This is a genomic window from Flagellimonas sediminis (genome assembly GCF_010500845.1).
Classification (GTDB): Bacteria; Bacteroidota; Bacteroidia; order Flavobacteriales; family Flavobacteriaceae; genus Flagellimonas; species Flagellimonas sediminis.
In genome coordinates, this window is the sequence record NZ_JAAAMI010000011.1 from 1 (window position 1) to 57,671 (window position 57,671).

48 protein-coding genes and 1 pseudogene (1 of these 49 running past the window's edge) are annotated in these 57,671 nt (G+C 40.5%); 20 read left to right on the forward strand and 29 right to left on the reverse strand.

What is annotated here, in order from left to right:
• The first annotated feature begins 151 nt into the window (after positions 1 to 151).
• Positions 152 to 1,324: a vitamin K epoxide reductase family protein gene (locus tag GTK07_RS19425; RefSeq protein ID WP_313790827.1), complete on the forward strand. Its 1,173-nt coding sequence runs from the start codon at positions 152 to 154 to the stop codon at positions 1,322 to 1,324.
• Here the strand turns inward: GTK07_RS19425 and GTK07_RS16710 are convergent.
• Both GTK07_RS16710 and GTK07_RS16715 read right to left on the reverse strand, forming a co-directional pair.
• Positions 1,294 to 2,148 carry a carboxypeptidase-like regulatory domain-containing protein gene (locus tag GTK07_RS16710; protein ID WP_072878805.1) on the reverse strand — a complete coding sequence of 285 codons (855 nt, stop codon included), beginning with the start codon at positions 2,146 to 2,148 and terminating at the stop codon, positions 1,294 to 1,296. The genes GTK07_RS19425 and GTK07_RS16710 overlap by 31 nt on opposite strands.
• 192 nt (positions 2,149 to 2,340) lie before the next feature.
• Positions 2,341 to 3,822 carry a carboxypeptidase-like regulatory domain-containing protein gene (locus GTK07_RS16715; protein ID WP_072878806.1) on the reverse strand — a complete coding sequence of 494 codons (1,482 nt, stop codon included), beginning with the start codon at positions 3,820 to 3,822 and terminating at the stop codon, positions 2,341 to 2,343.
• 361 nt (positions 3,823 to 4,183) lie between these two features.
• Between GTK07_RS16715 and GTK07_RS16720 the strand changes: the two genes are divergently transcribed.
• The gene (locus GTK07_RS16720; RefSeq protein WP_072878810.1) at positions 4,184 to 6,373 is read left to right on the forward strand and encodes a peptidase domain-containing ABC transporter; all 2,190 of its coding nucleotides are present in this window, start codon (positions 4,184 to 4,186) and stop codon (positions 6,371 to 6,373) included.
• Positions 6,374 to 7,444: 1,071 nt separating this feature from the next.
• On the opposite strand, the gene GTK07_RS16725 is transcribed toward GTK07_RS16720, so the two are convergent.
• Positions 7,445 to 8,605 carry an erythromycin esterase family protein gene (locus GTK07_RS16725; protein WP_083569616.1) on the reverse strand — a complete coding sequence of 387 codons (1,161 nt, stop codon included), beginning with the start codon at positions 8,603 to 8,605 and terminating at the stop codon, positions 7,445 to 7,447.
• Between the two features lie 929 nt (positions 8,606 to 9,534).
• Here GTK07_RS16725 and GTK07_RS16730 point away from each other — a divergent pair.
• The 12 genes from GTK07_RS16730 to GTK07_RS16785 all read left to right on the forward strand — a co-directional run bounded on the left by GTK07_RS16730 (position 9,535) and on the right by GTK07_RS16785 (position 17,132).
• Positions 9,535 to 9,882, forward strand: a complete 348-nt coding sequence (locus tag GTK07_RS16730; RefSeq protein ID WP_072878816.1) for a plasmid mobilization protein — start codon at positions 9,535 to 9,537, stop codon at positions 9,880 to 9,882.
• A complete protein-coding gene (locus GTK07_RS16735) occupies positions 9,872 to 10,921 on the forward strand; it encodes a relaxase/mobilization nuclease domain-containing protein (protein WP_072878818.1) in 1,050 nt (349 codons plus the stop codon). Before GTK07_RS16730 ends, GTK07_RS16735 begins: the two co-directional genes overlap by 11 nt.
• Positions 10,922 to 10,932: 11 nt before the next feature.
• A complete protein-coding gene (locus GTK07_RS16740) occupies positions 10,933 to 11,223 on the forward strand; it encodes a hypothetical protein (RefSeq protein WP_072878821.1) in 291 nt (96 codons plus the stop codon).
• Between the two features lie 134 nt (positions 11,224 to 11,357).
• Complete coding sequence (locus GTK07_RS16745) at positions 11,358 to 11,573, forward strand: hypothetical protein (protein ID WP_072878823.1); 216 nt, start codon at positions 11,358 to 11,360, stop codon at positions 11,571 to 11,573.
• Between the two features lie 23 nt (positions 11,574 to 11,596).
• The gene (locus GTK07_RS16750; protein ID WP_072878825.1) at positions 11,597 to 11,854 is read left to right on the forward strand and encodes a type II toxin-antitoxin system HicA family toxin; all 258 of its coding nucleotides are present in this window, start codon (positions 11,597 to 11,599) and stop codon (positions 11,852 to 11,854) included.
• Positions 11,839 to 12,192 (forward strand): type II toxin-antitoxin system HicB family antitoxin, encoded by a 354-nt coding sequence (locus GTK07_RS16755; RefSeq protein ID WP_072878827.1) that lies wholly within the window; start codon positions 11,839 to 11,841, stop codon positions 12,190 to 12,192. The genes GTK07_RS16750 and GTK07_RS16755 overlap by 16 nt, the downstream gene beginning before the upstream one ends.
• A gap of 132 nt (positions 12,193 to 12,324) precedes the next feature.
• On the forward strand, positions 12,325 to 12,597 hold the full coding sequence (locus GTK07_RS16760; protein WP_072878829.1) for a hypothetical protein: 273 nt from the start codon (positions 12,325 to 12,327) through the stop codon (positions 12,595 to 12,597).
• A 27-nt stretch (positions 12,598 to 12,624) separates the two neighbouring features.
• The gene (locus tag GTK07_RS16765) at positions 12,625 to 13,455 is read left to right on the forward strand and encodes a Fic family protein (protein WP_072879336.1); all 831 of its coding nucleotides are present in this window, start codon (positions 12,625 to 12,627) and stop codon (positions 13,453 to 13,455) included.
• A 110-nt stretch (positions 13,456 to 13,565) separates the two neighbouring features.
• Positions 13,566 to 15,218 carry a recombinase family protein gene (locus GTK07_RS16770; RefSeq protein WP_163636379.1) on the forward strand — a complete coding sequence of 551 codons (1,653 nt, stop codon included), beginning with the start codon at positions 13,566 to 13,568 and terminating at the stop codon, positions 15,216 to 15,218.
• Positions 15,219 to 15,323: 105 nt separating this feature from the next.
• Positions 15,324 to 16,538 (forward strand): site-specific integrase, encoded by a 1,215-nt coding sequence (locus GTK07_RS16775; protein ID WP_163636380.1) that lies wholly within the window; start codon positions 15,324 to 15,326, stop codon positions 16,536 to 16,538.
• A 40-nt stretch (positions 16,539 to 16,578) separates the two neighbouring features.
• Complete coding sequence (locus tag GTK07_RS16780) at positions 16,579 to 16,848, forward strand: helix-turn-helix domain-containing protein (protein WP_036384197.1); 270 nt, start codon at positions 16,579 to 16,581, stop codon at positions 16,846 to 16,848.
• Between the two features lie 8 nt (positions 16,849 to 16,856).
• Complete coding sequence (locus tag GTK07_RS16785; RefSeq protein ID WP_036384195.1) at positions 16,857 to 17,132, forward strand: hypothetical protein; 276 nt, start codon at positions 16,857 to 16,859, stop codon at positions 17,130 to 17,132.
• 63 nt (positions 17,133 to 17,195) lie between these two features.
• Here GTK07_RS16785 and GTK07_RS16790 read toward each other — a convergent pair whose 3' ends face one another.
• From GTK07_RS16790 to GTK07_RS16805, 4 genes are read right to left on the reverse strand one after another with little or no spacing between them, the layout of a single operon-like run.
• Positions 17,196 to 18,542: a Fic family protein gene (locus GTK07_RS16790; protein WP_163636381.1), complete on the reverse strand. Its 1,347-nt coding sequence runs from the start codon at positions 18,540 to 18,542 to the stop codon at positions 17,196 to 17,198.
• 54 nt (positions 18,543 to 18,596) lie between these two features.
• A complete protein-coding gene (locus GTK07_RS16795; RefSeq protein WP_163636382.1) occupies positions 18,597 to 19,298 on the reverse strand; it encodes a TIR domain-containing protein in 702 nt (233 codons plus the stop codon).
• 4 nt (positions 19,299 to 19,302) lie between these two features.
• The gene (locus tag GTK07_RS16800) at positions 19,303 to 19,899 is read right to left on the reverse strand and encodes an SLOG domain-containing protein (RefSeq protein ID WP_036384189.1); all 597 of its coding nucleotides are present in this window, start codon (positions 19,897 to 19,899) and stop codon (positions 19,303 to 19,305) included.
• Positions 19,881 to 21,029, reverse strand: a complete 1,149-nt coding sequence (locus GTK07_RS16805; RefSeq protein ID WP_203583833.1) for a toll/interleukin-1 receptor domain-containing protein — start codon at positions 21,027 to 21,029, stop codon at positions 19,881 to 19,883. Before GTK07_RS16805 ends, GTK07_RS16800 begins: the two co-directional genes overlap by 19 nt.
• A gap of 686 nt (positions 21,030 to 21,715) precedes the next feature.
• Between GTK07_RS16805 and GTK07_RS16810 the strand changes: the two genes are divergently transcribed.
• The 3 genes from GTK07_RS16810 to GTK07_RS16820 all read left to right on the forward strand — a co-directional run bounded on the left by GTK07_RS16810 (position 21,716) and on the right by GTK07_RS16820 (position 27,928).
• On the forward strand, positions 21,716 to 22,096 hold the full coding sequence (locus tag GTK07_RS16810; protein ID WP_163636384.1) for a plasmid mobilization protein: 381 nt from the start codon (positions 21,716 to 21,718) through the stop codon (positions 22,094 to 22,096).
• Between the two features lies 1 nt (position 22,097).
• The gene (locus GTK07_RS16815; RefSeq protein ID WP_163636385.1) at positions 22,098 to 24,398 is read left to right on the forward strand and encodes a relaxase/mobilization nuclease domain-containing protein; all 2,301 of its coding nucleotides are present in this window, start codon (positions 22,098 to 22,100) and stop codon (positions 24,396 to 24,398) included.
• Positions 24,399 to 24,751: 353 nt separating this feature from the next.
• Positions 24,752 to 27,928, forward strand: coding sequence for a cytochrome c biogenesis protein (locus tag GTK07_RS16820; RefSeq protein WP_163636386.1), 3,177 nt, complete (start codon positions 24,752 to 24,754; stop codon positions 27,926 to 27,928).
• An 887-nt stretch (positions 27,929 to 28,815) separates the two neighbouring features.
• Here GTK07_RS16820 and GTK07_RS16825 read toward each other — a convergent pair.
• The 5 genes from GTK07_RS16825 to GTK07_RS16845 form a co-directional block, all read right to left on the reverse strand.
• On the reverse strand, positions 28,816 to 29,661 hold the full coding sequence (locus tag GTK07_RS16825) for a universal stress protein (protein ID WP_163636387.1): 846 nt from the start codon (positions 29,659 to 29,661) through the stop codon (positions 28,816 to 28,818).
• Between the two features lie 182 nt (positions 29,662 to 29,843).
• Positions 29,844 to 30,686: a universal stress protein gene (locus GTK07_RS16830; RefSeq protein ID WP_163636388.1), complete on the reverse strand. Its 843-nt coding sequence runs from the start codon at positions 30,684 to 30,686 to the stop codon at positions 29,844 to 29,846.
• Positions 30,687 to 30,773: 87 nt separating this feature from the next.
• On the reverse strand, positions 30,774 to 31,832 hold the full coding sequence (locus tag GTK07_RS16835; RefSeq protein ID WP_163636389.1) for a response regulator: 1,059 nt from the start codon (positions 31,830 to 31,832) through the stop codon (positions 30,774 to 30,776).
• Positions 31,833 to 31,911: 79 nt separating this feature from the next.
• Positions 31,912 to 33,798 carry a sensor histidine kinase gene (locus GTK07_RS16840; RefSeq protein WP_163636390.1) on the reverse strand — a complete coding sequence of 629 codons (1,887 nt, stop codon included), beginning with the start codon at positions 33,796 to 33,798 and terminating at the stop codon, positions 31,912 to 31,914.
• A gap of 435 nt (positions 33,799 to 34,233) precedes the next feature.
• Entirely contained in the window at positions 34,234 to 35,190 is a 957-nt protein-coding gene (locus GTK07_RS16845; protein ID WP_163636391.1) for an ROK family protein, read from the reverse strand.
• A 138-nt stretch (positions 35,191 to 35,328) separates the two neighbouring features.
• Between GTK07_RS16845 and GTK07_RS16850 the strand changes: the two genes are divergently transcribed.
• Together GTK07_RS16850 and GTK07_RS19430 are read left to right on the forward strand one after the other, a co-directional pair.
• Positions 35,329 to 36,114, forward strand: coding sequence for a universal stress protein (locus GTK07_RS16850; RefSeq protein ID WP_163636392.1), 786 nt, complete (start codon positions 35,329 to 35,331; stop codon positions 36,112 to 36,114).
• Positions 36,115 to 36,287: 173 nt separating this feature from the next.
• Complete coding sequence (locus tag GTK07_RS19430; RefSeq protein ID WP_313790825.1) at positions 36,288 to 36,524, forward strand: phosphoenolpyruvate carboxykinase (ATP); 237 nt, start codon at positions 36,288 to 36,290, stop codon at positions 36,522 to 36,524.
• Here GTK07_RS19430 and GTK07_RS16855 read toward each other — a convergent pair.
• Positions 36,439 to 37,752, reverse strand: a complete 1,314-nt coding sequence (locus GTK07_RS16855) for a hypothetical protein (RefSeq protein WP_163636393.1) — start codon at positions 37,750 to 37,752, stop codon at positions 36,439 to 36,441. The genes GTK07_RS19430 and GTK07_RS16855 overlap by 86 nt on opposite strands.
• A gap of 20 nt (positions 37,753 to 37,772) precedes the next feature.
• Positions 37,773 to 39,146, reverse strand: coding sequence for a hypothetical protein (locus tag GTK07_RS16860; RefSeq protein WP_163636394.1), 1,374 nt, complete (start codon positions 39,144 to 39,146; stop codon positions 37,773 to 37,775).
• Between the two features lie 490 nt (positions 39,147 to 39,636).
• Between GTK07_RS16860 and GTK07_RS16865 the strand changes: the two are divergent.
• Positions 39,637 to 39,922, forward strand: a pseudogene (locus tag GTK07_RS16865) (transposase); the annotation flags it as partial.
• An 86-nt stretch (positions 39,923 to 40,008) separates the two neighbouring features.
• Here GTK07_RS16865 and GTK07_RS16870 read toward each other — a convergent pair.
• The 15 genes from GTK07_RS16870 to GTK07_RS16940 all read right to left on the reverse strand — a co-directional run.
• On the reverse strand, positions 40,009 to 40,515 hold the full coding sequence (locus GTK07_RS16870; protein ID WP_163636395.1) for a hypothetical protein: 507 nt from the start codon (positions 40,513 to 40,515) through the stop codon (positions 40,009 to 40,011).
• Between the two features lie 110 nt (positions 40,516 to 40,625).
• Complete coding sequence (locus GTK07_RS16875; RefSeq protein WP_235932907.1) at positions 40,626 to 41,411, reverse strand: 2,3-bisphosphoglycerate-dependent phosphoglycerate mutase; 786 nt, start codon at positions 41,409 to 41,411, stop codon at positions 40,626 to 40,628.
• A gap of 142 nt (positions 41,412 to 41,553) precedes the next feature.
• Positions 41,554 to 42,297: a succinate dehydrogenase/fumarate reductase iron-sulfur subunit gene (locus GTK07_RS16880; RefSeq protein WP_163636396.1), complete on the reverse strand. Its 744-nt coding sequence runs from the start codon at positions 42,295 to 42,297 to the stop codon at positions 41,554 to 41,556.
• A gap of 6 nt (positions 42,298 to 42,303) precedes the next feature.
• Positions 42,304 to 44,214 (reverse strand): fumarate reductase/succinate dehydrogenase flavoprotein subunit, encoded by a 1,911-nt coding sequence (locus tag GTK07_RS16885; protein ID WP_119648654.1) that lies wholly within the window; start codon positions 44,212 to 44,214, stop codon positions 42,304 to 42,306.
• Between the two features lie 9 nt (positions 44,215 to 44,223).
• A complete protein-coding gene (locus tag GTK07_RS16890; protein ID WP_163636397.1) occupies positions 44,224 to 44,892 on the reverse strand; it encodes a succinate dehydrogenase cytochrome b subunit in 669 nt (222 codons plus the stop codon).
• A 228-nt stretch (positions 44,893 to 45,120) separates the two neighbouring features.
• Entirely contained in the window at positions 45,121 to 46,752 is a 1,632-nt protein-coding gene (gene pckA / locus GTK07_RS16895) for a phosphoenolpyruvate carboxykinase (ATP) (protein ID WP_163636398.1), read from the reverse strand.
• 159 nt (positions 46,753 to 46,911) lie between these two features.
• Complete coding sequence (locus GTK07_RS16900; protein WP_163636399.1) at positions 46,912 to 47,760, reverse strand: universal stress protein; 849 nt, start codon at positions 47,758 to 47,760, stop codon at positions 46,912 to 46,914.
• Between the two features lie 218 nt (positions 47,761 to 47,978).
• Positions 47,979 to 48,431 carry a pyridoxamine 5'-phosphate oxidase family protein gene (locus GTK07_RS16905; RefSeq protein WP_163636400.1) on the reverse strand — a complete coding sequence of 151 codons (453 nt, stop codon included), beginning with the start codon at positions 48,429 to 48,431 and terminating at the stop codon, positions 47,979 to 47,981.
• A 57-nt stretch (positions 48,432 to 48,488) separates the two neighbouring features.
• The gene (locus GTK07_RS16910; RefSeq protein ID WP_163636401.1) at positions 48,489 to 49,136 is read right to left on the reverse strand and encodes a gluconate 2-dehydrogenase subunit 3 family protein; all 648 of its coding nucleotides are present in this window, start codon (positions 49,134 to 49,136) and stop codon (positions 48,489 to 48,491) included.
• Positions 49,136 to 50,848, reverse strand: coding sequence for a GMC oxidoreductase (locus GTK07_RS16915; RefSeq protein ID WP_163636402.1), 1,713 nt, complete (start codon positions 50,846 to 50,848; stop codon positions 49,136 to 49,138). Before GTK07_RS16915 ends, GTK07_RS16910 begins: the two co-directional genes overlap by 1 nt.
• A gap of 116 nt (positions 50,849 to 50,964) precedes the next feature.
• Complete coding sequence (locus GTK07_RS16920) at positions 50,965 to 51,420, reverse strand: pyridoxamine 5'-phosphate oxidase family protein (RefSeq protein ID WP_119648724.1); 456 nt, start codon at positions 51,418 to 51,420, stop codon at positions 50,965 to 50,967.
• A gap of 75 nt (positions 51,421 to 51,495) precedes the next feature.
• A complete protein-coding gene (locus GTK07_RS16925; protein ID WP_163636403.1) occupies positions 51,496 to 52,689 on the reverse strand; it encodes a phospholipase D-like domain-containing protein in 1,194 nt (397 codons plus the stop codon).
• Positions 52,690 to 52,772: 83 nt separating this feature from the next.
• Entirely contained in the window at positions 52,773 to 54,512 is a 1,740-nt protein-coding gene (locus GTK07_RS16930) for a thiamine pyrophosphate-dependent enzyme (RefSeq protein WP_163636404.1), read from the reverse strand.
• A 185-nt stretch (positions 54,513 to 54,697) separates the two neighbouring features.
• Entirely contained in the window at positions 54,698 to 55,957 is a 1,260-nt protein-coding gene (locus GTK07_RS16935; protein WP_163636405.1) for an MFS transporter, read from the reverse strand.
• Positions 55,957 to 57,671 carry the 3' portion of a copper-translocating P-type ATPase gene (locus GTK07_RS16940; protein WP_235932908.1) on the reverse strand. 247 nt of this gene lie beyond the right edge of the window, so 1,715 of the gene's 1,962 nt are visible here — the last part of the coding sequence; its start codon lies beyond the right edge, outside the window — the gene reads right to left on this strand; its stop codon occupies positions 55,957 to 55,959. Before GTK07_RS16940 ends, GTK07_RS16935 begins: the two co-directional genes overlap by 1 nt.

Below are 57,671 nucleotides of genomic sequence, written 5' to 3' on the forward strand. Positions count from 1 at the left end.
GACTTTTTACAGATAGATCGAATCTAAAAGTGGTCCACTTTGGCCCGGCCAGGGTGGGTCACTTTCGTCCGGCCAGCTATGGTCACTTTAACCCGGCGAGGGTGGTATACTATGTCCGGCGTTTCCAGCTAAGGTCGGAGTTTATGGAAAAATAAGCTTTGCTTTTAGTCTTATGGGGGTCATTTTAAGCTTTTTATTGGTGAAAGAAGAACATAATTTCAAAACCGGCAATGGGAGTAAACTTTGCGGAATATTGTCCTTCAAAGGAAAATCATCGAATTCCTGTTCAGAGGTAATCAATTCAAAAGCAAGTAAAATTTTTGGGCTCAGTTTTAGTGATGTGGGATTTATTTTTTTTGGATTTATTGTGATGGTTCTAATCCTTAATACCACATCATATCCCGGCACAGAATTATCCCTTGGATTGATTAAATTATTAAACACAGCCGCGCTTCCTTTTACCTTTTTTTCCCTTTTTTATCAGGGGGTCGTCATAAAAAAGTGGTGTGCATTATGTGTCTGGACACAAATAATCATAGTCGTTAATTTTATTCTATCACTATTTCTGATCGAAGGTTTCAATGTCGATTTTTTATTCAATGGTTATCCTGTGTCCATTATTTTTACTCTTTTATTGGTTTTTATAATCTGGAAATTAATAAGAAAGAACTATTCACTAAGCAATTCTTTAATGGATACAGAGCAGAAGCTATATGTTTATGAAAATGATACGGTTGTCTTCAATGGGTTGCTTAAGGAAGAGAAAAGTGTGCCGCTAAGCACCAATGAGTACGATATAGTTCTTGGGAATCCGGATAGTGAAAATATTTTGCTTATTTATACAAACCCGTTATGCCCTTCTTGTCGGAAAGCCCACCAATACATAGACCAAATTTTAAAGAGAAACCAGCGGTATTTCAGGATAGTCATACGATTTTTAGTGGCTGAAATATCAGAAAATGATTTTACAAAATCGCCCGACAACCTAGATACCGCCCTTGCTGTATCGGCTTTTCAAATATATCGGCGAGAAAAGTCAAGTAAGGATAAATTGGGGTTTTTAAAGATAATGGAGGAAATTTATTCCATGGAAACCATAAATGAGAAATCTATTGACAAATGGATATCTGAAAGGGTTGGGACAATCGATGGCCTGGAATATATAGAAAAGGCCTTAAGAAATCACAAAAGAGTTGCGGTCGATAATGGCATTGAAGATACACCAACCATTTATATTAATGGTATATATTATAGGTACGGGATTTTGTATCTAAAAAATATTTTGAACAATGCCTATCGATTAAAGGAAGAAGTGGCTGAGTAATTTGTTGGGGTCAAAAATTCTTTACTTTTTTTCTCAAAAAAAGTAACAAGCTCCAAATCATTACTGTTTTCAATAATTTGCACTAAGTTTTCATCTTCGCAACAGTATATAATAAACCCGTCTATATTATTGGGGGGGATGTTTAAGTGATCAATAAAGAAGCTATCATTTAATTTGGATTTAACGCTATCGAAATATCCCGCAACTTTCTCCGCCTTAATTTCTTTCTTTACTTGCTTCAACCTCCCGGTAAGGACATTGATCAGTAAATTAATGGCGCCTGTAGATGAGTGTTTCAGTTCCCTTTCGGCATAGCTCAACCTTCGTATTTGTGGATTGGGTAGGCCTAAATCCTCATTGGACAACACTTTTTCCAACTTTAAAGAGTTTATATCATATAATAAATCGCCTGTTAAATAATGATTAGACACCACCACTTCCTTTAATTCTATTGGGGTCTCCTGTAAGTTGATTTTAACAGGGTCCGGTTGGTGTAAAAAATTATTGACCGGAACAATTTTCAAACCGTACTGGATAGAGCTGATTAACAATGTATCATTCTGTTCGACCAATATCGAAAACCTTCCATTTTGGTCTGTTATGGTACCTCGTCCACTTTTCTTGCTGATTACGTTCAGTCCTACAACGTCCCCATTATTGGATTCAACGAATCCAGACAGTTCTTTTGTCTGAGAATAAGAGGTATAAGGGATAAGAAATATTATAAAAAAAACACAAAGAAAGGGATTCAAAAGAACCCCTTCCAATCTTCGTTTTAATAAGAAAGTGCTAATCTGCAAATTTTCAATTACTGATTCCCACATTTACAAAAGAAGCAAAGACGTGTATTCTTTTTAATACCGTCCAAAACCCCTGTTAGACATATGATTGCTCCGCCAACCACACTTTCCAAATTTTTTACTTCAAATTTTTTAAATTGATTTAAAGAAGATGTTTTCATAATAAATTTTTTAGTTAATGGAAAAATTAAATTTGCTGTAAGTTAAAAAAAAGACTTAATACTTTCCCGCTTTTTTAAAATTAAATAGCGTTTTTTCTGGTTCTATTATGTCGTAATCCCTCCAAATCTCGAAGCTATATTCTTTCGGATATATAACTTCGACGGCCGATTTACCAACATTGGAGGCTTTATTTTCTTTTCTTTTGGTAACGTTTGGATTACCAAAACTTGCTTCTTCTATATAATGTTCCAAGATATTGATGTCGGCCTCAAATGAAACAAGTTTCTCTTTTCCATTATCAGAAAGACTTTTAATTTGCATATTTCGGTTGATTCTTAATTCTTCCTTCGTCTCAACTCGGGCATATTTCGGAAAATAGCCTTGTGAATTGTGGAGTTTTTGGAAATAAATACGATAAGAATGGCCGTTCATGGTCGAATGAATCCCCAATAGGCCAAACATTTTCTCAGATACCCCAGCTATAGTATTCACATCCAATTTATGGATACCGAAGTCCTGCACATCAATAAAAATTTGACCTTCATATTTTGCCTTATCGTCCTTTGGCACTATTGAGATAACATAAACACTATGTTCACCATAGCTGATCTCACCTTTTAGGTCAAACTCATAATACTTGGGCTTCTTTAAAAAATCAAATTGGTCTGGATTGTTATATAACAGATCGTTTATAAAATTTGACCCGAGGTATCCACTGCTGTTAATGGCCTTGTCCCTGTTGATGTCCGTTTTGTCATTTTGCGGTCCATCTCCATTTATATCTATATCACTGCCTAGTTTGAAGAGACCGGACTTAAACCGAATTTGTGTGGATCCCGGTAAATGTTTCTTTAACAATGATATCAAATCAATTTTAATGGAGTCCAAAGCGGATGCCTGGTTCTTTTCTTCATGCTTGACTATCCGGATAGGATTTAGTATGAAATCTGATTTAATTCCCGACGGTTCGTTAAAATCAAACAAAACTTCGGTATATTTCGTAATGGTCTTAGGTATTTCTTTGGTCAGACTATCCAATTTTACCTGGGTAAACTCACTGATGTTGGATTTTAATTTTTCAGTTTGAACCTTTGTAATATTCTCGTTTAGGGTCTGTCGTAAAAAAAAGTCGCTCTTTGTATGTTGTTGGGCGTAATTGTCTTCAAGATGTTCGATGGCCTTGTTGACAATCTCAATGGGGTCAAGGCTTACATTGCTGACCGTTACCCCACTTAAACGTACAATCTCAGGGGAGAGAAGAATTTTTTCATCTATTATTTCCTCTAACAATACTGTTTTTGTTTTATATCCAATACAAGAAATTTTGATTTCTTTATTGTCCAACCTCTCGTTTTCCGGCAAACTAAAATTGCCATCTTCGTTTGTGATCACTCCAGAATTTGAATTTAAAACTATGTTAGCATAAGGAATGGGGAATTTCGTCAAAGAATCGGCCACTGTATAGGTTATGCGTTGGGAAAGACCAATATAGCTTATCAATAAAAAGAAGAACACCATGTTCCTTTGAATATTCATAGACACCAAAATATTTTAAACATTATAATTTGTCACAAAAAATCTCATTGGAGAAAAATAACCAAAAAGAACATTGAAACTTCACACAAAAAAGTTAATATTTGATTATCACAAAATTTTTTGCCAAAAGACCTCCTTTTATTGGCAGAGGTCAGGGGGGCTTGGTTATGAGTACAATCTTCGATAGGGTCGATTTCATTCAAGGATTATTTAATGCTCTTACGGAATATTTTTTTCTAAGCTCCTCAAATTCAATAGAACAGCTAAAAACTCAATTGTTTGTGTTTCATCGAAATATGAATAAAAAACAAGGGAAAAAGTTTAAACTCATCCAATTGTTACTTTTGAAGTAAAGCAAAATATGAAGAATTTTCCTTTTTATAGACAAATAGATTTTAAGGATTGTGGGCCAACTTGTTTGAAAATGATTGCCGAGTTTTATGGGAGAAAGATTTCCATTGAACATTTACGTGGGTTGTCCGAGACCAGCCGAGGCGGGACCAATTTAAAAAAACTCAGCTTTGCTGCTAAAAATGTTGGCTTTGATGTGATCGGGGCAAGACTGAGCCTAGAAAATTTGGACAAAGCCCCGTTACCCTGTATCCTATTTTGGGACAATAATCATTATGTGGTCCTTTATCAAAGAGTAAATGAAACCTATCATATTGCCGATCCAGCAGTTGGATTGATCAAATATAAAAAAGGTGCGTTTGTTAAACATTGGGCCAGCAGTGTCAATAATAGTGACAATCCCTCGGAAGGAATAGCCCTGTTGCTTGAAAAAACTGAGTATTTTGATAGTGTAAAATCAGAGCCCCCAAAAAAAAAGTCAGGATACAAACATCTTCTGCCGTATATACTTAAATATAAATCTCTTTTTCTTCAATTATGTGTTGGGCTTTTGGCAGGGAGCTTGTTGCAACTCGTTTTCCCTTTTTTGACACAAAGTATAGTTGATGTGGGAATAAAAAACGAAAGTGTACAATTAATATATCTCCTGTTGCTCGCCCAATTGTTCATCTTTTTGGGGAAAATAGCATTGGAACTGATAAAAGGGTGGGCACTTTTACATCTTAGTACAAGAATCAACATCTTGTTGGTCTCAGATTTTTTTAAAAAGCTGATGAGTCTCCCTATTTCTTTTTTTGACACTAAGATAACAGGGGATATTTTACAGAGGATTGACGATCATTCGAGAATCGAAAAGTTAATAACAACATCGTCACTAAACATTCTTTTTTCCATTTTTTCCATTTTGATTTTTGCCTCTGTTATAGCCTATTATGATTTTTATGTGTTCCTTCTTTTTGCGGTTGGGTCTGTGGTTTATGTGGTTTGGATCCTGTTTTTTTTAAAAAGGAGAGAACTAATTGACCATGAAAAGTTTAGACTTATGTCCCAAGAACAAAGTTTGGTTGTTGAACTTTTAAACGGAATGCAGACAATCAAAATGAACAATGTCGAAAAAGAGCAAAGATGGGCCTGGGAAAACAAAAGAGTGGAACTTTATAATGTATTGATAAAGGGAACTCGTTTGGAACAAACGCAGGATGCTGGTGCAGCATTGATCAATGAACTGAAAAACATACTGATTACCTTTTATTCTGCGTTATTGGTGATTGAAGGAAACATGACCATCGGGGCCATGTTGGCCATTTCTTATATAATAGGGAGCTTAAATGCGCCCTTACACGATTTTGTGGGATTTGTTAAAGAATCACAGGACGCTAAATTATCCTTACAAAGACTTTCTGAAATCCAGAATAAACCCAGTGAGACTGACAATGGAGAGACAAAACAGCTCCCAAAGTCATCTCATGATATAGAAATTAAAAATTTAAATTTCAGGTATCCTGGTTCAGATGTTTTGGTGCTTAAAAACATTAATCTCTTAATCCCCCAGCTAAAGACCACGGCAATTGTGGGTGCAAGTGGGAGTGGCAAGACCACTTTGCTAAAAATGCTTTTACGGTTTTATAGACCGGATGAAGGAACTGTTTTTGTCGGAGACCAAAATCTTAGCTCCATCGATTTGAAGGCTTGGAGAGATCATTGTGGAGTGGTCCTTCAGGAAGATTTTATTTTTAATGATACTATATTAAAAAATGTAGTGATCAGCAATATAGAGCCTGATAAAGAGCGGTTTTTAAATGCTATTAAAATGGCAAATATTGAAGATTTTATTATGAAATTGCCCCAAACCTGGGATACGGTCCTTGGAAATGAAGGCATGGGATTAAGTACAGGCCAGAAGCAAAGAATTCTCCTTGCCAGAGCAATTTATAAAAATCCCAAATTTTTAATTTTGGATGAGGCCACTTCTGCCCTTGATGCCGATAACGAGAAAATAATTGTCGACAATTTGGAGCGTTTTTTTGAAGAAAGAACGGTTTTAGTCGTCGCCCATCGGTTGAGCACGGTAAAAAATGCCGACCAGATAATTGTATTGGAAAATGGAGCCATTGAGGAAATTGGGTCGCACGTTGAATTAGTCCAAAAAACGGGCAAGTATTATAATCTTATAAAAAACCAATTGGAGCTTGGTGATTAATTTATGGTAAACTCTAATGATTCAAGTCCAAAATTGATTTCAATAATTGAGAAGCCATTTCACTGGACATTAAGGTTTGGGGCATCTGTTTTGATGCTTGTTATAGTCATTTTTTTAATTTTTCTGTACAATTTTGAGGTTTTCGACACCTATAGTGTTGAGGGAAGGGTTTTAAAAGTCACCAAAAAAAAAGTCGGAAAATTGGAGTTGACCGCAGCCCTATACACAAATGAGCATCCGTTTAAGACAGGGGACACCATATCCGTGCGGCTGGCAACCGACGAAAAACGTTATCCGGCCATAATCTCTTCTGAAAGCTGTGATGGGACTTGTTGTTCCAACTGTATTTTGTCAGTCGTTTTTAATACACCCCCCAATCTTATAAATATTCATAAAAAAAACACAAAAATCAGCTTGTCTAAATTAGAGAAGAAAAGCCTCCTACCCGGGTTGAGAGTAGGTGAGAATTAGGTCTATTTCAAATGAACAATCTACAATCCTTTATATCAGCTTATCTGCAAAAAGGATGTCAGGCATTTTTTTGAACTTTTGAAAACCAAAATGCAGGGAGAATCCAGCGTAGCAGTTTTTCTTAAAAGTTTTTTTATTGGTCTGTTTTACTTCCCCTCTATTTACCACAAAAATTATTACATCGACGTGTTGAAAGGTCATCCTTTTTTTTTACAAAATTAACACAAATATTTTGATGATAATCTAAAGGCGGAAATTGAAAAATCATTCCCTTACATTTATTCGACCGCTTCGAAAAATACTTTCAATCCTGTAAATCCCATCAAAATTCGTTGATGCCCACAAAGAGCCATTACATTTCGGTCAATGGGGTGAGTATCTGTCGGGTGCTATTCTTGCGGGAAAAGAAGAAAAGGCAGGTTATTTCCTTAGATTCCACTGTGGTTTCTGCCATACGGCCGTTGTGTCAATTGGATTTTAGGCAATTGCAATACACAAATAATATTTGATGATTTGTATGATCGTACATTTAATGATTTAGATAAATATGTACATGAAAAATGGAACGGAATCAGGGGCGAAGTTTAATGTAATATTTTTCTAATCGATTCGTTTTATTTCTTCTCCATTTGTCACAAAAATAATAGCATCAAAGTGTTGAAACCATTTGGCTTTGGAATTATTCAAATTAAATATATCGTTATCATTGTAAACTGCGTTTGCAATTTCTGGTCGTTTCTTCCTTATTTCAATGACATCAATAAAAAAATTTTCATTCAGTGCAGGAAGAAAGTGAACTAGACTTCCTCTATCCCTGTGGGCCTTGATGATATCTTTTTCCGTTCGCGGGGGCAAAATTAAGGAACCCACTGCAATGCTATAGGAAGAGTTAGGGTTCATTCTAGCATACTGAAAGCCCATTGTCTTACCTTTCATAAATTTTTCGTTGCAATTGGACATATGCGCATTGGCCAACCAAACTATCACCTTTCTATTTTCCAATCTTTTAGTAATAAAATTTAAATTTTTAGCCATTTGGGCATCTCTTATGGGTACTGCTTTGGATAAACTATAATGGGTGGTATATATGAGCAATGCGCTTCTGAAACTATCTAATATCTGATACCACAGAAGGTCATCCTTGACTTTATCATTGTTCAAAAGAATTTCCAAATTTTTGTGTACATATTCAACATCAGTCTTGGTCAAAACTTCCTTTGTATTATAATAGTTTTTTGCAACTTTTCCTGTCAATTCCAAAAACCTATCTTCAACTAAAATTCCATGCGACTTCAGAAACTCTTTCAGCTTAGCGTCAAAATGATTCGCAGAATACTTGGAGTGGAGCTGGTTATCAAATCCCCAAAGGTTCACATTTTCTTTTTCAACAATATCAAAAAGCTTTTGACATTGAACGGATTTTGACCAGTGAGGAAAGATATTTAATTTACTATGGTCAAAAAAAAGTCCAAAAAAATCACTTTCAAAAGCAATATCGGTAAACTGTAATTCTTTGACGAGATATTCGACCACCTTTGTTTTAGCCAAAAAATCCGAACCACTATAATGTACAGATTCACCGATAAAAACAACGCTCTTATCTTTGACGTTATCCCGAATAATTTTTTTCACATCATCTGAAAGTCCTTCTCCAGAATCAAATTTGTATATGTTGGGGTCAATCTGACCTTGGAGATTGAAAAACGTTAAAAACAATAGACAACGTAGGACACTGTGCAAAAAGAATGAATACTTAATCATGATATTTTTTACATTGTATGTATTAAATCATTTAAGATAAAAATTCAAAAGTAAATACCACATACTCCAAAAAAATGCAAAAAGATTTCTTAGTAAATTCTTTCCTACATTATTTCAAAAAGAAAAAAATCCATGTAGACGCTTCCAAGTGCAAAAAACGGACTTTGTATACCACTTTAGACGGAAAACAATGAGCATAGTGAAATAGATCATAAGGTTCATATATACAATATGTTACAATAAAATAAGATGGATTAATTTAGTGGTTCTCAGTATCCGTCCTTTCCATGTACTCACCGTTTTTTCACTTTGACACAAAATTAACGCATTATCATATAACACAATACATGTACCATATTGCCATGTGAGAGTGCACCCTCCGGGTGCCCTTTTGTGGAAAGGGAGAAGGAAGAAAAAGTTGGATATTTCCTTGGATTCCATAGTGGTTTTGCCATACGGCCGTTGTTGCAATTGGATTTTTGGCAATTGCAAGACACAAATAAATATTTGATGATTTGTATGATCGTACATTTAATCATTTAGATAATGAAAAATGGAACGGGATCAGGGGGCGAAGCGAACCTTGCGATGATGATTTAAAGCCGATGATGGTACTTTTCTCCCTTTCCATTTTTAGTCCATACAGGCATTAAAATCGATTTGGACAATACAAATCGGCCGTTTTGCCCCTGTCCATTGAAATACCAAGTTCAAGTTCAGTGTGGTTTTTGATTTTTCTCTTCTGAAATGACCCTTCAATGATTTGCCGTACAAAAGTCCATGTACGGCAAATCCCTTGCAAACAATCCATAGGCCATAGGTTTGCCATATAGTTGATGGGGGGTCACGAAGCAAGTTGTGTTTTTGTAAACAAAAACTGCGCACTTCGTTTACAAATGACCTTTAGAACAATACCAAAACCATAGAAAATGGCAAGACCTAAAAAGGATATCTCAAAGCAAAGGACGATTGTCATCGCCTTTAGGGTTTCACAAAGTGAATACATGATCATTACCAATAATGCGGAGACCATTGGGCTGTCCGTTGCTGAGTATATCCGAAGAAAATGTACGGGAAAATCCCTGCCGACCAAAAAGGTAAATCCAATGGACCGGAAACTTTTTGTCGAACTGAGCCGGGTGGGAAACAACCTGAACCAACTTGCCAGGGTCTCGAACTCAGGTATCCGTGATGAGTTCAGTATCACCAAACAATTGGAGGAGGTAAAAATGTTGTTGCAACAGCTCAAATCAAATATCACCAACAATGATAGGTAAGGTAACCATAGGAAAAGACTTCTACGGAGTTCTGGCCTACAATGAAAAGAAGGTGGAAGAAGGGGTCGGATATGTGATCGATTCCAATATCGGACAATCCACAACGGTAAACATGACACAGGAATTCAATTTGGTCAGGCAATTGCGTCCGGGGCTTGGGAATGCGGTATTCCATGTTTCCTTGAACCTGCCATACTCGGATCGATTGAACGATAAGGAGTTTGCTTCATTGGGATGTGACTATTTGATGAAAATGGGTTTTGATAACAACCAGTTCATCATGTACCGTCATACGGACACGAAGCACGAGCACATCCATATCGTGGCCAACAGGGTCAGGTATTCGGGCAGGATAACAAATGATAGCAACATTAAAAGAAGAAGCCGGGAAGTGCTCAATAATCTGGAAAAGAAATATGGACTGACCCAAATTTCGACAAATGTTAGTTCAATAAAATCACTTGACCAAAGAGAAATCGAGAAAACCCTGAGAACTGGCGATTTACCGATCAAACTGGTACTTCAGAAGAAAATCGGTTCGGCAATTTCAAGGGCAGCGGATACAACGGAATTCATCAAGTTGCTACAAGAGCAAAATATCTCGCCAAGATTCAACACAAGCACGACCACGGGCAGGGTCTCGGGCATATCGTTCAACTATCAGGGCATAGTGTACAAAGGCAGTACGCTCGGCAAAAAATATTCATGGAACAGTATCGTAAAACAAATCGATTATGGGCAAGACAGAGACCGTTCAATTATACTATCGGCTAATGGAAAAGAACGGGGAACTGATAGAGTTGGCGAAGGAAACCTTAGAACGGCAATCAAACCTGAGCCAAGAAGTGAGGGAGTTGCAAAAGGCACTGAAGATCCTGCTCAACAATCAAAAGGTCATGTGGGAAAAATTGAGGGAAATGGAATGACCTGGCCTTTGGCAAATGAAACGGACTGGACCCCTTTCAAACTGGAACTCAATGGCCATGGTGCGAGGAAAAAGTCCAAAAGAAAGAAGAAAAGGAAAGGGCTGGGCCTGTAGAACATGAACTTATGAAAGATAACAACAAGCAGGAACATTCAGGATTGTCCCCTTCCGAGATCCAGGTATTGGAGATGGTACGCAGCAAAAGGTTCCTGTCCATCAAAGTGATCATCAAGAACGGGGAGGTCGATACCATTGAAGGTCTGGAACGATTGGACACAGGGGAGCGTATCATCGATATGTTGAAACAACATGATTTTCAAAATCTGGAGATCAAACAAAGTAATGGTAAGATCGTCTGTGTGAACAGGATCTTTAGAAAAAAGATCGACCCTGTTGCAAAAACCAAAAGTTGTTGACCGACAACTCATAAGTATGGAATAAAACAATGATCCCATAAGGGATCAGATCGATTAAAAAAGGTAAATTAAAGCCTGCTTTACAAATACGGTAGTGACCTTCAAGATTCAGGAGCTATTGCTATTTATAGGAAATGTCAAACCCGATAATCGAGCTAAAGCGGAAAAACAGAACATTCAACAGTACATGGCTCAAGACTTATAATGGTTTTGAAGACTGCGAGGAGGAAGAAGCGAAAAAGATTGTGGAACAACTCCGGGAACTCGCCGACATAGTCTGTGGCCATGTCCAAAAAGGGAACATAAAAGAACGCTCCGTGTTAAAAAAACATAATGTAACTGAAAAATAGTTGCGTTTTCAGTATTTTTGATAATGAGTAGAATAGAAAAGCTTCTTGTCAAGTTCATGGGCAATCCCAAGGATTTGACTTGGGAGGAACTGATGAAGATATTGGCCCATTACGGTTTTCATGAAATTACCAAGAAGGGCAAGACGGGTGGATCTAGGGTCAGGTTTGTGAACGACCGAAACAATATGATAAACCTGCCCGGACCACATCCCGGCAATATTGTAAAACAATATGTAACAAAGCAGATCAAGGAAAAATTGAAGCTATGGCAGATAATTTAGAACATAAAGGTTATTTCGGTTCCGTGGAGTATAGTTCAGGGGACGGTGTGCTGCACGGAAAGATCATCGGGATAAGCGATCTGGTGACCTATCAGGGCTGTTCGGTAAAAGAGCTGAAAGAGGCCTTTGAAGGGTCTGTCGACGATTATCTTGAGACTTGCAGGGAACTGGGCAAAGAGCCCGATAAGTTTTTCAAGGGAGTGTTCAATGTCCGTACATCCACCGAGATACACCGTGAGCTTTCGATCATGGCCGAAAAGAAAAAAATGAAATTGAACGAACTGGTCAACAAGGCCTTTGATTTTTTGGTAAAGAACGAGGACAAGGTCTTGAACTGAATCATGACAGGGCAATGGGGAGGGAAACAAGAAGAATGCTGACCATAAAGCCATTTCGAAAATGAATGTTCTGGAAGGGAAAAAGACATAACCAAGAGAAAAAAAGGAATTGATTCAAAATCCGGATAAAGGATGAACCCAAACCAAAAATATAAGATAGAGTACCAAAAACTGCTCAAAGAGGTGAGAACAAAGTCCTACGAAGTGGTCCGGTTGACCCGGATAAAATATTTTGGAAACGATTACAATTTTGTGGACATCAGATTTTACCAACGTGGCTTTGATGATTCTGGCGATGAAATTTATTTCCCGACGAAAAAGGGAGTCCAGATCAAAGAGGAATTGTTCATGCAGATTTTTGACCAATACTTTATTGATAACATCGAGAGCATTTTAAACAACTAAGTGATAACAACAAAGTCTGAACAAACAATGGGAAATACAGATCCATTCATAGATATTCGGAAAAAATATGAATCCCTAAGGGGCAAGTACTCCGATATAATCGTTTCCTCTTTCAACGAGACCGATTTTAAAAGGTACAATGAGATACTTTTTTCCGCACATAGCTGTGGCATAGAGGGCAATAGCTTTAGTGTCGATGATACAAGGGAGCTAAGGGAAAAGGGCTATGCCCTTAACCTGGTGAACAAGACCCTATTGGAAGCTTTTGAGATCCTGGATCATTTCAAGGCCTATGATTATGTCCTGAAGCACCCCGGAGCGGAACTTGATGAAAGACTTGTAAAGCATCTGCACGTTCTTTTGACCAAGAACACCATTTCCTATAAGGGATATAGGCCGGGCGAATACTCAAAAACCCAGATGGCCGCTGGGGACACTATCTTCAGGGACACCAAAAAGGCCGTGGCCAATATGCCCAAAATGTTGGAAAGTTTCAATAGGGCCATCAAGGAGGACAGGACGCACCCCTTGGAACTGAGCGCGATCTTCCACCAAATGTTCATTTACTCGCATCCCTTTCCAGATGGCAATGGCAGGTTGGGGCGTTTATTGTCCAATTTCATATTGGGAAGGTTCGGCCACCCCCATATAATCATTTTGAAGGAGGAAAGGCAAAACTATATCGATGCTCTCAAAGCTTCGGATAAACACAACAATATGTTGCCGATAATCAACTTTTTTTATGATACGTCCATCAACAGGATGCAAAGGGAAATAGGTCAAAAAAAAAACCTTTCGAAGAATTTCAACCTTGGTATTGAAAAAGGGGGAAAAAGAAATGGGGGCATTTCATATTGAAGAATGGAAAATGAACAGATTTGGCTTGTTAAGTTGCCTATGGCAAGGGACAATATGAGGAAATCATGGAACAACATAAAACTGATAATATAGCTCAAAAAAGGGAACACATGAACTTAGAGGGATTCGGTCAATTTGCGAAAAAAGAAAAAGGAAGGATAATAGGAAAGAACAATACGGCAGTTATCTACACCCGTGTTTCCAGTAAGGAGCAATTTGACAACAATGCCAGCCTGACGACCCAACTCAAATATTGCCAAGAATATGCAATTCGAAAAGAATTGGAAGTATTGGAATATTTTGGGGGAACCTATGAATCTGCCAAGAGCGATGAGCGCAGGGAGTTCCAAAGGATGCTCAGCTATGTAAAAAGGAGAAAGAACATCGGCTATATCATCGTCTATTCCTATGATAGGTTTTCCAGAACGGGTGCGAACGGCGCCTATATCAGTGAACAGTTAAAAAAGCAGGGAGTGGCCGTTATATCGGCCACCCAGGAAATCGATGTGACCACAAGTGCGGGTACGTTCCAGGAAAACCTGTACCATATGTTCTCCCACTTCGACAACCAGATTCGTAGGGACAAATCCATTACGGGAATGCGGGAGAAGCTGCGAAGGGGATATTGGACGGGTGCCTATCCATTTGGATATACCAATACAAATCCCGGGAAAGGGAAGATTCCGAATTTTGTGATCTCGGAGGAAGGAAGATTATTAAAACAGGCTTTTTTATGGAAGGCAAATTCCGACATGTCACATGTCGAGATTGCAAAACGACTTAAAGACAAGGGCCTGGACATACATGCAAAAAGATTGACGGACCTTTTTAGAAACCCGTTCTATTGTGGGCTTATCGTGAACAGCCTTATTCCCGGTGAAGTGATCCAAGGAAAACACGAGGCCCTCATATCGAAAGAAATGTTCCTTAAGATACACAATCTCCTCCATGCAGGTGAGCCACCGAAGAAATATTCGTTCGATGACGAAAACCTGCCATTGAAGATGTTTGTCAGATCTTCGGTCTGTGGAACACCCTACACTGGATATATCGTGAAGAAAAAAGGCCTGTACTATTACAAGAACAGGCGTAAGGGCAGCAAGGAGAACAGAAGTGCCAATAAGCTCCATAAAGAGTTTCTGAATGTATTGGGCAGGTATGCACTGGCCGACAAAAAGTATATCGAGCCATTGGCCGATATCATACACGACACCTTGATCGATAAAAACCAAGAGGCACTTGAAGACCAAAAGCGGTTGACCAAAGAACTCGGCCAACTCAAAGAAAGGATAGACACATTGGAGAGAAGATTTGTCGTGCTGAACGAGATCACAAAGTCCCAATATGATCTTTTTATGCCTGAACTGAAAGCTAAACAAAGGGAATTGGAGATGAAATTGGAAAATGGGGGAATAAATAGTTCGAACCTCAAAAAGTCCGTAAAATTGGCACTTGGTTATGCCTGTAACCTACCATCACTGTGGAAGTTAGGGGATTTGGAAACAAAAAGGTCCATACAATATATGGTGTTCCCGGACGGGATTGGGTATGACTTCAAAAACAAGCAAGTTCGAACTTTTCGGGTCAATGAGATTTTTGGCGCAATCTCTTTGTTTACAGGGGATTTGAAGGGCAAAGGAAAAGGGGACTTCCACTCGATTTGCAGAAAATCCCCTTTAGTGATCGCGGAAGGATTCGAACCTTCGACCGTCTGCTTAGAAGGCAACGGATTTATGGTCTTATGTATTTTAAAAAATATTTAAATATACTGATAATCAGTAAATTAAAAATTATATGAATTCATATAAAACCATATAATACTTGATTTTGAGTGCAAATTGAGTGCAAATTTTTCGTATCTTCAAAATATGAAAACCAATATTACTCTTTCCATTGACACTAGGAGAAAACGAAAAGATGGCATGTGCCCAATTATTTTCAGATTGAGCCACCATCGAAAAACAATTGCCATTTCCACCGGGTTTGCCGTTCCACCGGAATACTGGAATGAGAAAAATCGAGAAGTCAAGAGAACCTATAAAGGGGTTTCGTCCGTTGCTCGTTTGAATAATCTCCTTGTCAAAAAGAAAACCGAATTACGGGACGACATAAATAGCCTAGAAGAAAATAAGCGTTTAGAAGGTCTAAGTATAACCGACTTAAAAGACATTCTAACCAAAACGACAAAAAAGATCACCTTCTTCGAATATACCCAACAACTCATTGACGAAATGGAAGAAGCTAACCGTTTTGGCAATGCCAGAGCCTATAAGAGTGTATTGGGAGCCTTAAAGAATTTTCATGGAAAGAAGAATTTACGATTTGAGGAAGTAAACTATACTTTTCTCAAAAAGTTTGAGACTGCTCATTTAAAGAAGGGGAATAGTGTCAATGGGTTATCGACCTATATGCGTACAATCAGGGCTGTTTACAACAAGTCCATACATCAAGGCATAGTATCAGCTGATAACTATCCCTTTAAGAAGTACAAGATAAAATCACAGCCCACTGCAAAACGAGCCATTAGCAAGAATAAAATCAAGCGCGTTCTAGATTTAAAGCTTGCACCGGATTCCCCGCTTTTCCATACACGAAATTATTTTCTCTGTTCATATTTGATGAACGGTATTTCCTTCATTGACATGGCCTTTTTGAAAGTTGGCAATATCATTGACGGCAGAATCCAATACCGAAGACAAAAAACGGCCAGACCTTATGACATAAAAGTAACCGAACAATTGTCCTCTATAATTGGCTACTATTTAAAGGACAAGAAAAAATCGGAATTCATCTTTCCAATTGTAAGAAGGGAAGCCTTACAGGATCAATACTATGATGTACAATGGGAACGGAAGCGATATAATAAAAGGCTCAAAGAAATCGCCAAACTGTGCGACATTGAAGAAAAACTAACAAGTTATGTTAGCCGTCATTCAATGGCAACAAATCTTATCCTCAATGACGTACCCATAAATGCACTGAGCAAAATGCTCGGTCATAGCAAACTCCAGACCACTGAGATCTATATTAAAAATCTTCCAACCCATATTATGGACGAATATCAGGAAAGACTGGAAATCTGACCATTTTTTCCGATATTGGTCATTTAACCAATCCATCGATATGCAAGTCGTCTGTCTACAAGAAGAAGCTTTTTATGCCCTGTTTGAAAAAGTAATCGAGCATGTGGAGGCCAAAAGAAGGGACAAGCCAGATAAATGGATCGACGGCGAGGAAGCCATGCATATCCTCAGAATAAAATCCACGACCACTTTACAGAAGCTAAGGGACGAAGGAAAGATCAGATATTCCCAGCCCCAAAAGAAAATAATACTCTATGACCGTGATTCCTTGAACGACTATCTTGAACTTCACGCCCGTGAAACCTTTTAAATACGAGTATGGAAAACAAAGTTGACAAAAAATATATTAGGGAATTCAATCTTGGCTACGAGATGGCCAAGGAACTGAAATTAGAAAGGCCCATGCTTCAAGGTCAGGATATTTCCCAGGCACCTCCAGATAATCCGGTGCATGCAGGCATGTTTCAATATTTTAAGGAAGTGGCCCTATCTAAGAGTAAGGACCTTGGGAAGTCTATAGATTCACGTAGCAATCCATTAAAAGAGGAGGGCAAGGAAAAAGACAAAAATAAAGGCAAAGGTTTGTCTCTATAAACCAGCCTTCTTTTTCTGGCTAGACTATGAATATAGCTTCCAATTGAACATCAGTAAATTTTATTAAGCTTTCCTATCCCGACCTTTCTGGGTCAGTTTATATTTCTGCTTGCTGCTATTGGGTTTGTCCGGGATTGTCAATTCGATAATGCCTAGTTCGATAGCCGGTTGCAAATAGTTATATAAAAACGTTGGGCGATGTTTGACCCCAACCAATTCCATTATTTCTGCCCGTGAATATTCATCACTGTTCATCGCTTGAATAAGGCTTTCAACTTGTTCGGTGACTTGTTCGGTATCTTGTTCGGTGACTTGTTCGGTGGAGTAAACAGGTTCTGCCGAAGGAAACACCATCCGCAGAAAATTATCGGAGAACAGGAAACACTCCTTACCATAAGATTGCAAGATTCTTGGAATGCCCGATCCCAATTGTTCTACCAAGTCCAAATCTTTGAAAATCCGCATAAGTTCTTTGTTACGCGGAACGGAAAAACCTTCAAAAAACTCACTTTCGCTTAACCCTTCAGGTAAAGACCCAACAGAAGTGATTTCTATTCTATCCTGGAATATCTCGAACTTGGGCGCTATTTCTTTAGTGTAATCATTATGTACAAAGGCATTGATAATCGCTTCACGAAGTGCAATACTGTTCCAAAGCCTTTTTTCCAAACGCTCTTTAGACGTGATTTGCGTGATAGTTCGGTTTTCTAGTTCTATCTTGTCGAGTACACTTTTAGTGGCCTTGATGAGCGATACATAACCATACTCATTGCTTTCTGCCAAATCAACCCTTGTGCTGTCTTTGTACTTGGCTACTTTTACAGAAACATTGTTTTCATCTGCCAATAGGTAACCCACATAATTTAAATCCCCTTGTGGGGTAAGGAGTTCTAAATTCCTTTTAAACTGTTTATTGAGTGGCTTCCGCTTTTCTTCGTAATAAATACGTAATTGTTCAAAACTAACATCCTGTCTATTGGCCTTTATTTTGCCAATAGAATTACGTGTGCGGGAAGCAAATAATTCCTCTATCATTTTCTGGGGCATGGGCTCAGCTGCCGTACCAATACGGAGAAAACAGCCTTTCTCGGTCATTCCGTATTTCTTTTTGAAATAAGGCTTTTCGCTTCCACTGGCAACAATGATCTTGATGATGGTTTTACCATCTTTTTCTTCTGAAACCACATCAAACAAGCCCATAGCCGAAGGTGAGATATTGTTTTTAATGCGGTCTTTTATTTTCAGCATATCGGCATCGGAGTCTGCAACGCCCAACGTTTTTCCTGTTTTATCGATACCGATATAGACCAAACCGCCTTCATGGTAGTTTAAAAATGCCACGACTTCCTTTTCTAAATCTAAGTCCTTGGTAAGTTCGGCTTTATATTCTATGCGGTTGGTTTCTGTCATTCTTATTCCAATATTAACTTCTTTAATTTAAGTTTCTTTATACCCAAAAGGAAATTAGTCTAAGTTAATATGAATATCATATGAGCTTTCATCCTCCTTTATCTCAATTGCCTTATCAAGGTAGTAGCCATAAGAATTACCGTTCATAAAAACACCCCACTTCACGGTTTTAATGAACGAAGGCTCATCTTTAATGTGAATTTTTGATCCATTGCATTCCCTAAACTCCTTTTCAAGAATGTTGAACATATTATCCTTTAGAATTTTGAATAATTGGCCTGTGTGATGAGTTATACTATTGCAATAAAGATTTGATGTATAGTACCAATCATAATTTCCATTTTCATCTGGAAGTACAACCCCTAATATTGCATTTCTTTGTTTTGTGTTTCCGCCTGTTGGCACAACCCTTAAAGAGTATGATATTTCCCACGGAATCCATTGTTCTTTTTCAGACTCCATGGTTTTCATTCCTTTGGATATGAGGACAATTGTAATACTACATTGTCGAATTCTTTTCTTTAATGCCGATTCTATTTGTTGATTGGAAAAGTCTTCAAGGCTCTCTCCATCTTTTTCGCCAAGATTAATGTTATCTGTTCCAATTTTCTCTTGTATTCTATCAACATAATCACGAGCTCTCGTTTTTCTATAATTGAACTTCATTACTCCGTCGACCTCCTCGTAATAGAAATCTTGAATTTTTGCAACTTTTTCGTCTTTGTACTTATAGGAAACGAATACTTTTTTTGCCATATTTTTAAATTTTATCCATTATAAACTTTTGGAACAAAGACATGTATCCATAATCCTTTTCAAACCTTGGGTTTTTGAGATTTTCAGGAACCAGAGTGTCATAAACAATTTTGGTTGCAGCTCCAGTACTTGCAACTGGTATTAATAAAACATTGGGGTGGTATTCTATGAACATCCTGTATTCATCTTCAATTCCATTCATTCCACCAATAAAAACGGCAGCAGAAAACTCATTTTCTGAAAACATTCTTTCTCTCATAAGCTTAATACTTGAAGGAATGTCACTTTGTCTTTCAGTGAAAACTATGTTTTCAAACTTGTTATTATCTTCCGGGAACCTTTCTTCAAACCATAAAGACTGATACAATTTGACGTGTTCTTGGATATTCAAATCCAGTTTTTCCATAACGTAATAGATTAAAGGAGTTATGGAAGGATGACCTCCCCAGATAATCCGATGATATGGTAATACTACTGTTGTTAATGCAATAACTGCATCTCTAATTGCAATAATGTCTGCTGTGTCAATATATTTTGCATCTCTGTTTGGTAACGGAATACTTGCGGATAGAAAAATATTTTTTATGCTTTTTGTAGCCATGACTCGAAATCTTGTTTTTTCAATGTCTTTATATCCTTTTTAAAATTGTCGTTTAACCAATCCAAATGTTTTAACCACCTATCTCGTATTCTTAAATCGTCATAGATCAATCGAATAGAAACCTCGTCATAACCCATCAACTCTTTTTTAATTTCAGCGGATTGACAGCTTGTAGATTGGGGAATGCCAATAGTAGGTATGTATATAATGTGTTCTCCGTTGGGTCTATTTTCGGTTAGAATCTTTTCTGGTTGAACGGTCACCATCCTATTGTTTTTCTCAGCAATATTCCTAAACTCTGTTATTAAGTTGTCTTGTCTTGCTGCCAAATTCCTTGCACGAACAGATTCCACTTCCTGAAGGACATTCTCCACAAATGTCTGAATAAATCTACCTTTATTATCATAAACCCCATCAATGAAATTATCTGTTTTTAACTGAATTGGATAACTTATATGAGAGGAACTATCAATATCTTTGATTTGATGATTTGGCCATACCAATTGAACAATTCCAATTTGCTTTGCACCAGCTTCTGCAAATTCTTCTTTACACCAATGGCTTTCAAGAAACCCTGGAGTGTTCAATAACACAATTACATCACAATCTGTCATTCGATGCCACAGCTCTTCTTGAAAAGGTTCACCTTTTTGAATTGAATGAGTGTCAAGGAATACATCAAAATTATTACTCTCTAACGCCTCATAAAGCTGAATAGCTATGGAAGTAGATTCTGTTCTTCTATAACTAATAAAGACCTTTCTTGTACTACGTAGTAATTCAAAAGCTTCCAACACAATATTGGCAATTCGATTTACTTCATTATTACTGTATTGAATTCCATTTTGATTTGACAGAATGATAGGAATATCCGTACGAAAATCATTAAAAAAGATTGGAAGTACCATTGTTCCATCTTTTAAAAGATTTTGTATTGCATCTAAATCCTTAAAGTCACCATTTACATCCCCAAAATAAAGAGCAAATGCAGGTTGATTTCCTTTATATTCTGTCTCCAAGGAAGATGCTGGAATGACTTTAATGAACTCTTTAGGCAGATTTAGGTTTTTGAGTTCAATATCAATTTGACTCAATAATTCTTGTTTTTCCTTGACATCTGAACCTAACATGATTAGTTGGTATTTATAGTTCATAGCCTACTTCTTTTCTTTTTGTTCTACTAATAGCTGACCCCAACATTTAAAATTGCTGCAAACCAGTATAAATCTTCCGAGTTATGCTGTCTTTGATTCTGAGTGTAGAAATTGAACATGTCATAGCTCTTTCCCATTTGTTCTATCAGCTTTTTCAATAGCATTTCCTTCTATAAACAGCCTTTATCCTATCCATTTCATAAGTCTTTTCCTTCTTCATACTAAAATAGGCAAGTTTTTCTTTTATCTCATGTGATGAGTATTAAAACAACCTTCCTAAACGAATGTGCTTTTTATAAAAAGATTTTCAAAATAAAACCCAAGCCCCTGCGGAAGCCGCCCGACATCCTCAGCGCGCCCAAAAGCACAAGCGGCCTTTTGCCGCTTGCTCTTTTATCTCCCTACCCACAAAAACAGACACACTTTTCCTTTCCTTTTTGTGGTTATACAATTCCCATATCGGAACATTTAAAAATGCTTATTGTACTCATTTGGTTCCATATGAATCAATATGATTTTACCAGTTAAAATATTGATATTTAATTACTTACATTTAAAATCAATAACTTATATTTATCCGTGGAACGGATTGCAAGTTGTATTCTAAGTAACTCAGAATTGTCTACTTCTATCGAAGTGTTCCCGCTAAAAAAACAGCTAAAATGGAACAAAGGAAAAAGGGCCGGAAACGTTTGGGAAACAGGAAGCGGAACCATAACGTAATGCTGCGTTTCAACGACAGGGAATATGAAAAATTGAGATCGATCTGCGAATCCTACCATCTGGACATTTCTCAACGGGGAACCATAAGTCCATTGTTGAGAAGGTTGGTCCTGAACGGCCAACTGGAGGAAAAGGACAAGCTCCCGAACACCTCGAATCTTTCCTACCATTTAAACAGGATAGGGAACAACATCAACCAATTGGTGAAACTGGCACATCATAAAAATTTGAGAAGTCCAAACACCTCTCTGGAAAACGAAATTGGGAAGACCAATGAACTCCTGTGTTCACTCATTGAGATTGTAGGAGAAAACAAATAGGATGATAGGGAGGATACTATACCGGGAAAACTGCCAAGGAATTTTGAACTATGTGTTCGGCAAGAAAGGAATGAGTATCCTTGCTTATGGGAATATGTACTCTCAGGACATATCACAAAGATTCTTCGGGAACGTACTCCATTTTCAAGGGCAGCGCAATGCCACCAAAAACCGCTATGCCCACATCACCTTGAACCTTCCCCATGGTGAACATCTTGATGACAAAGCCTTCCGTGAGTTATCGGGGGAATATATGGAACAAATGGGCTATGGGGAACAACCCTATGTAGTGGTCAGGCATAACGACACCAAGCACGAGCATGTCCATATCGTGACTACCAATGTGGACGAAGCGGGAAAGGTCATCGGGATCTTCAACAGCCATCGAAGGAACATGGCCACCCAGCGCCATCTTGAAAAAAAGTATGGCCTATCCCCTTCTCCGGAGAAAAAAGAGCAAAGGGAACTCCCCCTTTATAGATTGCCCCAATTACAGTCCGACATGGATCATGCCCAGGGAACGAAGTTCTATTTACAGGATGTGCTCAACGGTATCCTTCAAAAGCACAAGGTTCGGGGTTTTGAAGAACTGGCCAGACTGGTCAGGCCCTATCACATCGAGTTAAAACTGACGAAGAACGAAACAGGAAGGATAGGGGTCTCATATGGACTGGACAACCAAAACGGATACAGGACAAGGTTCATCAACGGTTCCACAGTACATAGAAACTTGAGCGGCCCAAAACTTCAGAAAGTCTTCAATATCAATTCCAGTTCCAAGTTGTTGCCCATGCACCGGAAACGCCTGTCAAAACAGGTAGGGACCACCTATGCCCTTTTCAAGACCATTCGGCCGAATGAACTGGCCGATGTGCTCAAGGTGTACCAGGGCATCGATATAAGACTGGACAGGAAAGGGGATATTGTTCAAGGATATACGATTTATGACAAATCGGGATATGTGTTCAAGGAATCGGAACTAGGTAAACATATCAAGATGCGGAACCGTTTGGACATTTTTGGTAAGGGCGATTCCCCCACTGAGATGGATATCGAAAGTAAGCAGTTCAGACTGGAAATCCAAAAACTGATAAAGGAGGCTTTTTACACATCGTATTTGAAAACCCAAAAACGAACAGGATTGTTTTCGGAGCATATAGAGACCAAAAACCTGCGGGATGTTCTTCAAGATCTGACCACATTGGAAAAGTACCGATTCTTGGAGCGATACCTTCCAAACAATCAAAAGGTACTGTTCAGGAAAGCGGTTCAAAATATGTTCCCAATTGTCAGGGACAGATTGGTCGGACAGGAAACAAAAAAGGAAAGGGAAACCCTCGAAGGCAAGTTCAGGCTTATTGGCGATATATTGGAAAAGGGTATTTTCGATGTAGGGGTCAAAGGGGGAAGCGTTCGGTATTTGTTCCAAGCATTGGGAGTGGAATACCGTGATGATCGATTGTATTTCGCGGACTCCAGCAAACATTCGATTCCTATAGCTTTGGGAAACCTACCCTCCCCCAAGGACATGGAGGAATATGTATCGACAGGTTTTGTCCGGCAGAACCATTTGCTGTTGGAAATGTTGACGGCACAAAATTCCGATAATGGTTCCAAGTTGACTGCAACTGCTTTTTTTCTGCCCATGGTCTTTCCGAAGCTTTTTGAACGGATGCATCCCGTTTACAGACAACGATACGAACATACTGCACTGGGTTCATATCTAGAGCATGCCGAACGGATGCATGCCCCTTTCGAGAGATCCGCCAAGGATTATATCTCCTTTTTTAATGCCAAAGGTTTCTATTTTGTAAAGGGGGAAAATGCGCTCGAGATCAAGTCCATTTATACGGACAAAGCATCAAGTTATGTATTGCCCAAAAGAACAAATCTTTATTTGAGCTCCATCCCAAATTTGTTCGAAACATTAAAAGGACAGCAAGCCGTTATCAAGGATTTGTTAAAGAACGGAAGGAACCATCTAAAGAACCTAGGGACAGGCCACTTGATGGAATTGGGATTCTACGACAGAGTTGCCTTTATGTTGACAGCCGAAAAGATTTACCCGAACCAACACCGTGATATTGTACAGCACCACATGGACAATGGACTCCGGGAAGCCATTCAGAGGGCCATGGAAAGAAAAACCAGTATCCAACAGAACCGCTTGCTCAGAAAAGATGTCTATGTCATCGGTTCCCTATTGAGAGATAGTGACAAAGAACAAGTGGAGTTCTTTAACGAATTCAGGGACGAACTGACCGATTGGTCAAAACATAAGGGCGGAGGAATTTCATTTTAAATCTGTGTAGACGTTCCGTAGTTTTAAAAAGGATAGATCTGAGAAAAAGTTCAACATTAAAATAAATGATAAAAATATTACAACACTTTGATGGAAAAAATACATTCATAGAAGCAAAAGTATTTGATATCATTTCCTCTTAATGGTAAGGTTGTAATGAGAGAAAGAAAAAGCGACTATAAATACTCTCTTGGGGTAAATCAACTGGATGGAAGGGTCTGTAAATTAAAAGGCTATAACTTCTAAAAGACGACTAAATATTGTTTTCCTATTAAAAAGGCTTGATAGGAGCTCTTTAAAATTTATAAAGTCCTCTCCAAGCTTTATTTTTGCATTCCAATTAAGAATCCATTATGCTCGATTTACTCAAGAAAACCCTATTCTCCACCAAATTAATGGCCGTTTTGTTTCTTCTTTTTGCTACTGCAATGGCCATGGCAACTTTCATTGAAACTTGGTACAGCATCGAAACCGCCCGTATTTATATTTACAATGCCACTTGGTTCGAGGCCATTATGGTCTTCTTTGTAATTAATTTCTTAGGAAACATTTATAGGTACAACCTTTTGCAATGGAAAAAATGGCCCGTTTTGGTTTTGCACCTGTCATGGATATTGATAATTATAGGAGCTTTCGTAACACGATATATAAGTTACGAAGGAATGATGCCCATTCGCGAAGGCCAGACGGAAAATGTCTTTTATTCAGATAAAACTTTTCTCACCGCCTATATCAATGGAGAAATTGAGGGAGAACCAAGGCGCAAGATTTTAGAAGACGAAATTTTGGTTACCCAAGAAGGGAAAAGATCAAGTTTGCCTTGGAACGATGATTTTAATGGAAATGAATTCAGAATTGAATATGTAGATTTTATAAAAGGAGCTAAGGAAGGCCTCATTCCCGATGAAAATGGCAAAGAATATCTAAAAATTGTTGAGGCAGGTAATGGGCAACGGCACGAACATTTTTTAGAGGATGGAACCGTTGCCAGCATCCATAATGTCCTGTTTGCCCTTAATAAGGAGACCAAAGGGGCAATTAACTTTTATACTCGGGAAGGAGGGTATTTTATAGAAGCTCCTTTTGAAGGCAATTTTATGCGAATGGCTGACCAGTTTCAGGGAAAAGTGGTAAAGGATAGCCTTCAGGAATTACAGCTGCGTTCTCTGTATTCTATGGCCGGAATGCAATTTGTTTTACCTGAGCCATTATTTAAAGGGCATTATGGTGTGGTCAAAGTCCCGGAGAATGAAATCACGGAACAGACCCAGGACGCTTTGGTAGTTGCCGTAACTGCAGATGGGCAAACAATGGAAAAGAAATTATTGGGCAGTAAGGGACCCTCAGATTTTGCTGCCCCGTTTTCCTTAGGGGGATTGCAATTTTCACTGAGATATGGCTCTAGACCTTATCAATTACCTTTTGGTGTGAAACTCAATGACTTTATCGCAGAAAAGTACCCCGGGACTGTCAATGTATACAAATCCTTTATGAGCAAAGTAACTATCGAGGATGAACGTTCCTTTGATTATGATATTTATATGAACCATATTTTGGACCATGACGGTTATCGCTTTTTTCAAGCCAGTTTTATGCCAGATGAAAAGGGTACGATTTTGAGCGTTAATCATGATTTTTGGGGAACATGGATTACCTATACCGGCTACTTCTTACTTTATGCTGGATTAATGGGAATTATGTTTTTTGGTAAAACGCGATTTAAGGACTTGGGCAAGGCATTGGAAAAAGTGAAAAAGAACAAGGCAAAAATGGCATCAGTTTTGTTATTTATGATTGGTTGTCTTCAAGGGTCGGCACAACAAGTACATGAAGAATCCCATAACAACTTGCCCACTCAGCAGCAAATAGATTCGCTTATCAAGGCCACAACTGTTAGTGGGAAACATGCGGATAAATTTGGAGAACTGGTAATCCAAGATGAAGGAGGGCGAATGAAGCCCTTGCATACTTTTACTTCTGAGTTGTTGCGTAAGCTCAGCGGTAAGGACAAATTCAAGGATATGAATTCCAATCAGGTGTTCCTTTCCATGATGATGAACCCACCCCTTTGGTACAATACGGAATTTATCAAAGTCGGTAAATGGCAAAATGATAGTATTCGTCAGATATTGGGGGTAAAAAAAACAAATGATTACATTAAGCCGGTTGAATTGTTCGATGCTACAGGCATGTACAAACTAAGGCCCTATTTGGAAGAGGCAAGCTCTACGACCAATCCCAATGAATTCCAAAAAGACTTTATCAAAGTTCATGAACGCTTCTCTTTGTTGGAAATGGCATTGAGCGGAAACATATTGAAAATTTTTCCGTTGTTGAACGATGAGAACAATAAATGGGTTTCTGCCGTGGAATTCCGTTCAGGTCAATATCAGGTGCAAGATTCCCTGTATGCCAATTTTATAAAGAACAGTCTTCCATATTACATTAATACTTTACGAAGTGCTATTGATACAGGGGATTACTCAGAATCCGATAAGCTACTGGAAGCCTTTAAACAAAACCAAAGAAATCATGGTTCAGAAGTACTGCTATCCGAAAAAAAGGTAAAAGCCGAAATCATTTACAACAAGCTAAACATATTCAATCGTCTGTACCAATATTATATGATGGTGGGAGTGCTGTTGTTCTTGATTCTAATATTCAGGATTTTTAAGGACAGGGAAATCTGGAAGGCCTCAACCTATTTCTTAAAGGGGACGATTATTTTATTTTTTATTTGGCATACCGCAGGCTTGGTATTACGTTGGTACATTTCGGGGCATGCCCCTTGGAGTAATGCTTATGAAAGTATTCTGTATGTTTCCTGGGCGACATTGGGCATGGGACTGCTTTTTACCAGAAAAAGTGACTTGACCCTAGCTGCAAGTGCTTTCGTCGCTTCGATGCTGCTCTGGATTGGGCACCAAAGTTGGGTAGACCCTTCCATTGCCAATCTGGTGCCTGTTTTGGATAGTTATTGGGTTATGATCCATGTACCTATAATTGTAGGCAGCTACGGTCCTTTCACAGTAAGCATGATCTTGGGTGTGGTTTCATTGATTCTTATTATTCTGACAAACAAAAAGAACAAAAGGAAAATGGAAATTAACTTGAAGGAGTTGACCATTATCAATGAACTGACCTTAACAGTAGGTTTGGTGATGCTCACCATTGGCAACTTTTTGGGAGGGCAATGGGCCAATGAGAGTTGGGGACGTTATTGGGGGTGGGACCCCAAAGAAACTTGGGCATTGATTTCCATCATGGTCTATGCTTTTGTTCTACATATGAGATTGGTACCTGGACTAAGGGGAAGATGGATTTACAATTTTATGAGTGTAGCTGCCTATGGCAGTATTATGATGACCTATTTTGGGGTTAATTTCTTTTTGGTCGGCCTTCATAGCTACGCGCAGTCGGGTTCCGCAGCCATTACCCCAGATTATGTGAAATATATTGCCTTTGGATTGTTAGTTCTTGGCGTTATCAGTTACTGGAGGTATCGAGCGAATTATCTGAAACTGCAGTGAACGTCCTATCAGTAGAACTAAGTCACTAAATCATTCTTTTAAAATTAGGAAGGTTATTCAGACATAAATTTACATCTTAACTGATTTTACCTCGCTCAGTAAATTAGTTTGTCTATGATTTGGAGCTTGTAGCACTTCACTCCGTTTCGTTAACTGTTATTTCAGTTTTCTTTAAATACTTAGCTAAAAGTGTACTATTTTATACCATTTAAAGAGATTCATTTAATAAAGAAAAGAAGTAGAACTGGAGACTACTGTCCACTAATATAATGAGAATTGTGAAAAGTTAGAAGCTTCGAAATAGCAGGGGTTATAATTTTACCAAACACCTCAAAAATTCTGCTTGAGGTAGTTTTGTTTGACTTCATCCTACACACAAAAATCTTTTTATTTAACAATGAAAGATAGTATTCGTACAGACTTAGCCAGTAACATTTTCCGTTCCTTTTTATGATTTCACACATACTCCTTTTTCGAAACGCCCACTTTAAAAATATCTTTTTATTGAAATTCTAGCACCCTTCGGGAGCTTTTTGTGGACAGGGAGAAGAAGAAAAACTTGGATTTTAAGGTAAAAACAATCAAAAAGTTGCCTAAAATGGAGCCATATAAAACCATAAAGTATCAATTTTTGAGTGCAAATTGAGTGCAAATAAAAGAGACCTTAAAGAGTTCAATCTCTAAGGCCTTGATTTTCAAGTGACCTCAAGAGGACACAGTTCAAACTTTTTGAAGGAAGATATTGAAATCATTATCAAAGAATCATTTCATATTAGAAGTGCTTGATTTTAATTTTTCAATGAGTTCTATGCTATAAATAATGAATGTGGTGGCATTTTTGATTAAATTTTTAATATCTCTTAGCGATCTACGATTGCAAATAAAAACTATTTATCTAAATGTGGAATGACCATAAAGGGAATGGTAATATGAAACCCTATCTTTTTAATGGTAGGCTCAATGAACAACCGCTCCAAAAAAGTATGCCTGTTCTGTACCATGACCAAGAGGTTCGTTCGTTTCTTTACCTGAAAACCGTTAATGGCAGTAATTATTTCCTGGCTCGGCAAATCGTGGAACAGGTGGGCAATCCCGTTAAGAACATCCTTTAGTTTTTGTTTGTTCTTCAGTTGATTTTGTGTCAAGTCAAAGCCCGAGGAAACGTGTATTATCTCTATATCGCCACTATGGCTTATGGCAATGTTCAAAAGTTGTTGCAACTGTTCTTTTTGATAATCGATCTCATAATCGGTCGGAAAGAGGATTTTCGTTGGATTTTCATACTCATGGCCTGAAGGTACGGCGATAACCGGGCAGGTCGCTTTTTTGATGACATGTACTGTGTGCGTGCCCAACAATATTTCTTTCGCCCCCGTTGCCCCTTGGGTACCCATGATAACAAGGTCGGCCTTTTCGTTTTTTACGGTCTGAATTACTTCGTCTACCAAAAAATTCAAGGCGCTATGGGGTATAAAAATATGTGCTGGATCATCGAATTCTTCTTCGAGCTTGGTTTTCAGTTCTTCCAGTCGGCTTTGGGAACTTTCTTGGTATGAATCGCCCAGCCCGATCTGACCGGGACTTTGCAATACATATTCCGTCTGGTAGATGGCCGGGGTATAGGTGTGGAGCAAATAAAAAGTAGTCTGCACATCATTAAACAACTGTACTGCATAACGGATGGCATTATACGCATTTTCGGAAAAATCGGTTGGTAGGATTATTTTTTTCATCGTTTTAAAATTCTAGATTGGGCCAAAATAATTGGGGCACCAGTCAAAAACCGTGATATTCGTCAGTTTAAAAAATGGGGCGGTCGTATTCAGGGTACCCCCCTTTAATAAAGCCCCCCTTACTATTGACCAACTATTTTTCTTGATCTTAAGCTTGAAACCAGGGAAACCTGAAATATTTTTCATTCATGTAGCACCAAAAAAGGCACCTCGGTATGATAACTGATCTTCTCCACTTCCGGTCGAAATAAAATCCGTTGGAAGAAATTTAGGTTCTTGGCAACCATAGCAATCATATCAATATCCCTGCTTTCGACAAAGTGTTGGATAGCAGTTTCAAGACTTTGGCCTGTTACCGAATGAAAACTATGATCGACATCTACGAGATAGTCGTGAAGAAAATTCTTGTTGTTATGTTGCTCCTCGCTCAACTCCTTTACATTTTTAGAGATATGCAAAATGCTGAGTTTGGTCTTGTTCATCGTAAGCATTTCGATCAGAGTATCCAATACATTCATATCGTAACCGATCTGGTAATCGGTAGGAAATGCGATTTCCTTGAGAGCGGCATATTCCGCATCTTCGGGAATTACCAATAACGGACATTTTACCCTAGTGATCACATCGCCGGTATTGCTTCCGATGGTAGCTTTTTTTAACCCCGTTGCGCCTTTGGTACCCATAATGATCAGGTCGATCCTTTTGTTTTCAGATTGCCGTTTTATGGCATCCACAAAAATATCGAAGAGGGCGAGGGGAACAAAAGTATGTCCGGTATTCAGGGGGATCTCCTTTTTTATGCGATCCAACAATCGCCGAAGTTTTTCTTTGCTATCCTTTAGAATGATAGTATTAATGTTTTCACCCGCTGCACCTACCGCCATCCCCGCACCGGAATAGTGTGGAATAGTGTTGACGTGCATGAGGTAAAAAGTACATCGCGTTTTTTTGAACATTTCAAGGCCGTATTTTATGGCGTTCCATGCGTTGTCGGAGAAATCGGTGGGGATCAAGATCTGCTTCATTCCAGCCTAAATTTTGGTATTGCCGTAAAATTAAAGCCTTCAAAACCCACATAATATGATTATGGTCATGTTCGGAAGGAGAAAAATTTAATCCACTCGCCTCAACCTATCCACATCAACAATCCTGAGATTGCGGCCCTCGATCTGGATGAGGCCTTCCTTTTTAAAACTGGAAAGGGTACGGATCAAGGTCTCGGTGGCCACACCTGCCACGCCGGCAAGATCGCTACGTAGTACGTGTAGGTTGCCCTTCGGGTCTTTTTGCAATTTTTCGGTAAATTTGAGGAGGGTACTGGCCGTTTTCCTGCGGACGGACCCGTAGGCCATTTCTAGCAATTGTTCTTTGGTTTTGGAAAGATTCCCGGAAAGAAATTGCATCAGTTCCATCGTCAGGTCGTGGTTTCTTTCCAGAAGATGTTTAACTTCTTTCGTTGTTATACCGACCAACTTGGTCGTTTCCATAGCGGTGGCATATTCGGTAGGGGTGGTGGGCCCCGTAAAGCAAATAAAACCGAAAAAATCATCGGGCCTGTAGATGCCCGTAATCAGTTCCTTGCCATTGCTGTCCAGTTTATGGGTCTTTACGATTCCCTTTAGCACCAAATAGAACGTTGTGGAATACATGCCCTCCCGGTAGATGCTTTCTCCCGCACCGAAACCGTATTCCTTCCCATGGTCGTTTATGTGGTTTTTGAGGTCGTAAATGGTCTTGGGCCACGCGTGCGAAGACTTTTCTGAACGGGTTTTTCCTGCACTTTCCTCTTTTAATATCGCCATTTTCGCCAGCCTACTCTCGATGGCACCTAACAGTTCGGCCTCCTCGAAAGGCTTGGTCAGATAATCGTCCGCCCCCAGTTCCATGCCTTTTCGCACATCTTTTCGCTCCGTCTTTGCAGAAAGGAATATAAAAGGGATGCGCTTTGTCCCGTTTTTTTCAGCTAATGTCTCCAAAACCCCGTAACCGTCCAGTTCGGGCATCATGATATCACAGACGATTACATCGGGAAGGTATTCCATGGCCAGTTGTACGCCCTTTTTTCCATTGGCCGCCGTTCGTACTTCATAATTGGAAAGTTCCAACAGTTCGGCCGTATTTTCCCGTAGCACGGTATCGTCTTCGATAAGTAATATCTTCTTTAAACGCATAATTCTGAACTCCTAACTTTTTCACAGCCAACTGCAACTGCCCACTTTTTACAAACCGTCATTATTTCCCCTTTGTGGGCTAGGGGGCTTTTCCCAAAGGTAGTTCCACTGTAAAAGTACTCCCTTTGTTTTGTTTGCTAATAAAGAAAATACTTCCTCCTAAATTCTCCACATGCGCCTTTATCATATTGAGCCCGATGCCCGTACCTTGGGTCGTCAATACGTTTTCAGCCCTAAAATAGCGGTCGAAAATATGTTTTTGGTCTTTTTCAGGGATGCCGATGCCTTGATCCTTAACATGAATAATAATCTTATCTGCCATTAAATCTACCTTTAAATCTATTTCTGTATCTTCTTGGGAATATTTTACGGCGTTGGTCAAAAGGTTGGTCAGCACAAGGGCCATTATTTTTTCGTCCTGGCAGATACTTACATCATCGATATTCTGCGGATAGTTGATCCGTTGCCCGTTTTTGAGCAGCATATTCGCATTGTAGATGACTTCGTTGACCAGCTTGCTCAACGAAAATTCGGAATGGTGGTAGACCTCCTTACCTTTTTCCAATTGCTCCATGGATAGGAAATCGTCCAATATTTGGGTCAGGTGGTGTACCATTCCAGTGATGGTCTTCAAGTGCTTTTCCCTTTTTTCTTGTTGGTCTTTCTCGGTATATTTTCCCACTAAAATGGTGGAAGTCAAAATACCGCTCAGGGGCGTTTTGAATTCATGCGATACCAAGGAGAGGAATTTGGTCTTGAGATCGTTCAGTTCCTTTTCGGTTTCCAGAGCTTTTTTTAGCTGTTCCGTTCGTCGCTCAACGGTCTTTTCGAGTTTTTGGGTGTAGTCTTTACGATCTGAAATATCCAGAATAATGGCCACGATTACCTGCTTGTCGCCCAACGACGATATTTGCAGGTGAACCTCTACTGGATAGGTGGTACCGTCCTTTCGCCGATGGACGGTCTCAAAATCCATTTTTTCCATGGAACCGTCGAGTAGAGGGGATATCAGTTTTCTGAACTTATCCTCGGAGAATTCCGGCTTTAGGTCAAGTGGGGTCATTTTTTTACACTCCGCCATTACATAACCCGTATTTTTCTGTGCGCCGTAGTTGGCGTTTATAAACTGCAGCGTATGAGCATCAAAGACATAGATTTCGTTTAGCGATTCATCAAAGATGCGCGCCAAATGCCCTATTTCCTGTTCGGCCATCATACGTTCGGTAATATCGTTCTGAATGCCCACATAATGGGTAATCCGTTCCGATTCGTCGGCGATGGGATTGATAGAGACCTCGTTCCAGAACAGCGTACCGTCTTTTTTGTAATTGCGTAGCTTTACCTGGCAGCCCTTGCCCTCCTTTATGGCATCGTACATTTTTTTTACGGCATCTTGATCGTGGTCTCCGGCTTGTAGGAAACGACAATTTCTACCGAGTATTTCCTCTTTTGTGTATCCCGTAATTTTTCTAAAGGCTGTGTTTGCATAGATGATGGGATTGTCCTCATGTAACGCGTCCGTAATGGTAATACCGTTAAGGACCGCTTCTAGGGCTGCGGTCTTTATTTTTTGGCTTTCCTCGTTTTTTTTCCGTTCGGTTACATCGATGACCAGGGCCAGTACATAGGTGTTTCCATAGAGGGCAAACGGATTTAGGCCGACTTCCAAGGGAAACTGTTCTTTGTTCTTTCGCAACCCGAAGAGGGTAAGACCTTCTGCCATTAGCCTCTGTTCTTGTTTCCGGTAAAATCCCGAGACATGGGCTTTATGGGCTTTCCGATAGGTCTGTGGAATCAAGACTTGCAAGGGTTCGCCAACAAGCGCATCGTCTTCATAGCCAAACATAGTACTGGCCCGCCTATTGGCGGCAACGATCAGTTGTTCCTCGTTGATGACGATAATGCCCTCTGAAACCGCTTCGGACAATAACTGAAAAATGTTGCTGTTTTTTTCGAAAATGCGCATAGCTTAAAAATACTTCTTTATATTTTATTTAACGAAACAGGGTCAAAAATTGGGGTCGTTTAACAAGAGGTACCGAACTGATCGGAATAGAAAGACTGGCCGGATTTTTGCCTTGGGAATTGGCCCTTGATTTACAATCTTATTCATCGTATGTCCGGAAAGGGGCCGATCGACGTCGTTTTGGCCACGACATTGGCCTTTTTGCCTTGGAGATGTTCCATTTTATCGGTGTGTATAAGCTTGGCCGATTGTGGAAACAGATTATGAGCCCGGTTGGGGCATTTCAATATTGCCGACTTTTCATCACGATCTCAGGCGGCGATTGCCCCGAAAAAATAATAGGATCATAGAAAAAGAGGACGTGCGGATCGTCTTGGTGTCAATGGACATCTTTTTTTTAAGTTATTCGAAGGGAGGTGTTTGATTTCTGCTCCGTTAGCGCCTTCCCTCCCAGATCAATGCGGCCGCCCCACAAATGGCAGCGGTCTTTCCCTTCATACCGGAAGTCATGACCTTTACCTTCCCCTTGTAAACCTCCAATAGATATTCCTCAAAATAGGTCTGAAGGGGTTCCATCAACCATTTGCCGGTATTGACCAGGCCGCCCATCAAAAAGAAGGCCTCGGGCTGGGTAAAGGCTGTAAAATTGGCCAGGGCCAACCCCATGATATCTGCGGTGTAATCAAATGCCTTTAGAGCAATGGCGTCTCCCTCTTCCGCAGCCTTGGTAATGTCCTCACCGTGCAGGTCGTTGTAAGCGATGTTACGGAACCTGCTCTCGTCCATATACTTACTTTGCATATGCGTTATGGTGCGTTTTAGGCCTGTGGCCGAAACATAGGCTTCCAGTCCGCCCCTTATACCGAGACCTGTTAATCGACCATCTCTCAAGGTCATATCGATATGGCCTAGCTCACCGGCAAAACCGTCGTAGCCTTCGATCAGTTTTCCGTTGGCGACGATGCCCGCGCCGAAACCGGTGCCCAAAGTGATAACGATAAAGTCATTCATGCCCTTGGCGTTTCCGAAGAGCATTTCTCCCAAGGCCGCTGCACTCGCATCGTTCATGATCCGCATGGGCAGGTCGATGCGATGCTTCAATTTTTCGAGTAGCGGCACCGAACCTTTCCATTTGAGGTTGGCGGCATTTTCGATGGTGCCGTTCCGGCTCGATGCATTGGGCGCTCCGATACCGCAGCCGATCAGGTTTACCGGCGACTTTATCTTTGCCTTAAGTTCATCGATGCCATCCTTTATCCTAACCAAAAAATCATCGAAACTCTCAAACTCCTGTGTTCTGAAAAATAGCTGTTCGTGGCACTCGCCGTGCTGGTCCACCAGACCGATCTTGGTCTTGGTGCCCCCGATATCTATTCCTGCTACTAAATCCATATTTCGCTAATTTACCTTCGCTGTTTTCAAGAATCAATTATAGCGTAAATTTTTTCAACAGTATATGACCATGGTCATTTTTAGAGCCTCAATCGACATGTAATTTTGTCTATAACAATTAATCAAAACCTTTGCATCATGGATAAAATTTCGACTATTCTCATTCCCTTCGATTTTTCGGAAAGTGCAAAAAGGGCACTGGAATACGCTGTAGCCTTCATAGGACGAAATGGCGACATAAAGATTATTTTGGCCTATATCTCCGGACATAGCAATTTCGAATTGCTTCCCGAAAATTTCACAAAGCTTGAGGAGAAATACAGGCTGGTGCTCAAAAACAAAATGGAATGGAAAATACAAGGTGGATCGTTGACGCAGTCGCTGTTGGATATTCAAAAAACCAGGCAAATCGACCTAGTCATCATGGGTACTTTAGGCTCCCGAATGGACGGCAATTCGGGTGAGACAAACACCTCAAAGCTTGTCTTGGCAGCTGACTGCCCCGTTTTGGTAGTGCCCAAGGGCAACATTGATTTCCGGATGCGGTGCATTGCCCTGGTGCTGGGAAAAGAAGAAATAGACGATACCGAAGCCTTGGGAATATTGTTGAAGTTTGCCCGAAGGTTCAACGCCAAGGTGCATGTGGTAACGGTAAAGAACCGGCCCGGCAGCTACGGCTATTCCGAGGAAGAGGAAAAAAATGAGAATACGGTGGAGTACTATCTTGAAAATTTTTATGCGGAACGTGTTTTTATCAATAACAAGGACGTGGCCAAGGGGATATTGACCTATGTGTCGAAAAACGATATCGATCTCATCGCCATCCTGCCCAGAAACCATGCAATGCACGGCGAACCTTCCGAAGGACAGTTGACACGATTTTTGGCAGTACACTCCCAAGTGCCCGTACTGGCCATTGATTAAATTAAAACGATTTAATCAATAAACTATGTCCCATTCGCTCAATGGGCACAGCTGTAATGACGACAGGATAACGACACTGAAATCTAATTATTATGGAAGAAACACTATCTAAAAACAGCTCAAAACAAAGACCTTAAAAATCCGGGTTGTAAGACATCACTGCACATTGAAATTTGGACGGGGATACCTTTCAAAAATTGACGGTGGATAAAGGTATGGGCACCGAAACCGAAAACGGAACGCTCTGTATCGACCCCGGAAAGTTTACCGGGAGGTCGCCCAAGGACCGATTTTTGGTTTTGATGGCCGTCCCTGAAACAACCCTTACTCCATCCTGTACTGATATTGCAGTACGAGCATCCATTTGCGATCTTGCGCCGCTAAACCATTTCTCGAATCGAACAAAATAGGCCGGTTCTGGGCGTTGAACGAAAGTTTGGACAGGTGTCCGTTAAAATACCAGTTTACGCCAAGGTCATATTGAACGATGGAATTTGCGAAACCCTCAAACTCCGAATATTGCCCTGAAAGATAAGGTTGTAACCGCCCCATGCTACCGCCGGCACCCATTTTGGGAAAAAGATAACCGAATTGCCCAAAGACCGCCTCGCCAGTTCCTGATACAGGGAATGCATTACCCCTCCCGTTAAAGGAGGCCATTTCGGGCCGAACGCCATTTGTGGGGTTGTTGGCTCCTAAAAGCCGTATGTAATTCGGCCCGAAATTAAAGTTGAAATATCCCAAATAACAGGTAATAGCCTTTTGTTTGTTGGAACCTAGGGGAAGATCTAAGAAAATATCCGAGGCGAAAAGCTTTAGATCGTGATAGCGTTCGTCGCCATCTTCCAACGACCAAAGCGCATCGGCCTGAAACGTAAAGCCCGCTCCGAGGTTCAACACTTTTTTACCACCGAGATAAGTGCCGGTGTGAAAAGGACTCGTATTGCTCTCCCGTTCCAAAAACTCATATTTTAAGTAGCCTGAATACTGTAGCTTCGGCCGGTTATCGGTAAAACGTGCCAATTTCTCCTCAGGTTCGGGGTTGAATGAACTGCTGTTCCGCACCGATAATGGCTTTGCCAGTACAACCCGATAGTCGATGGCCCCCATCTTTCCCTTGGCAAAGAGGCTTAATTTTCGGATCAGGTCATCGGTGCTGTCAAGTGTCGGAAGGGCAACGAAAGTGAGGTCGTATCCCATAAGTTTGGAAGAACTGGGCGAGGTATAGCGCGATAGCCCGTTCCAAGCCGATTTGCCAACGCCTATTCCCAAATATTCGGAAAAATCGTATTGTACGTAAGCATCCAACAGATCGACCGAGGTGCCGCGGGGGGAAAGATAGTTCAGGTTATTGACCCCTAATTGAAACGAAACATAGGTTTTCGCCCAAGGCGAGGAGGAAACCCCCCATCGAAATCGGCGTATCGAGATATCCGTGGTTACGTTTTCCAATTCATCGTTTACGGTGCTACCGGGATTGTTCTCGTTGACCCGCCCCCAAAGTTGCAAGTACGAACTGAACTGTAGCCATTGGGTTCCATTGGCATTCAAGTATAAACGTAGCGGTTCATTGCCCGATTTCTTTTGGGCCATAACGGAAACTGTTCCGGCACTGTTCAGGAAAAGAAAAAGTATCATATAAAAAATTCGGTTCGGTCTCATTCCAATCGTATGATATATTGCAGTACCGCCGACCAGTTTCGATCATTCGGTTCGAGTCCTTGTGCGGTCGATTGAAAAATGGGACGGTTCTGAAGATTGAGGGAAAACTTGGAAAGATGCCCCTTGAGCAACCAATTGATTCCAATATCATAATAAAACATAGGGTTTTTCAGTCGTTCGAAATTGGAGTATTGAAGAGATACGTAGGGCTGTAATTGCCCACGGTCTTCGCTATTGCCCATTTTTGGAAATAAATATCCCGCCTGGCCGAAAAAAGAGCTTCCCGTGCCCACTACGGGAAAGGCATTTCCCGGCCCGTTGAACGAGGCAAGGTTGGCATCGACTTCTTTTATAGGGTTGTTCGCGCCGGTATTCCGAATATAGTTGGGTCCAAAATCGTAATTATAGTAGCCCAAATAGGCTGTCAGTACCGTATTCTTTTTGGTGTCGATAGGTTTATCCAAAAAGATATCTACGGCCCATAGCATCATATCGTGGTCTTGTTCCCTTCCGCTTTGTAAGGATGACAGTGCATCATTTTGAAACTCCGCTCCTATACCAATACTCAATACGTTCTTTTTGCCGAGGTAGGTACCGTCGGAAAATGGAATGTCGTTCGGTTCGGCGTCTAGGAATTCCCATTTTAGATAGCTGGAATAAACACCCTCATTGCTCTTATCGTTGAACTTGGCTACATTTTCTGTCAGCTCCCCGTCAAAATTGGGACTATTGCCCGGAGAAAAAGGTTTGGAGGCCACCAACCGATAATCCAGTTGGCCCAGTTTTCCTTTGGCATATATACTCAGCTTTCGAATAAGATCGTCGGTTTCGTCATCCGTTGGCAGGGCGAGCAATACAAGATCGTAGGAAAGCAGTTTTGAAGTATTGGGGGCGGAGTATCTTGAAAGTCCCGTCCAAGCCGTTTTTCCCGCACCAATGGATATCGATCGCGAAAAGGAATATTCTGCATAGGCATCCAAAAGGTCCAACGATGTGCCGCGCGGCGATAAATAATTGAGGTTGTTGATGCCCAGTTGTGAATAGATCAAAAGTCTTTCGCTAAGCTGCGCCTGAAAGCCCAACCGGAATCGCCGTACCGAAATATCAAAGGTTCGGTCTTGAAGCTCTTCGGAAACAAGGCTTCCCGGATTGTTATCGTTCAGTCGTGTCCACAGTTGGGCATAGGTATGGAAAGCGAACCAACGGGTCTTATCGTCTTTCAGGTAGAATTGGAGCGTTCGGGTTTCCGATTCGATTGTTTGAGTGGTTTGCCCTGAAAGTTTCGCCGTGATAAGAAGCAGGGAAGCCAATACAAAAATCCCATTGGGCCAAATGAATCGAAAAGGGTGGAAGAACATGGTAGGCTTCATTTATGGCGGTTCATCGCGTTCGGGAATAGGAGTTCGATTACTTTTCCAAAAACCCATAAGGGCAATGCATCCAAAAGGGTCTTAGTCCAAATCAAAAGAAAGCATTTTACCATACGTTTTTAAATCTTTCCGAAATCGTAACCCCTTCAAAACCTAAAATTTAAAGAAGGCATATAGACCCTATATCCATTGAAAATTCCTGCGCTAAAATGAAGTTTTCTTTCTCGAACACAATACTAAAAAGACCTATTTTCCCATGACATGATAATTGTCATATTTTCTGCAAAAGTCACTGACTATTTTTTCCTGAACCATTAAAAAGTGTGGATCATGAAGAAAATCGCGACCATTCTCGTTCTTTTCGATTTTTCAAAAACGGCCAGATCCGCCCTTGAATGTGCCGTACAGTATATGGGCAAGTGACAAAATACAACGCCCCCAATGAAAAGCTCCCTTGGAGAGCTTCGCCAATAAACGGTAGGCAAACCCCTATGCAATCAAGAGCTGGAGGGAGAACTGGGACGAACTTACCGTGTTCTTCGAGTTGCCCTTGGAGATACAGAAGATTATCTATACCACCAACCTTATCGAGAACCTCAACCGAAAGATCAGGAGGTACACCAAGAACAAGCTCTCCTTCCCGACCGACGACGCGGTAATGAAATCCGAATATTTGGTCACAAGGGAGGCCACCAAGAAATGGTAGATGCCCATCAGGACGATGCATCATCCTGAACCAGTTCCTTGCAATCTATGAAAAAAGGATCCGACTTTAAATAAAAGTCAAACCCCTGTTAGTCTAAACTTACACACTTGTTGGGATAGTGTCCTTTGGTTACGTCTTTTCCCTCAGTTTTGGACACTATTTCGACCGCACATATTCAGTAAATTCATAAAACTTACCTTCCGGTTCTTTTGTACCCGATTCTTTTCGAATACGCAATTGTTTACCCGTTAATAAGACTACGATATAGGGTTCGCTAACATCCGAATAAAAGCGGTTTAATTCCCCTGATTCCTGAATAGTCCAAGTGCCAATTTCTATAAATGAGTTGGCTATCTGGTTATGACATGCCACTTCCCCGATTCCCCAGAAATAAGTGTTTCCTTCTTGCTGTGTTGCCTTGACATATCGGATTATATCATCTTTTCGGCAATTTTCGAATTGGGCAAATAGATCTTCTGTTGGTTCCGACAATCCCAATGAATCATTGGGCCGCCCTTTAAATTCGGCCATCCTTTTCCAATCTCCTGCAAGATTATCTTCAGTAAATAACAGATTAACCTGTTCTGGACTTTGGTCATCGTCGTTACATCCCCATATAACCATCAAGGAAATTGATAATTTGTAAATTGTTTGTTTTAGCATAACTTAACATCTCAGTTTGTTCTTACCGCCATAGTGCTCTTGCAGCTTTTTGAATTATTTTAAGAGCGATCATTCTGATTATTTTAAGGATTTCTAAAGTAGTTGTTTCCCTATTTTAATCGGTGATGATTCAATATGTTCAGATTGCCATCAAATTCATAGAGATGAGGAACCCCAGTATTAACTTCCACTTTTTCAATATCGAGAGTCGAAATATGTTCTAGATGCGCTATCAAGGCGCGCAATGAATTTCCGTGTGCGGAGATAAGTATAGTCCTATCCTTTGCCAATTGGGCCGCAATTGCCTCAAAAAAGTAATTGACGACCCTTTTCGAGGTATCCTTTAATGATTCGCCCAAGGGCAGCACAGAGGGATTTACCCGGCTATATTTCGGATCAAATTTCGGATTTCGCTCATCTTCCTTGGATAGAATCGGGGGCGGCGTGTCATATCCCCTTCGAACATTCAAAAAGTAATCTTCCCCTATCGAATTGCGCACCTCTTCCTTATTCTTACCCTGCCAATCCCCGTAGTGCCGTTCGTTCAGTTTCCAATGGTAACGGGTGTCCACGTGCATCTGTTCGGCCGTTTCCAATAAAATCCAAGCCGTGCGGATGGCGCGTTTTAGGTAGGAGGAAAAACATATATCTATTTCAATAGTATTGCGTTTCAAAATCTCACCCGCATTTTTGGCTTCTTCAATGCCTTCCGCGGCAAGGTCGATATCCGTCCATCCTGTAAATATATTTTTTAGGTTCCACTCACTTTTTCCATGTCTTACCAATATCAATTTTCCCATTTTATATTTTTTTAAATTGCGTAATAGTTCTATTCCATCGTTGATGTTGCGTTCGTGCTTCCCTCCATTTTTCCCCCATGGATCTGTCGTAATCATTTTTTAAGACTACGGATTTTGATTCCTATTTTGCTAGGATCAAGTACCGCCAATAACCTGCTAATGATGATTTCCTTCTCCATCGGGGAGCGGGCAATTTTTAGGATATCTCGCGGGTTTGCTCGGAAGTTGTTGATTCAATTTAGCCAAATAATTTTGCCTTTGTATATTTAGCATACATCTCTGCTATGTTGGTTATTGAAATCCCCTCTGGACATTCTACCTCACAAGCACCTGTAAAGGAACAACTGCCAAATCCTTCCAGTTCCATTTGATAGGTCATTTCCTGTACTCGTTTGTGCGCTTCAGGATGTCCTTGCGGCAAGTTGTTAAGATGGTTGATTTTAGCCGATGCAAATAAGGCCGCGGACGCGTTCTTACAGGTAGCTACACAAGCACCGCATCCAATACAGGCCGCGACATCCATAGCACTGTCGGATACCTCTTTAGGAATAAGAATGGCATTGGCCTCTGGTGCAGTCCCTGTTTTTGCGGTTATATATCCCCCTTGTTCCATGATTCGGTCAAATGCAGAACGATCTACGATCAAATCTTTTAGTACCGGAAAAGAAGCAGCCCTCCATGGTTCTACAACAATAGTATCCCCATCTTTAAAACTGCGCATGTGCAGTTGGCATGTTGTGATATTATCGTGTGGACCGTGAGCACGACCATTTATAAAAACACCACATTGCCCGCAGATACCTTCCCTACAGTCATACTCGTATGCGATAACTTTTTCGTTTTTAAGAACGAGCAATTCGTTTAAGTGATCCAATGCTTCTAAAAAGGACATATCTTCTGTTAACCCATCTACCTTGTATTCTTTTATTGCTCCTTTGGTATTCCGGTTCTCTTGTCTCCAAATTTTAAATGTAACTTTCATTATATGTCATTTATAACTTCTTACCGAAGGTTGTACAAATTCAAATTCTAGTTCTTCTTTGTGTAATTTAAAATCACCTTCATCGTACTCCCAGGCAGACACATAGGAATAGTTTTCATCTACACGTACAGCTTCACCATCTTCGGTTTGAAATTCTTCCCTAAAATGTGCTCCACACGACTCTTCACGTTCTAGTGCATCTGTACACATTAAAATTCCCATCTCCATAAAATCGGCCAGTCGCAGGGCTTTTTCTAGTTCGGTATTAAGTTCATTACCGCTTCCCGTAACTTTTACATCACTCCAGAATTCATCCTTTAACGTTTTTATTTGGAGTATCGCTTTTTCCAACCCCTTTTTATTACGGCTCATTGCACATTCTTGCCACATGACTTTCCCTAATTCTCTATGGAAATGGTCTACAGTTTTGGTGCCATTGATATTCAAAACTCGGTCTATGATAACCCGTACTTCCTTTTCGGCCTTTTCAAATTCGATATGGTCGGTGGTCGGAATATCTTCTTCTAAAGCACCTGCCAGATAATTATTGATCGTATTCGGTAATATAAAATAACCATCGATACTGGCCTGCAATAATGAATTTGCTCCCAGACGATTGGCACCATGATCGGAAAAATTACATTCTCCCACTGCATATAGTCCAGGGATGGTAGTCATTAATTCATAATCTACCCACAACCCGCCCATGGAGAAATGCGCGGCAGGTGAAATTTGCATGGGTTCTTTATACGCATCAATCCCCGTGATTTTTTTATACATGCCGAAGAGATTTTCATAACGATCTTTTATAGTTTGAATACCTAATTTATCGATTGCGTGCCTGAAATCTAAGTAGACGGCATTTTTTAATCTTCCCACACCGTATCCGGCATCGATGCGTTCTTTTGCAGCTCTTGATGCAATGTCACGAGGTGCTAAATTCCCAAAACTCGGATAGCGGCGTTCTAAGTAATAATCCCGTTCTTTTTCCGGTATATCATTTGCTTTCCTGATGTCTTCCTTTTTTTTAGGCACCCAAATACGCCCGTCATTTCTAAGGGATTCTGACATTAAGGTAAGTTTGGATTGTGCCTCACTGGTTTGAGGTAATGCAGTCGGGTGAATTTGCGTAAAACTAGGCGCTGCAAAAAAGGCTCCTCTTTTATGGGCTTTCCAAATCGCACTACCGTTACATCCAATGGCAAGTGTAGATAATCTAAAAACACGAGAATAGCCACCAGTTGCCAATACAATTGCATCTGCAACATAGCGTTTCAGTTCACCTGTAACTAGATCACGAACAATGATCCCTTTTGCTTTTCCGTCGATGACCACTAAATCGATCATTTCACTGCGTGGAAACATTTTTACTTTCTTGGCACGTATCATTTTATACAGCTGCGAATATGCGGCAAGTAATAATTGTTGCCCTGTTTGCCCTCTGGCATAAAAGGTTCGTTGTACTTGTACGCCCCCAAAACTTCGATTTACCAATACACCACCATATTCCCTGGCAAAAGGAACGCCTTGTTGCACAAAATGATCAATAAGGGGTGCAGAAAGCTCGGCCAATCTATAGGTATTGGCTTCTCGTGACCTGAAATCACCTCCTTTCAATGTATCATAAAACATCCTCCAAACGCTATCGCCATCATGTTGGTAATTTTTTGCGGCATTGATACCTCCTTGGGCAGCAACGGAATGCGCTCTACGGGCAGAATCTTGATAACAAAAACATTGCACGTCATAGCCTAATTCGGCAAGTGTAGCGGCAGCTCCAGCTCCAGAAAGCCCTGACCCTACAACGATAACATTTAGTTTCTTTTTATTGGCAGGGTTGATCAATTGCGCTTTTATCTGGTAATTACGCCACTTGTCTTCGAGTCTTCCTTCCGGGATTTTTGAATCTAATTTCATCTTAATGAGTTATTTGAGATATACAAAAAATGGAATAACCCCAAATCCGATGGAGATTATAACTGCATATATGAGGGAAACTTTCGCCGAAATCCGCAATCCTTTTTTATGATAAAACCCGAGTGTTTTGAATGCACTTTTAAGTCCGTGATTTAGATGAAGTCCTAGTGGAATCATTAAAATCGTATAAAAAATTACATAGTAAATATTGTGAAACAGCGAAAAGGTTACTTCATATACATCTAAATTACCTATAGCATCCAGTTCTATAATTTCACCCATTCCTAGTTTTACACGTACCCAAAAATTAGCAAGATGGACTACGATAAAAAGTAAGATCATCGTCCCGATAAGTCCCATATTTTGAGAGGTCCACGTACTATTTTGCAAAAAATGATTGACCACATATTTCTGTGGTTTGGCTTTTCTATTATGTATTGTGATGAGCAAAGCATAGATTACATGCAATACGATAAAAGCATACAGAATATAGGATATCGACTTAATGAAAAGGTTCTCCCGCAATGTGGTAGCGTACGAATTGTACAGTTCGCGTGCTGTTTCCTCAGGCAGTAATAGAATCCAATTTGCAGAAAGGTGTACAATTAAAAATAAGCACAAGAAAAGCCCGGTTCCTGCGATAATTGTTTTCCTAAAAAACAATTTATTTACGGCCATATCTCTTATTTTTTAAATTGACTGGTCCTATAAATGGATTACAGCTATTCAACGTTTTTCGAATAAAAGTTATTTTTGAAACCGACTATTCTCGTGGCACGGCCATAGAGGTATTTGCCGGTTTCATTTTAATTAAAAGAAATCAAAATTCTGTTATTTTGATTCCTGCTTTGATATGAACGATAATTTTAACGTAAACCCCGTAGAGCCTCGAGGAATTCGTTCCGATTAAATATGATCTAAAATCTGATGTGCGTCGATCAGCGGCCCTCCGTGTAAAATTTCATTGGAAGCTTGATTGATAAACTTGTCAAAATTTAAATGAAAAGAATGTGCTAACTGAATGGATTTGCTAACATAGGCCCCTTTCTGCAACCAAGTATTTATAGGGTCCAACATTTCAGAGGGAACACCAGGGACATATTTTGGCATATGCAACCCAAAAATTGGATGTTGCTCATAATCAATATCATTAAGCTCACCTTCCATTGCCGCTGATATCATAGCTCGTGTATATTTAAGTTTTATGCGGGATCCAACGCCGTAAGGCCCACCGGACCAACCGGTATTGACCAACCAAACATTTACGTTGGCTTCGGTCATTTTTTTGCTCAGCATCTCTGCATATACCGTGGGGTGCAATGGCATAAAAGGCTCCCCAAAACAAGCGGAGAACGATGGAACAGGCTCTACAATCCCTGCTTCCGTACCCGCGACTTTTGCGGTATACCCCGATATAAAATGATAGGCCGCCTGTGCCGGTGTTAATTTTGATATTGGAGGTAAAACGCCAAAAGCATCAGCGGTTAGAAAGAATATGTTTTTAGGGTTTTTTGCATAAGAAGGGACCGCAATATTGTCGATATGATCAATAGGATAGCTCACTCGTGTATTTTGAGTAATACTACTATTTTCATAATCCACTTCTTTGCTTCCTTCTTTGAATACAACATTCTCGAGAATAGCACCCGGACGTATCGCACGGAAAATATCAGGTTCTTTTTCTTCGGTAAGGTCGATCACCTTTGCATAGCATCCTCCTTCAAAATTGAATATTGTATTCTCAGCTGTCCAGCCATGTTCATCATCACCGATCAACCTACGTTTAGGATCGGCAGATAGTGTTGTTTTTCCGGTACCGGATAATCCAAAGAAAATAGCCGTTTCCCCATCTTCACCTACATTTGCGGAACAATGCATTGGGAGTACATTCTTCTCTATTGGTAAAATAAGGTTTAATGCCGAAAAAACACCTTTTTTCATTTCACCAGTATACGCAGATCCTCCCACCAAAGCTATTTTGCGCGTGAAATCAAGTATGGAGAAATTCCCTTGACGAAGCCCAAAAGCTGCGGGATCTTGAGCTTCATATCCAGGGGCGCAAAGTACCAACCATTCTTCTTCAAAATCTGCAATTTCACTTTCTGCCAATCGAAGAAACATGTTATTAACGAAAAAGTTGGACCAGGGGTATTCTGTAATGGTTCTAACATTCATTCGGTATTTTGGATCGGCACATACATACCCATCATGAATGTATATTGACTTTCCAGATAGATAATTGGTCACTTCATGGTATAGTTTACTAAAATTATCTGGAGTAATTGGTTTATTCGTACGCCCCCACCAGACTTTGTCTTTTGTATAATCGTCATCAACTAAAAAGCGATCTTTCGGGGATCTGCCCGTAAATTTACCGGTATTGACAGCTAGTGTGCCGTTTGCAGTTTCTTTTCCCATTCCCTGTTCTACAGTGAGTTTTTGCAATGTCTCCGGGGAAAGGTTCCAAAATGTAGTAACATCTTTTAACCCATATTTTTCAAGGTCATTATTTTTTGGTGCTTTCGATAGTATTTCCATAGGTGTAATTTTTAAAAGTTTTTATAAAGTTAAAAATGCGAGGTCAGCATAAACATGAGCATTATCATGAAAAAAAACCATAGTATAAAAGACCTCTTATTGATTTACATAGTTGTATTTTAAATTTTAACGGTAGCGTAATCCTAGGTGAAGCACCTATCAATCCAAAGTCAGTAAAGGTATTTGCGAACGCAATGTCAGGAACTTGGTGAGTCTGCCTTCAGAGGGCCGATTCTTTTTGGAATGGTTAGAAGGCAGTATCGCTATCATATCTATCTCCTTTTTATTTACATAATCAAAAATACCGTCGGTCACATCTGTGTTTTCCATAAACATGTGATGGGAATAAAACTTCTCCAAGTAATAGCTGATTGTATTTTCGTTTTTCTCGTCGGTTACCGAATACCCGTAAGTACCGTCTTCATTACAAATCGTCAATACATGAACTTGAGCGTCAAACCTTCTTGCGATTTCCAATAATGTCCCTAAAGCAGTAGGGTCATCAATTTCATCTTTACCTAATACCAAAGCAATCTTACCAACTTGAAACTCTCCGACTTTTTCCGGGACTACCAAGACAGGACAATCCGCTTCTAAAACAAGTCGTGAAGTATTGGTGAAGGTACTTTCTTCATCCTCAGCACTACCTTTAGTTCCCATAATAATGAGATCTATGTCGTTCTCTTTTTGTTCTTTCAACATACTATCGACCAATAATCCTTTTCGTATTACTAATTCGATATTGGATTTTGATGTATAAGGAAATTGTTTCTTTATCGCTGAAATCTTTTCTTGTAATACTTCTTTCAATACGTCATCATCCGATGTACTGGAAGCATATAGGCTTATGATTTCTGGAGAATCATTTTGGGTTATAAAATGAAGTGCATATTGTAAAGCACGTTCCGATGCCGGGGATAAATCAAATGGAACAAGGATTTTATTTATAGTATTCATAATTCTTGTGAAGTTAAAAAAGGTTAAAATTGAATTTTCGGGTTGTCGCAAAGCGACGTTTTAATAAAATACAGAAGCTCGTTAAGCAATAACATCATCTTTAAAAGGAATTAAGATTCTTCTCTATAGCAGCATCTATTATTTTAAATACAAATAAATTAAACTGGCAATTATCGCACCTGTAAAGGGGCCCAATACGGGTATCCGGTTTTGCCATTTTTATCTTTTTAAATTGTCTTACAGTTCTATCATAATTACTGATTTCATCTTTACGTTTCCCTTCGTTTTCCGATAACTTCCTGTATTTTAATACGGTAAACAATTGGAATGCCCCTGGAGTATATCTTACTTGAAAATTCATTGATGAACTCGACCTCTCTCCGTTCTTTTCTACGAATAATGCTCTTGACACCTTCGGTAAATAGGTGCAATTTTTGCTTGGCAACGCTTCCTTCAAGTTCTTCGAATGTTCCGTGCACCATGGCCGATTCCCAGTTGAACATCGATTGTATTTCTTCGACCTGTACGGTGACCGAGTTGTTTTTTCGCATCGCATCGATTTTATGGCCTTCCGAGGTATAGCTAATGATCGTATTGTCCGTAGGGTCAAAATAATAGGTAATGGGAATCACATAGGGCTTCCCTTGCCATAGATAGGCCAAGTGGCCGAGATAATTGTTCCTGAGGACACGCCCGATCGCGCTAGTTGTTAAATCTGTCATTGTTATTGTTTTTGTAATTTCAAATTGTTTGAAGCTGTTTTGAAACAGGGCGATTGTTTATAAGGACCATGCTATACTTCCGGTAAGTTTTTGTGCATCCTCACATGGAATATATTCTGCCGGAATGGGGAGATAGGCCAGTACTTCCTCGCCTACATATTCCGAAATCTTGTAACCCCAAATAGTGAGGCCTCTAAGGTTGTTGGCAAATGCAAAGCGTGAGATACCATCGTCCAACAAGGGCTCTTTTCCTTCGGCAATGGCTTCATGGTATTGCTCTATGGCCTCGAAGTTTTTCACCTCATCTTCCTTGGTCACTTTCAGGGCTTCGGCGAGTACCGGCTCCAAATCTTCTGAAGTGAGATTGCGCGCTTTTTCCTTTCCGGCATCCTTCAAGGCTTTTTCCAAGAATTGGCCCATGGACATTTTCACAAAATCCTGTTGTTCCTTTTCCATTACTTGATCAATGAACTTGTCAATGAACAAGTGTACCTGAACTTCCGAGGCTGAGGGGGAATCCGTTTTCGGAAGGATAATATCCACCAATTTTGTCAGTGCCTCTCCTTCATCCGGGGTAAGGAAAACCGGGGTCCATTCCAGTGACCTATCGTTTTTGCAGCTTTGGACCATACCTATCAATGTCGGGGTGGCCACGGAATATCCCAAGGCCAGCCCCATATTCTTAAGTGCTTTTCTTCTATCCATTATATGTTTCCTTTTTTAAGTTCTTTTGCCGCATGGTCTGCCGCCCTTGCCGTAAAGGCCATATAGGTCAGTGACGGGTTTACACATGCCGCGGAAGTCATGAACGCACCATCCGTTACATATACATTGGGAACATCATGAACTTGATTGTTTCCGTTGAGTACCGATGTCCTTTTGTCCCTTCCCATACGGGCGGTGCCCATTTCGTGGATTCCAAGGCCCAGGGCCCCGGGATTGTCAAAAGGCTGCACATCGCGCAGCCCGGCTTTTTCGAGCATTTCGACGGCTGATTCCTTCATATCCTTCCGCATGGCCCATTCATTCTCCTTGAATTCGGCATCGAAAGTTACCGTGGGTAGCCCCCAACCGTCCAATTTATCATAATCCAAGGTCATCCTGTTTTCTTCGTACGGAAGCACTTCGCCGAAGCCCCCAATGCCCATGGTCCATCCACCGGGTTTTAAGATGGACTCTTTTAGCTCTTTCCCGAAAGATAGTTCGGCAACGGCATCGTCCCAATTGCCCCTTCCGGCACTACCTTGATAGCCAAAACCTCGCTTATAGTCTTTGCGGTCGGAATCACCACCAAGGTTTCTAAAACGTGGGATATATACCCCATTCGGTTTTCTCCCCTTATAATATTTGTCTTCAAGTCCGTCAAACTTGCCCTGTGCACCCACTCCCAAATGATGGTCCATAATGTTCCTTCCCAACTGATCGGAATCGTTACCCATACCGTTGGGGAAGCGATCGGATTTTGATTGCATCAATATTGATGTCGAGGCAATAGCCGAGGCGCATAGGAAAATTACTTTGGCGTTGAATTCATACGCTTCCCTGGTCACCCTATCGATGACCTTTACGCCGGTGGCCCGTTTGGTATCGGGGTCGTACATGACTTCATGTACTATGGAATCGGGTCTTAGCGTTAGGTTTCCTGTTCGTTCGGCGGCGGGCAGGGTCGAGGAATTACTGCTAAAGTACGCCCCAAATGGGCAACCACGTATACAGCGGTTTCGGAACATGCAATGCTGCCGCCCTTCGAATTTTTTGGTTCCAGTGATATTGGCCACCCTTCCTGCCGTCACCACTCGGCCATCGAAATTCTCACTTACCTTTTCCCGAAAACGTTGTTCGACACAATTGAGTTCCATCATCGGTAAAAACTGGCCATCAGGCAATTGTTTCAACCCCAGGTTTTCCCCCGATACCCCGATGAAGGTTTCTACTTTATCGTACCAAGGGGCGATATCCTTATATCTAACGGGCCAATCCACTGCGATTCCCTCTCGCCGGTTGGCTGTAAAATCGATATCGCTCCAACGGTAACTATGTCGCCCCCACATGATGGAGCACCCTCCCACGTGGTAGCCCCGCATCCAGTCAAAACGTTTGATTTCGTTGTAGGGATGTTCCAGGTCGTTCACGAACCAAAGTGCACTTGCCGCATTGGTCGTGTAACCTGTTCGATTTTGTTTTGGTTGTTTTTTAAGGTCTTCCTGTGTCGGCTCCCCTCCGTTCGGAAAATCCCAAGGATCTTTGTAAGCCGTGGGATAGTCCGTGATATGGCGCACCATTCTTCCACGCTCCAAAACCAGGGTCTTAAGACCCTTCTCACATAGTTCCTTGGCGGCCCAGCCACCACTGATGCCAGTGCCTACAACAATCGCATCATAAGATTCCTGTTCTTCGTTGTAATAATATTTTTTCATCGTCAAATCTTTTAATAAGCCATTCATTCTTTCGCTTCCTTAAAAAGTATAAATGACTTTGGGTTCATAGTTCGTATCTAAAACCAACAATGGTTTATGTCATATTCGTAAATAGATTATGGTTTCCTTTGTTTTCCTGTAATTTCAACTATTCTGATTCGAAAGACTATAGGGGTTTTAGGTGAATTCAGTTTACTTGAAAATTCACTAATGGATTGGGGAATTATTTTCTCCTTACGGAGGATAATATTTTTGACACCTTGGGCAAACCGATGCAGGAGAAATTTGGCCTCGCTTCCCTGCAATTCTTCAAAAACACCGTGTGCCAAGATAGATCGCCAATTATTTACGGAACTTATTTCATCTACTTCTAATGATACCGATCGGTTTTCCCGCATAGCATTCATTTTATGTCCTTCAGCAGAATATCCCAGGATACTATTGCTGGTTTCGTCGTAATAATAGGTAATCGGAACAACGTAAGGATTTCCTTGGGATATAAATGCCAAGCGTCCGATATAATTATCCCTTAGTAGGCGGATGCCTTCCTTTGTCCTTAAACTTTTTATCATAACTTTTCTTTCATTGTCCTGAAACATCTCGTATTCTACCTTGGCACATTTAATCACTTGACCATTAGCAGCACCCTATAACCTATAATTTTTCAAAAACCTTAAATGCGGAAGAAAGGTTAGAAAAAGCATGGCTGTGCGTACCATTTGGTAAGAAATCCAATTACCTAACTTATTGAATATACCGGCTCTCTGTCTTAGACTCCCCTTTGTAATTTCGCTACACTGGCTTATAACCATTTCAAAGTCGGCCCGAAGAATTTTGGCAAAATTGACCGAGTGAACTTCTACGTTCATTTCAATACTGCCATAACAACTAAGACTGTTCAAGTTAAATGAGCCTATGGTAGACCATTTATTATCTACTACCGCAGCTTTACCGTGTACTACGGATTTGTTCCATTCAAATATTCTCATATGATGATTCAGAAAAGAAAAGTACAAATGTTCGGTAGCCCTACGTACCAAAGGCACATCGCTAATGCCCGCTAAGATCACCGTTGTTTTTATTCCTCTTTTACAGGCCTTTTTCAATGCCTTTGCTATTCTACTTCCAGGTAAAAAATACGAGCCTACGATAACTATTTCCTTTTTGGCGTGAATGAAGGCGTTGGTGTATGCATCACAGACTTCCGTTTTTCGCTGTAGCCAGTCGTTTTGTAAAATTCCTACGAGTGCGCTACCTGCCGAATGTAACACGGGTGGTATTTTTTTTGAACTTCCTTTTTTGAAAAAATAATCACTACACAATATTTGTAGATCCTTAGCTGCCGGGCAATTCAACTGAACGGCATAGTCCAACCAAGGTTCCGCAGCTCCGGTTCCATAGTATTTATCGGCAATATTGATTCCGCCTATCAATGCTATTTTTTTATCAACGACCGCAATTTTATGATGCATCCGCCTGCCGATATAAAAATTGTTCAAGGAGAATAAAGGCGAAAAAAACCGAAGTAAAATACCATGTTGCACCATATCATCTGCAAAACTATCGGGTAATGCAGCACTACCATAGGCATCCAGTAAGACGTATACTTTTACCTTTCGTTGCGCGGCTTTCTTCAAACAGGCAGCTATTCGGTTTCCTGTTTCATCGTTCTCAAATATATAGGTCTGTAAATGGATTTCCTTTTCCGCCTTAGCGATTAACTTTTCCAACCGCAAAAAATAGTCTTCTCCCGAATGGACCAACTCAATATGTTCAGTATTGTCGGTGCCATTTTGAAATAGCCTATCATGAGGTTTTAGGGTTGTCCGTTTATGCTCCATATTATTTTTTCAGCTTACGTTCATTATTGGCAATAGGCCCAAGGATACTTAAAATATGTTTTTAGCTTCCCCAGTTTTTATATCTAAAACAATTCCCTTAAATATTTAAGATTGGATTTTGCCGTGTCTATTACCTCGGCACTTTGGCCGTTCAGCATCATCTTGCCCATGCTTGTTGCAAAGCCCTTTACCTGTTCAAAACTCACTTTGGGCGGCATGGCCAGGGCTTCGGGATCTGTAAAAATATTGATCAGTGCAGGTCCCTTGTGTGCAAAGGCTTTTTTTAATGTGGGTTCTACATTTTCACATTGTTCCACGTTCCAAGATGCTATGTTCATCGCCTGCGCCACCTGGGCAAAATCAGGATTTTCCATATCGGTTTGCCAATCTGGGTAGCCGGCCACATTCATTTCCAGTTTAACCATTCCCAGCGACCGATTGTTAAAAACGACAATTTTTACCGGTATATCATATTGGCTTATGGTCATTAGATCGCCCAAAAGCATGCTTATGCCCCCATCGCCGCATAAGGCGATAACTTGCCGGTCTGGTCTTGAAAGCCCGGCACCAATGGCCATGGGCATGGCGTTTGCCATGGAGCCATGGTTGAACGAGCCGGTAAGGTAGCGGTCTCGCCGGCCTTTTAAATAGCGTGCCGCCCAAACTGCGGACATGCCGGTATCCACGGTAAAGATGGCATCGTCTGCCGCCACTTCATCAACTACCGCTGCCACAAATTCAGGATGTATGTTTTTTTCACTGGATTTGGCTTTTACGTAAGAGGCGTATTTTTCTTCTTGTTGTTCGTGGAGTTTACGCATTTCATTTAAAAAATCCTTATCGGTTTTTTCCTCTATCATGGGCAGCAAGGCTTCTATGGTGTCCTTTATTTTTCCGGCATAGCCATAATCCACTTTAGCGCGCCTCCCGATACGTTGCGGTTTGTCGTCTATTTGGATGATTGTATTTTTCTCCGGCAAAAAGTCGGAGTAAGGAAAATCGGTACCCAGTAATAGCAACAAATCGGCCTCCTGCATGGCCTTAAATCCGGATTTATTCCCCAATAGGCCGTTGAGTCCCACGGCAAAAGGATTGCTGGACTTGTCAAAGAATATTTTTCCACGAAAACTGAAGCCCATGGGAGCCTGCAGTTTTTCGGATAATTGCATGACTTCCCCTTGGGCATCCTTGCACCCATAGCCGCAGAACAGCATGATTTTCTTATGGGAATCGATTACCTGGGCCAATTCTTCCATTTCCAATTTCCCGGGGATGAGCCGGGCACATGTATTGTAGTTTTTATGTGACGTGGTGATTTCCTGTGCATCTGCGGCGGCCACATCCCCTGGAAGCCCCACCACCGCAACGCCACGTTTTTCGATCGCATGCTGAATACCCGTTTGAAAAGCATGTGCGGCTTGCTGCGGGGTATTGGCCATAAAACAATATATACTGCAATCGTCAAATAATTTGACCACGTTGGTCTCCTGAAAATTATCCGTGCCCAGTTTATCGGTATTAATCGTGGAGGCAATCGCGATTACGGGGTTTCCGGACCTATTGGCATCATATAGGCCGTTGATCAGATGTACGTGGCCTGGGCCGCTACTGCCCATACAACAGCCTATACCATCGAGTTCTGCATCCATAGAGGCGGCATAGGCGCCTGCCTCTTCGTGGCGAACGTGAATCCACCTGATCCTGCCGTCCCGCCTTACCGCATCGTTTATGGGGTTCAAACTATCACCGGTTACGGCATACAATCTTTTAACACCTGCATTCACGAGGTTTTCTACCAATAGGTCTGCAACTTTTTTTGACATAATTCACTTTTTTTAATTAACAAAATAGCATTCCAGATGATGTGCTATGTTTAGAATACTTTATATTTTTATTACCCATCTTTTGATTCTTTTATAAATACATTGTAGGCATTTTGATTTTCATACATCCGCCTTTTTTTATTTAGGCCCTGTTCGTGTTGGTGTACCGGTACAATGATCCATCATTACAGTTTTTTATGCTGGTCGGCCAATAAAGGCCCGTCAATCCCTTCATTTGGTCGCTTCAAAAAGTAAACCAGCCCCATAGCACCCAAAATGGTTGCACCGGCAATAATAAAAGGGTAATAAAACCCTCCCGCTATCAGCCAAGTCCCCAATACCGGACCCAAAATTTGACCGATACTGTTCGTGGAACTTTGAATGGATATATTCCTTCCCGTGTTTTCCTTGGATATTAAGGAAACTGCCGAAAGCAGGTTTGGTGTCACCATGGCTCCCCCGGCTGCGAAAATTATTATAGTAACATAAATGTATAGTTCACCGCTCACAAAAGGGAAGACGATTAACGAAACACCCGATATCAATAACCCCAATGTTATTTGCTGTTTAGAGGTCAATATTTTTTCGCCATAGGTTGCGAATACGGGTTGCAAAACGGCCATCACGGAACCACAAAGCATAAAACCAATACCCACCTGATTGGTTGTAAAGGCCAACTCATCCTTCCCATAAATTGAAAACACGGTCTCGAACAAGGTAACCACGAACTGCATCACAAAGGATAAGAGCAACAAAATGATAAAATAGTTACTAAGGGAAAAACTGAATTTGACTGCCCCAGAAGCAATACGATTTTTTACTTCCGTATTCTTTAGCCATTTTACGATTATAAGCAATACCACAAAGCCCAAAAGAGCTGCCAAAATAAAGGGAACCGAAAAACGGTCTAAGTGGAACACTCCAAAAGAGTATGTATAGTGTAGGTTCGTTTGCGACAGAAATCCCCCCAGAACAGGGCCAAATATGACACCGGAACTGATAGCGACCCCAGACCAGGCCATTATTTTGGTCCTTCGCTTTTCTGAGGTAATATCACTTAAATAGGCATTACTGACCGGAATGACCGCTGACGTAAAGATGCCCCCTATGATACGGGCCATATAGAGCATCGACAGGGAAGTGGCAAGACCCGTTAGCAAGTTCATCACGACAAAACCTACAAGCCCCAATAGTATTATAGGTTTTCGGCCATATTTATCGGAAAGCTTGCCCCAGACGATAACGAACAAGAGCTGGAACAACGGATAAATACTGGTCAACATACCGATATGGAAGTTGATAAGGTCCGTATCCAGATTGTCTTTTAGAGCCAGTCTTTCCGTGTAATACGGAAGGGTAGGCAGTAAAATACCGTACCCGAGCATTACCACAAATAAACTCAACAATACTAAATATATCCTGTGGAGCTTTTCCTTTTTGTCCATTATTTTTTAGCGATTTTTCTTTTCAACAATTGGGCATTAATGGCTACAATGATTGTGCTCAAGCTCATAAATACAGCTGCTATAGCTGGCCCCAGCACAAAACCTGAGGCATAGAAAACGCCCGCAGCCAGCGGAATGGCAACCACATTATAACCGGTGGCCCATATCAGGTTCTGGATCATCTTATTGTAAGTTGCTTTCCCGAACAATATGAGGTTGGCGATATCCTTTGGATTGCTGTTTACCAAAATAATATCGGCTGTTTCGGCAGCAATATCAGAACCAGAACCTACAGCAACGCCAACATTGGCCTGTGCTAATGCAGGTGCATCATTTACACCATCGCCTGTCATGGCAACAAATTCTCCTTTATCTTGTAGGTCTTTTACAATTTCCACTTTTTGGTGTGGTAAAACTTCTGCATAATAGCCATCCAATCCTAATTTATCGCTTACAGCTTTGGCGGTTTTCTCATTATCACCAGTTGCCATATATACTTTGATATTATTCTTTTTAAAGGTTTTTATAGCCTCAGCCGATTCTGGTCTAATCTCATCAGAGAGTGCAATATAACCTGCTAATTTTCCATCTATCAACACAAATACTACGGTTTCGGCAGCATCGCTATACGCATCATCAGGAATGGCGATCTTTTCGTCACGCAGATAGCCCGGGCTTACTACTTTTATCTCCTTGCCTTCTACATTGGCCTCGACACCTTTTCCAGTTATGGAATTAAATTTTTCAGGCTTTGGAATAGTCACCTTATCTGCTTTTACCTTTTTAATGATACCTACAGCAATAGGATGTTCAGAGCTTTGTTCCAGCGCACTCGCTAAACGCAAAATTTCATCTACAGAATAAGTTTCTGAAACTGATTCTATTCGGGTAACTCCAAAATCTCCTTTAGTTAAAGTTCCTGTTTTATCAAATAATAAAGCTGATATTTTACGCGATTCTTCAAAGGCTGTTCTATTCCGGATTAACAATCCATTTTGAGCTGAAACTGCAGTTGAAATTGCCACTACCAAAGGAATAGCAAGACCCAATGCGTGTGGACAAGCAATAACCATAACGGTTACCATACGTTCTAAAGCATACACAAATGGAAAGCCTAAAATTAACCAAACTGCAAGTGTTCCAAATCCAATAGCTAAAGCAATATAAGTTAACCATTTTGCAGCCCTATCAGATAGGTTTTGCATCTTGGACTTGGTGCGTTGCGCTTCGTCAACCATCTTTATTACTTTGCTAAGATAGCTGTCTTTTCCGGTATGCTCTACCTTGACTTTTAAGGTGCTATTGCCGTTTATAGCACCACCAATAACCTTATCATCCAGTTCTTTTTTAACAGGTTTGGACTCTCCAGTAAGCATAGATTCATTAAGGTAGCTAGAACCTTCAGTTATCACACCATCTGCTGGAATTTTTTCACCTGGTTTAATTAAGATGATATCATCTTTTATAAGGTCGTCCAACTTTACATCTTGAATGGTATCTCCAACGACTTTATGTGCCTCTGAAGGTAACATGCTTACCAATAATTGTAAGGCTTTTGATGCTCCTAAAACACTCTTCATTTCTATCCAATGCCCCAAAAGCATAATAACGATAAGGGTACTTAATTCCCAAAAGAAGTCTTCGCCCTTGAGTCCGAAAACGGTTGCAGTGCTATAAAAATAAGCAACACTAATGGCCATGGATATTAGCGTCA

Bases quoted from the DNA above. Each gene is read 5' to 3' on its own strand.
- pckA (WP_163636398.1), bottom strand. From the start codon at position 46,752: ATGGAAATACTATCGAAAGCACCAAAAAATAATGACCTTGAAAAATAT.
- GTK07_RS16815 (WP_163636385.1), top strand. From the start codon at position 22,098: ATGATAGGGAGGATACTATACCGGGAAAACTGCCAAGGAATTTTGAAC.
- GTK07_RS16840 (WP_163636390.1), bottom strand. From the start codon at position 33,798: ATGCGCATTTTCGAAAAAAACAGCAACATTTTTCAGTTATTGTCCGAA.
- GTK07_RS16925 (WP_163636403.1), bottom strand. From the start codon at position 52,689: ATGGAGCATAAACGGACAACCCTAAAACCTCATGATAGGCTATTTCAA.
- GTK07_RS16870 (WP_163636395.1), bottom strand. From the start codon at position 40,515: ATGCTAAAACAAACAATTTACAAATTATCAATTTCCTTGATGGTTATA.
- GTK07_RS16775 (WP_163636380.1), top strand. From the start codon at position 15,324: ATGAAAACCAATATTACTCTTTCCATTGACACTAGGAGAAAACGAAAA.
- GTK07_RS16745 (WP_072878823.1), top strand. From the start codon at position 11,358: ATGTCAAACCCGATAATCGAGCTAAAGCGGAAAAACAGAACATTCAAC.
- GTK07_RS16825 (WP_163636387.1), bottom strand. From the start codon at position 29,661: ATGAAAAAAATAATCCTACCAACCGATTTTTCCGAAAATGCGTATAAT.
- GTK07_RS16750 (WP_072878825.1), top strand. From the start codon at position 11,597: ATGAGTAGAATAGAAAAGCTTCTTGTCAAGTTCATGGGCAATCCCAAG.
- GTK07_RS16935 (WP_163636405.1), bottom strand. From the start codon at position 55,957: ATGGACAAAAAGGAAAAGCTCCACAGGATATATTTAGTATTGTTGAGT.
- GTK07_RS16725 (WP_083569616.1), bottom strand. From the start codon at position 8,605: ATGATTAAGTATTCATTCTTTTTGCACAGTGTCCTACGTTGTCTATTG.
- GTK07_RS16820 (WP_163636386.1), top strand. From the start codon at position 24,752: ATGCTCGATTTACTCAAGAAAACCCTATTCTCCACCAAATTAATGGCC.
- GTK07_RS16930 (WP_163636404.1), bottom strand. From the start codon at position 54,512: ATGTCAAAAAAAGTTGCAGACCTATTGGTAGAAAACCTCGTGAATGCA.
- GTK07_RS16910 (WP_163636401.1), bottom strand. From the start codon at position 49,136: ATGGATAGAAGAAAAGCACTTAAGAATATGGGGCTGGCCTTGGGATAT.
- GTK07_RS16710 (WP_072878805.1), bottom strand. From the start codon at position 2,148: ATGTGGGAATCAGTAATTGAAAATTTGCAGATTAGCACTTTCTTATTA.
- GTK07_RS16875 (WP_235932907.1), bottom strand. From the start codon at position 41,411: ATGATTACGACAGATCCATGGGGGAAAAATGGAGGGAAGCACGAACGC.
- GTK07_RS16830 (WP_163636388.1), bottom strand. From the start codon at position 30,686: ATGAAGCAGATCTTGATCCCCACCGATTTCTCCGACAACGCATGGAAC.
- GTK07_RS16735 (WP_072878818.1), top strand. From the start codon at position 9,872: ATGATAGGTAAGGTAACCATAGGAAAAGACTTCTACGGAGTTCTGGCC.
- GTK07_RS16805 (WP_203583833.1), bottom strand. From the start codon at position 21,029: ATGTTAGGTTCAGATGTCAAGGAAAAACAAGAATTATTGAGTCAAATT.
- GTK07_RS16920 (WP_119648724.1), bottom strand. From the start codon at position 51,420: ATGATAAAAAGTTTAAGGACAAAGGAAGGCATCCGCCTACTAAGGGAT.
- GTK07_RS16905 (WP_163636400.1), bottom strand. From the start codon at position 48,431: ATGACAGATTTAACAACTAGCGCGATCGGGCGTGTCCTCAGGAACAAT.
- GTK07_RS16755 (WP_072878827.1), top strand. From the start codon at position 11,839: ATGGCAGATAATTTAGAACATAAAGGTTATTTCGGTTCCGTGGAGTAT.
- GTK07_RS16880 (WP_163636396.1), bottom strand. From the start codon at position 42,297: ATGAAAGTTACATTTAAAATTTGGAGACAAGAGAACCGGAATACCAAA.
- GTK07_RS16845 (WP_163636391.1), bottom strand. From the start codon at position 35,190: ATGGATTTAGTAGCAGGAATAGATATCGGGGGCACCAAGACCAAGATC.
- GTK07_RS16890 (WP_163636397.1), bottom strand. From the start codon at position 44,892: ATGGCCGTAAATAAATTGTTTTTTAGGAAAACAATTATCGCAGGAACC.
- GTK07_RS16730 (WP_072878816.1), top strand. From the start codon at position 9,535: ATGGCAAGACCTAAAAAGGATATCTCAAAGCAAAGGACGATTGTCATC.
- GTK07_RS16795 (WP_163636382.1), bottom strand. From the start codon at position 19,298: ATGGCAAAAAAAGTATTCGTTTCCTATAAGTACAAAGACGAAAAAGTT.
- GTK07_RS16790 (WP_163636381.1), bottom strand. From the start codon at position 18,542: ATGACAGAAACCAACCGCATAGAATATAAAGCCGAACTTACCAAGGAC.
- GTK07_RS16715 (WP_072878806.1), bottom strand. From the start codon at position 3,822: ATGAATATTCAAAGGAACATGGTGTTCTTCTTTTTATTGATAAGCTAT.
- GTK07_RS16720 (WP_072878810.1), top strand. From the start codon at position 4,184: ATGAAGAATTTTCCTTTTTATAGACAAATAGATTTTAAGGATTGTGGG.
- GTK07_RS16760 (WP_072878829.1), top strand. From the start codon at position 12,325: ATGAACCCAAACCAAAAATATAAGATAGAGTACCAAAAACTGCTCAAA.
- GTK07_RS16885 (WP_119648654.1), bottom strand. From the start codon at position 44,214: ATGAAATTAGATTCAAAAATCCCGGAAGGAAGACTCGAAGACAAGTGG.
- GTK07_RS16800 (WP_036384189.1), bottom strand. From the start codon at position 19,899: ATGGCTACAAAAAGCATAAAAAATATTTTTCTATCCGCAAGTATTCCG.
- GTK07_RS16770 (WP_163636379.1), top strand. From the start codon at position 13,566: ATGAACTTAGAGGGATTCGGTCAATTTGCGAAAAAAGAAAAAGGAAGG.
- GTK07_RS16835 (WP_163636389.1), bottom strand. From the start codon at position 31,832: ATGCGTTTAAAGAAGATATTACTTATCGAAGACGATACCGTGCTACGG.
- GTK07_RS16855 (WP_163636393.1), bottom strand. From the start codon at position 37,752: ATGATACTTTTTCTTTTCCTGAACAGTGCCGGAACAGTTTCCGTTATG.
- GTK07_RS16780 (WP_036384197.1), top strand. From the start codon at position 16,579: ATGCAAGTCGTCTGTCTACAAGAAGAAGCTTTTTATGCCCTGTTTGAA.
- GTK07_RS16765 (WP_072879336.1), top strand. From the start codon at position 12,625: ATGGGAAATACAGATCCATTCATAGATATTCGGAAAAAATATGAATCC.
- GTK07_RS16850 (WP_163636392.1), top strand. From the start codon at position 35,329: ATGGATAAAATTTCGACTATTCTCATTCCCTTCGATTTTTCGGAAAGT.
- GTK07_RS16740 (WP_072878821.1), top strand. From the start codon at position 10,933: ATGAAAGATAACAACAAGCAGGAACATTCAGGATTGTCCCCTTCCGAG.
- GTK07_RS16915 (WP_163636402.1), bottom strand. From the start codon at position 50,848: ATGAAAAAATATTATTACAACGAAGAACAGGAATCTTATGATGCGATT.
- GTK07_RS16860 (WP_163636394.1), bottom strand. From the start codon at position 39,146: ATGAAGCCTACCATGTTCTTCCACCCTTTTCGATTCATTTGGCCCAAT.
- GTK07_RS16810 (WP_163636384.1), top strand. From the start codon at position 21,716: ATGGAACAAAGGAAAAAGGGCCGGAAACGTTTGGGAAACAGGAAGCGG.
- GTK07_RS16785 (WP_036384195.1), top strand. From the start codon at position 16,857: ATGGAAAACAAAGTTGACAAAAAATATATTAGGGAATTCAATCTTGGC.